This window comes from Bartonella sp. SL317 (assembly GCF_059687655.1).
On record NZ_CM185144.1, the window covers coordinates 432,672 to 490,342 of the forward strand.

48 protein-coding genes, 1 tRNA gene, 1 other RNA gene and 9 pseudogenes are annotated in these 57,671 nt (G+C 41.7%); 28 read left to right on the top strand and 31 right to left on the bottom strand.

Annotated features, from left to right (window positions below):
* Nucleotides 1-893 precede the first annotated feature (893 nt).
* The 4 genes from yacG to AC6ER9_RS02045 all read right to left on the bottom strand — a co-directional run bounded on the left by yacG (nt 894) and on the right by AC6ER9_RS02045 (nt 2,832).
* Nucleotides 894-1,148 carry a DNA gyrase inhibitor YacG gene (yacG, locus tag AC6ER9_RS02030; RefSeq protein ID WP_497074779.1) on the bottom strand — a complete coding sequence of 85 codons (255 nt, stop codon included), beginning with the start codon at nt 1,146-1,148 and terminating at the stop codon, nt 894-896.
* 113 nt (nt 1,149-1,261) lie between these two features.
* Nucleotides 1,262-2,029: a Maf family nucleotide pyrophosphatase gene (locus tag AC6ER9_RS02035; RefSeq protein ID WP_497074780.1), complete on the bottom strand. Its 768-nt coding sequence runs from the start codon at nt 2,027-2,029 to the stop codon at nt 1,262-1,264.
* A gap of 209 nt (nt 2,030-2,238) precedes the next feature.
* Nucleotides 2,239-2,457 (bottom strand): translation initiation factor IF-1, encoded by a 219-nt coding sequence (gene infA / locus AC6ER9_RS02040; RefSeq protein ID WP_004857577.1) that lies wholly within the window; start codon nt 2,455-2,457, stop codon nt 2,239-2,241.
* Nucleotides 2,458-2,685: 228 nt separating this feature from the next.
* Nucleotides 2,686-2,832: a hypothetical protein gene (locus AC6ER9_RS02045; RefSeq protein WP_497074781.1), complete on the bottom strand. Its 147-nt coding sequence runs from the start codon at nt 2,830-2,832 to the stop codon at nt 2,686-2,688.
* A 296-nt stretch (nt 2,833-3,128) separates the two neighbouring features.
* On the opposite strand from AC6ER9_RS02045, the pseudogene AC6ER9_RS02050 reads away from it, so the two are divergent.
* The 4 genes and pseudogenes from AC6ER9_RS02050 to AC6ER9_RS02065 form a co-directional block, all read left to right on the top strand.
* Nucleotides 3,129-3,271: pseudogene (locus tag AC6ER9_RS02050) on the top strand (helix-turn-helix domain-containing protein); the annotation flags it as partial.
* A gap of 326 nt (nt 3,272-3,597) precedes the next feature.
* Nucleotides 3,598-4,008 (top strand): helix-turn-helix domain-containing protein, encoded by a 411-nt coding sequence (locus tag AC6ER9_RS02055; protein WP_497074782.1) that lies wholly within the window; start codon nt 3,598-3,600, stop codon nt 4,006-4,008.
* A 272-nt stretch (nt 4,009-4,280) separates the two neighbouring features.
* Nucleotides 4,281-4,423: pseudogene (locus AC6ER9_RS02060) on the top strand (helix-turn-helix domain-containing protein); the annotation flags it as partial.
* A gap of 325 nt (nt 4,424-4,748) precedes the next feature.
* Nucleotides 4,749-5,156 (top strand): helix-turn-helix domain-containing protein, encoded by a 408-nt coding sequence (locus AC6ER9_RS02065; protein ID WP_497074783.1) that lies wholly within the window; start codon nt 4,749-4,751, stop codon nt 5,154-5,156.
* Between the two features lie 1,200 nt (nt 5,157-6,356).
* Here the strand turns inward: AC6ER9_RS02065 and AC6ER9_RS02070 are convergent.
* The 3 genes from AC6ER9_RS02070 to AC6ER9_RS02080 all read right to left on the bottom strand — a co-directional run bounded on the left by AC6ER9_RS02070 (nt 6,357) and on the right by AC6ER9_RS02080 (nt 7,738).
* Nucleotides 6,357-6,542: a hypothetical protein gene (locus AC6ER9_RS02070; protein WP_497074784.1), complete on the bottom strand. Its 186-nt coding sequence runs from the start codon at nt 6,540-6,542 to the stop codon at nt 6,357-6,359.
* Between the two features lie 451 nt (nt 6,543-6,993).
* A complete protein-coding gene (locus AC6ER9_RS02075) occupies nt 6,994-7,575 on the bottom strand; it encodes a disulfide bond formation protein B (RefSeq protein ID WP_497074785.1) in 582 nt (193 codons plus the stop codon).
* 10 nt (nt 7,576-7,585) lie between these two features.
* Nucleotides 7,586-7,738, bottom strand: coding sequence for a DUF5993 family protein (locus tag AC6ER9_RS02080; protein WP_497074786.1), 153 nt, complete (start codon nt 7,736-7,738; stop codon nt 7,586-7,588).
* Nucleotides 7,739-8,287: 549 nt separating this feature from the next.
* Here AC6ER9_RS02080 and AC6ER9_RS02085 point away from each other — a divergent pair.
* The 9 genes and pseudogenes from AC6ER9_RS02085 to AC6ER9_RS02125 form a co-directional block, all read left to right on the top strand.
* Entirely contained in the window at nt 8,288-8,416 is a 129-nt protein-coding gene (locus AC6ER9_RS02085; RefSeq protein ID WP_497074787.1) for a hypothetical protein, read from the top strand.
* A gap of 136 nt (nt 8,417-8,552) precedes the next feature.
* A complete protein-coding gene (gene purE, locus AC6ER9_RS02090) occupies nt 8,553-9,062 on the top strand; it encodes a 5-(carboxyamino)imidazole ribonucleotide mutase (protein ID WP_497074788.1) in 510 nt (169 codons plus the stop codon).
* Nucleotide 9,063: 1 nt separating this feature from the next.
* Nucleotides 9,064-10,287, top strand: a complete 1,224-nt coding sequence (locus AC6ER9_RS02095; protein WP_497074789.1) for a 5-(carboxyamino)imidazole ribonucleotide synthase — start codon at nt 9,064-9,066, stop codon at nt 10,285-10,287.
* A 1,278-nt stretch (nt 10,288-11,565) separates the two neighbouring features.
* Nucleotides 11,566-11,829 (top strand): hypothetical protein, encoded by a 264-nt coding sequence (locus tag AC6ER9_RS02100; protein ID WP_497074790.1) that lies wholly within the window; start codon nt 11,566-11,568, stop codon nt 11,827-11,829.
* A 1,338-nt stretch (nt 11,830-13,167) separates the two neighbouring features.
* Nucleotides 13,168-13,293, top strand: coding sequence for a type B 50S ribosomal protein L36 (ykgO, locus tag AC6ER9_RS02105; RefSeq protein ID WP_013545486.1), 126 nt, complete (start codon nt 13,168-13,170; stop codon nt 13,291-13,293).
* A gap of 169 nt (nt 13,294-13,462) precedes the next feature.
* Nucleotides 13,463-14,245 carry a tetratricopeptide repeat protein gene (locus AC6ER9_RS02110; RefSeq protein WP_497074791.1) on the top strand — a complete coding sequence of 261 codons (783 nt, stop codon included), beginning with the start codon at nt 13,463-13,465 and terminating at the stop codon, nt 14,243-14,245.
* A 54-nt stretch (nt 14,246-14,299) separates the two neighbouring features.
* Nucleotides 14,300-14,585 (top strand): annotated as a pseudogene (locus AC6ER9_RS02115) (hypothetical protein); the annotation flags it as partial.
* Nucleotides 14,586-14,596: 11 nt separating this feature from the next.
* Nucleotides 14,597-14,838: pseudogene (locus AC6ER9_RS02120) on the top strand (hypothetical protein); the annotation flags it as partial.
* A 54-nt stretch (nt 14,839-14,892) separates the two neighbouring features.
* Nucleotides 14,893-15,085, top strand: a pseudogene (locus tag AC6ER9_RS02125) (hypothetical protein); the annotation flags it as partial.
* Nucleotides 15,086-15,932: 847 nt separating this feature from the next.
* Here AC6ER9_RS02125 and AC6ER9_RS02130 read toward each other — a convergent pair.
* A complete protein-coding gene (locus AC6ER9_RS02130; RefSeq protein WP_497074792.1) occupies nt 15,933-17,630 on the bottom strand; it encodes a DNA polymerase in 1,698 nt (565 codons plus the stop codon).
* A 603-nt stretch (nt 17,631-18,233) separates the two neighbouring features.
* Between AC6ER9_RS02130 and ssrS the strand changes: the two genes are divergently transcribed.
* From ssrS to AC6ER9_RS02150, 4 genes and pseudogenes are all read left to right on the top strand, one after another.
* Nucleotides 18,234-18,393: non-coding RNA, 6S RNA (ssrS, locus tag AC6ER9_RS02135), on the top strand.
* A 681-nt stretch (nt 18,394-19,074) separates the two neighbouring features.
* Nucleotides 19,075-19,604, top strand: a pseudogene (locus AC6ER9_RS02140) (5-formyltetrahydrofolate cyclo-ligase); the annotation flags it as partial.
* A gap of 188 nt (nt 19,605-19,792) precedes the next feature.
* On the top strand, nt 19,793-20,392 hold the full coding sequence (locus AC6ER9_RS02145; protein WP_497074793.1) for a 5-formyltetrahydrofolate cyclo-ligase: 600 nt from the start codon (nt 19,793-19,795) through the stop codon (nt 20,390-20,392).
* A gap of 19 nt (nt 20,393-20,411) precedes the next feature.
* Nucleotides 20,412-21,233 (top strand): TIGR00282 family metallophosphoesterase, encoded by an 822-nt coding sequence (locus AC6ER9_RS02150; protein ID WP_497074794.1) that lies wholly within the window; start codon nt 20,412-20,414, stop codon nt 21,231-21,233.
* A gap of 1,913 nt (nt 21,234-23,146) precedes the next feature.
* Here the strand turns inward: AC6ER9_RS02150 and AC6ER9_RS02155 are convergent.
* A pseudogene (locus AC6ER9_RS02155) lies at nt 23,147-23,503 on the bottom strand (hypothetical protein); the annotation flags it as partial.
* Nucleotides 23,504-24,463: 960 nt separating this feature from the next.
* Here AC6ER9_RS02155 and AC6ER9_RS02160 point away from each other — a divergent pair.
* Nucleotides 24,464-24,835 (top strand): helix-turn-helix domain-containing protein, encoded by a 372-nt coding sequence (locus AC6ER9_RS02160; protein WP_497075255.1) that lies wholly within the window; start codon nt 24,464-24,466, stop codon nt 24,833-24,835.
* Between the two features lie 198 nt (nt 24,836-25,033).
* On the opposite strand, the pseudogene AC6ER9_RS02165 reads toward AC6ER9_RS02160, so the two are convergent.
* The 3 genes and pseudogenes from AC6ER9_RS02165 to AC6ER9_RS02175 all read right to left on the bottom strand — a co-directional run.
* Nucleotides 25,034-25,407: pseudogene (locus AC6ER9_RS02165) on the bottom strand (DUF3987 domain-containing protein); the annotation flags it as partial.
* 150 nt (nt 25,408-25,557) lie between these two features.
* A complete protein-coding gene (locus tag AC6ER9_RS02170; RefSeq protein ID WP_497074795.1) occupies nt 25,558-25,830 on the bottom strand; it encodes a type II toxin-antitoxin system RelE/ParE family toxin in 273 nt (90 codons plus the stop codon).
* Nucleotides 25,827-26,117 (bottom strand): CopG family ribbon-helix-helix protein, encoded by a 291-nt coding sequence (locus tag AC6ER9_RS02175; protein WP_497074796.1) that lies wholly within the window; start codon nt 26,115-26,117, stop codon nt 25,827-25,829. The genes AC6ER9_RS02170 and AC6ER9_RS02175 overlap by 4 nt, the downstream gene beginning before the upstream one ends.
* 591 nt (nt 26,118-26,708) lie before the next feature.
* Between AC6ER9_RS02175 and AC6ER9_RS02180 the strand changes: the two genes are divergently transcribed.
* Nucleotides 26,709-27,080, top strand: a complete 372-nt coding sequence (locus tag AC6ER9_RS02180) for a helix-turn-helix domain-containing protein (protein WP_497074797.1) — start codon at nt 26,709-26,711, stop codon at nt 27,078-27,080.
* Nucleotides 27,081-27,763: 683 nt separating this feature from the next.
* Nucleotides 27,764-28,135 (top strand): helix-turn-helix domain-containing protein, encoded by a 372-nt coding sequence (locus AC6ER9_RS02185; RefSeq protein ID WP_497074798.1) that lies wholly within the window; start codon nt 27,764-27,766, stop codon nt 28,133-28,135.
* A gap of 693 nt (nt 28,136-28,828) precedes the next feature.
* On the opposite strand, the pseudogene AC6ER9_RS02190 reads toward AC6ER9_RS02185, so the two are convergent.
* From AC6ER9_RS02190 to AC6ER9_RS02200, 3 genes and pseudogenes are all read right to left on the bottom strand, one after another.
* Nucleotides 28,829-29,274 (bottom strand): annotated as a pseudogene (locus AC6ER9_RS02190) (carboxyvinyltransferase); the annotation flags it as partial.
* A 401-nt stretch (nt 29,275-29,675) separates the two neighbouring features.
* A complete protein-coding gene (murA, locus tag AC6ER9_RS02195; protein WP_497074799.1) occupies nt 29,676-30,971 on the bottom strand; it encodes a UDP-N-acetylglucosamine 1-carboxyvinyltransferase in 1,296 nt (431 codons plus the stop codon).
* Nucleotides 30,972-31,126: 155 nt separating this feature from the next.
* Nucleotides 31,127-31,273 carry a hypothetical protein gene (locus tag AC6ER9_RS02200; RefSeq protein ID WP_497074800.1) on the bottom strand — a complete coding sequence of 49 codons (147 nt, stop codon included), beginning with the start codon at nt 31,271-31,273 and terminating at the stop codon, nt 31,127-31,129.
* Between the two features lie 177 nt (nt 31,274-31,450).
* Here AC6ER9_RS02200 and AC6ER9_RS02205 point away from each other — a divergent pair.
* Nucleotides 31,451-31,525: transfer RNA gene (locus tag AC6ER9_RS02205), tRNA-Thr, on the top strand.
* Between the two features lie 1,698 nt (nt 31,526-33,223).
* Here the strand turns inward: AC6ER9_RS02205 and AC6ER9_RS02210 are convergent.
* The 4 genes from AC6ER9_RS02210 to AC6ER9_RS02225 all read right to left on the bottom strand — a co-directional run bounded on the left by AC6ER9_RS02210 (nt 33,224) and on the right by AC6ER9_RS02225 (nt 38,319).
* Nucleotides 33,224-33,988 (bottom strand): lambda exonuclease family protein, encoded by a 765-nt coding sequence (locus AC6ER9_RS02210; protein WP_497074801.1) that lies wholly within the window; start codon nt 33,986-33,988, stop codon nt 33,224-33,226.
* A gap of 3,119 nt (nt 33,989-37,107) precedes the next feature.
* The gene (locus tag AC6ER9_RS02215) at nt 37,108-37,299 is read right to left on the bottom strand and encodes a hypothetical protein (RefSeq protein ID WP_497074802.1); all 192 of its coding nucleotides are present in this window, start codon (nt 37,297-37,299) and stop codon (nt 37,108-37,110) included.
* A complete protein-coding gene (locus AC6ER9_RS02220; RefSeq protein WP_497074803.1) occupies nt 37,299-37,688 on the bottom strand; it encodes a hypothetical protein in 390 nt (129 codons plus the stop codon). Before AC6ER9_RS02220 ends, AC6ER9_RS02215 begins: the two co-directional genes overlap by 1 nt.
* A 313-nt stretch (nt 37,689-38,001) precedes the next feature.
* Nucleotides 38,002-38,319: an XRE family transcriptional regulator gene (locus tag AC6ER9_RS02225; RefSeq protein ID WP_497074804.1), complete on the bottom strand. Its 318-nt coding sequence runs from the start codon at nt 38,317-38,319 to the stop codon at nt 38,002-38,004.
* A gap of 434 nt (nt 38,320-38,753) precedes the next feature.
* Here AC6ER9_RS02225 and AC6ER9_RS02230 point away from each other — a divergent pair, with 434 nt between their 5' ends.
* Entirely contained in the window at nt 38,754-39,833 is a 1,080-nt protein-coding gene (locus AC6ER9_RS02230; RefSeq protein WP_497074805.1) for a YdaU family protein, read from the top strand.
* A 223-nt stretch (nt 39,834-40,056) separates the two neighbouring features.
* Here AC6ER9_RS02230 and AC6ER9_RS02235 read toward each other — a convergent pair whose 3' ends face one another.
* Nucleotides 40,057-40,467 carry a hypothetical protein gene (locus AC6ER9_RS02235; protein ID WP_497074806.1) on the bottom strand — a complete coding sequence of 137 codons (411 nt, stop codon included), beginning with the start codon at nt 40,465-40,467 and terminating at the stop codon, nt 40,057-40,059.
* Nucleotides 40,468-40,880: 413 nt separating this feature from the next.
* Between AC6ER9_RS02235 and AC6ER9_RS02240 the strand changes: the two genes are divergently transcribed.
* The gene (locus AC6ER9_RS02240; protein ID WP_497074807.1) at nt 40,881-44,210 is read left to right on the top strand and encodes a bifunctional DNA primase/helicase; all 3,330 of its coding nucleotides are present in this window, start codon (nt 40,881-40,883) and stop codon (nt 44,208-44,210) included.
* A 17-nt stretch (nt 44,211-44,227) separates the two neighbouring features.
* Here the strand turns inward: AC6ER9_RS02240 and AC6ER9_RS02245 are convergent, their stop codons facing one another.
* On the bottom strand, nt 44,228-44,953 hold the full coding sequence (locus AC6ER9_RS02245) for a hypothetical protein (RefSeq protein WP_497074808.1): 726 nt from the start codon (nt 44,951-44,953) through the stop codon (nt 44,228-44,230).
* Between the two features lie 78 nt (nt 44,954-45,031).
* Here AC6ER9_RS02245 and AC6ER9_RS02250 point away from each other — a divergent pair, with 78 nt between their 5' ends.
* A complete protein-coding gene (locus AC6ER9_RS02250; RefSeq protein ID WP_497074809.1) occupies nt 45,032-45,289 on the top strand; it encodes a hypothetical protein in 258 nt (85 codons plus the stop codon).
* On the opposite strand, the gene AC6ER9_RS02255 is transcribed toward AC6ER9_RS02250, so the two are convergent.
* The 3 genes from AC6ER9_RS02255 to AC6ER9_RS02265 form a co-directional block, all read right to left on the bottom strand.
* Entirely contained in the window at nt 45,274-45,738 is a 465-nt protein-coding gene (locus AC6ER9_RS02255) for a hypothetical protein (protein ID WP_497074810.1), read from the bottom strand. The two genes, AC6ER9_RS02250 and AC6ER9_RS02255, sit on opposite strands and share 16 nt — an antisense overlap.
* 121 nt (nt 45,739-45,859) lie before the next feature.
* A complete protein-coding gene (locus AC6ER9_RS02260; protein WP_497074811.1) occupies nt 45,860-46,090 on the bottom strand; it encodes a hypothetical protein in 231 nt (76 codons plus the stop codon).
* A 227-nt stretch (nt 46,091-46,317) separates the two neighbouring features.
* Entirely contained in the window at nt 46,318-46,482 is a 165-nt protein-coding gene (locus tag AC6ER9_RS02265) for a hypothetical protein (protein WP_497074812.1), read from the bottom strand.
* Between the two features lie 121 nt (nt 46,483-46,603).
* On the opposite strand from AC6ER9_RS02265, the gene AC6ER9_RS02270 reads away from it, so the two are divergent.
* Nucleotides 46,604-47,167, top strand: coding sequence for a hypothetical protein (locus tag AC6ER9_RS02270; RefSeq protein WP_497074813.1), 564 nt, complete (start codon nt 46,604-46,606; stop codon nt 47,165-47,167).
* A 387-nt stretch (nt 47,168-47,554) separates the two neighbouring features.
* On the opposite strand, the gene AC6ER9_RS02275 is transcribed toward AC6ER9_RS02270, so the two are convergent.
* The 4 genes from AC6ER9_RS02275 to AC6ER9_RS02290 form a co-directional block, all read right to left on the bottom strand.
* The gene (locus AC6ER9_RS02275) at nt 47,555-47,701 is read right to left on the bottom strand and encodes a hypothetical protein (RefSeq protein ID WP_497074814.1); all 147 of its coding nucleotides are present in this window, start codon (nt 47,699-47,701) and stop codon (nt 47,555-47,557) included.
* 198 nt (nt 47,702-47,899) lie between these two features.
* Nucleotides 47,900-48,187, bottom strand: a complete 288-nt coding sequence (locus AC6ER9_RS02280) for a hypothetical protein (protein WP_497074815.1) — start codon at nt 48,185-48,187, stop codon at nt 47,900-47,902.
* A 66-nt stretch (nt 48,188-48,253) separates the two neighbouring features.
* The gene (locus AC6ER9_RS02285; RefSeq protein ID WP_497074816.1) at nt 48,254-48,433 is read right to left on the bottom strand and encodes a hypothetical protein; all 180 of its coding nucleotides are present in this window, start codon (nt 48,431-48,433) and stop codon (nt 48,254-48,256) included.
* Nucleotides 48,434-48,534: 101 nt separating this feature from the next.
* Nucleotides 48,535-48,678 (bottom strand): hypothetical protein, encoded by a 144-nt coding sequence (locus AC6ER9_RS02290; protein WP_497074817.1) that lies wholly within the window; start codon nt 48,676-48,678, stop codon nt 48,535-48,537.
* A gap of 122 nt (nt 48,679-48,800) precedes the next feature.
* Between AC6ER9_RS02290 and AC6ER9_RS02295 the strand changes: the two genes are divergently transcribed.
* The gene (locus AC6ER9_RS02295) at nt 48,801-49,064 is read left to right on the top strand and encodes a hypothetical protein (RefSeq protein ID WP_497074818.1); all 264 of its coding nucleotides are present in this window, start codon (nt 48,801-48,803) and stop codon (nt 49,062-49,064) included.
* A gap of 882 nt (nt 49,065-49,946) precedes the next feature.
* Here the strand turns inward: AC6ER9_RS02295 and AC6ER9_RS02300 are convergent.
* Complete coding sequence (locus AC6ER9_RS02300; RefSeq protein ID WP_497074819.1) at nt 49,947-50,096, bottom strand: hypothetical protein; 150 nt, start codon at nt 50,094-50,096, stop codon at nt 49,947-49,949.
* A gap of 3,034 nt (nt 50,097-53,130) precedes the next feature.
* On the opposite strand from AC6ER9_RS02300, the gene AC6ER9_RS02305 reads away from it, so the two are divergent.
* Nucleotides 53,131-53,295 carry a hypothetical protein gene (locus AC6ER9_RS02305; RefSeq protein ID WP_497074820.1) on the top strand — a complete coding sequence of 55 codons (165 nt, stop codon included), beginning with the start codon at nt 53,131-53,133 and terminating at the stop codon, nt 53,293-53,295.
* 285 nt (nt 53,296-53,580) lie between these two features.
* Here the strand turns inward: AC6ER9_RS02305 and AC6ER9_RS02310 are convergent, their stop codons facing one another.
* Together AC6ER9_RS02310 and AC6ER9_RS02315 are read right to left on the bottom strand one after the other, a co-directional pair.
* Nucleotides 53,581-53,955 carry a hypothetical protein gene (locus AC6ER9_RS02310; protein WP_497074821.1) on the bottom strand — a complete coding sequence of 125 codons (375 nt, stop codon included), beginning with the start codon at nt 53,953-53,955 and terminating at the stop codon, nt 53,581-53,583.
* 1,477 nt (nt 53,956-55,432) lie between these two features.
* Nucleotides 55,433-55,615: a hypothetical protein gene (locus tag AC6ER9_RS02315; RefSeq protein ID WP_497074822.1), complete on the bottom strand. Its 183-nt coding sequence runs from the start codon at nt 55,613-55,615 to the stop codon at nt 55,433-55,435.
* 998 nt (nt 55,616-56,613) lie between these two features.
* Between AC6ER9_RS02315 and AC6ER9_RS02320 the strand changes: the two genes are divergently transcribed.
* The gene (locus AC6ER9_RS02320; protein ID WP_497074823.1) at nt 56,614-56,952 is read left to right on the top strand and encodes a hypothetical protein; all 339 of its coding nucleotides are present in this window, start codon (nt 56,614-56,616) and stop codon (nt 56,950-56,952) included.
* Nucleotides 56,953-57,671: the final 719 nt, after the last annotated feature.

Below are 57,671 nucleotides of genomic sequence, written 5' to 3' on the forward strand. Positions count from 1 at the left end.
TCGAGCCTCCTACCCAACACCCTTATCTCCCAATTCATCCAACAAACGACAACGCTTTCAAGAGCTCGACAAACAAACCCACCCCTACAATTATTCACCACATATTCTTATAAAAAAACACCATCTGTAAAAAACTCTAATTCACCATACAAAACGATAATATGTTAGAGCACAATAGGAATTTTATCAGGAAACACTCTCGCTTTTATTTAAGTTTTATCCCCCAACCATTTCCTAACATTCAGTTTTTTACATGCCCAGCCTTACGCTTCCAAAATTCTCTTTCAACCTCCCCCCTCAACGCAAATGCCTAGCGCCTTCCTGACACATTCCAACGTCTCTTAGAAAAGCAAGAGCTCCCTTACTTCACCGCTATTCCCTAAAAAACTTACCTCAAGACGCAAAGCGCACACAGAATTCCCCCAACCGTTTCCTAACATTCAGTTTTTCACATGCCCAGCCTTACGCTTCCAAAATTCTCTTTCAGCCTCATGCTTTCAACCTTCCCCCTCAACGCAAATACCTAGCACCTTCCTAACATTCCAACGTCTCTTAGAAAAGCAAGAGCTCCCTTACTTCACCGCTATTCCCTAAAAAACTTACCTCAAGACGCAAAGTGCACACAGAATTCCCCCAACCGTTTCCTAACATTCAGTTTTTTACATCCCCAGCCTTACGCTTCCAAAATTCTCTTTCAGCCTCATGCTTTCAACCTCCCCCCTCAACGCAAATACCTAGCGCCTTCCTGACACATTCCAACGTCTCTTAGAAAAGCAAGAGCTCCCTTACTTCACCGCTATTCCCTAAAAAACTTACCTCAAGACGCAAAGTGCACGCAGAATTCCGCTTCAATATGCAAAATTCACGCAACCTCCACCATAGGGCATCTTCCTTTATTCTTCTTCATCACTAACTTGTGGTGGGGGTGGTAAAATATAAGAACCCGAAAGCCAACGGTTCAGATCAATGGCGCGACATCGGGGAGAACAAAAAGGATAAGAAGACTTTTGTGACATTTGACCACAAATAGGACAAGGATGGGGAGGACGAGATTCTTTTGGCAAATTGGGCTCTTTTTGCTCAGAGCGTTCTTTTTGGCTATGGAGTTTTTTTTGACATTGAGACGTCTGAGTTTTTTCCTCTTTCATGAATTTTTCTTCTATTTCTTTTTTTTCATTTTGCTTTATTTGAGTTTTTCTTTGCACTTTTTGGTGCTTTTTTTCTGCCTTTCACCCTACATGGCTCTTGCCTTAAAATTTTTCTACAGCGTTTCTTCAGTCCACTGAGTGTAAAGTGGGTAATGATAAGCGGTCAAGAGATCGGCTGTTTCAGCCAAAGGCAATCCCACGACATTAGAATAAGAGCCAGCGATATAAACCACAAAAGCCCCTGCTTTTCCTTGGATAGCGTAGCCACCTGCTTTTCCTTGCCATTCTCCTGAAGAAAGGTAAGCCTTCATCATGGGAGAGGTTAAACGTCTAAAACGTACACGACTTTCAACCAGTTTTACGGTTATTTTTCCCTGTTCATTCAAGGCACAAATGGCGCCATAGACCTTGTGCGCCCGCCCAGAAAGGTATCGTAAACATTCATAGGCCTCATCCTCACCTTCTGGTTTAGGCAGAATAGTGCGCCCCACAGCCACCACCGTATCAGCTGCCAAGATAATTGTTTTCTTCTCAGGCACTTTTTTTTGAAGGTTTTGCAGTTTTTCTTTCTGCAGTTTTTCTTGGGTGAACTTCTGATTTTCTTGGATCTTTTGCGTGTACCAGTGCAAATTCTCTTGCGCTTTGAGTGCTTTTTCTTTTGCCAAACGTTTGGCAAGATTTGCGGGATGTTCTTTTAATTTTGGTGTTTCATCAATATCACTTGCATAAACCTGCTGCGGCTCAATACCCATTTGCGCTAAAAGCATTAAACGCCGTGGCGAAGCGGAGGCGAGCACCAAATGAATATTTTCCCCCAAATGAACTTTTCCCCCAAGAGTTTCTATCAAATGTTTTTTCCTCCACTCTCTTATAATTTTCATTTCCACCCCTTCAACAATCAGTTTGTCTCTTACCTCATTTTAAGCGACCCTAATCTCCTTATCCTTTTCCCACATTGATTTTACAGTATTTTCAAGGCCATTTTAAAGATTCACCTTTTTCACGCATCAAAAGCCTCCTTAAAGTTTACTAAAAATAATAGAAAGAAGTAACTTTTTTATATATATAAAGCACACACCATCCATGACGGTTATTTATAGCGGTACGTAATGCGTCCTTTTGTTAAATCATAAGGGGTCATTTCCACCATGATTTTATCACCAGCTAATACCCGAATACGATTTTTTCGCATTCTTCCAGCGGTATGTGCTATAATTTCATGATCATTTTCCAGTTTCACACGAAACATCGCATTCGGTAAGAGTTCAGTAACGATACCAGAAAATTCTAAAACTTCTTCTTTTGACATAAACAATCATTTCCTTTACAGTGCACGTATTTTATTAAGCTGTTTTTATTAAGCTGTGCGTTATTTTTCAGCGTTCATACCTTATTTTCTCAAATTTGTGAATAAAAATTCCACAAATAAGGGAAGGTTTTTCAAGTTTTCTCTCTTATGTTCTGAAAAAACCACCCCCACACTCTGAGAGTTAGAATTTTCTCCCCAGCCATTTTATCCACTAATTTCTGCTAATTTTTATTTTGATTTCAAAATAATAAGAATACTCTTCCCAATTTTTACCTTTCCATACTCCCACACGCCCTCCTCCATTCGCGCTTCCCTCTCCTCTTCCATCAACGCCCTCACACACTTCCCCCTCTCCATCCCAGCTTGTCCCTTCATTCCCTCGCACCATACACTCACATTATGCACAAACTGCGCTTTTTTCTTGTTAATCTTTTGAAGTTTCTTTATCACTTAAAAGATATTTTGATCGTCTACGCACCGATCAAGAGGGGAAACAAGCCCTAAATCCGAGCGTCCCAATGAACCCATTTTGAGGGTATCCCAGAATTCTGGGAGCTTTTGCACTGTCTAGGTGCTCGACCGCACTAAAAGAAAAAACCTGACTAGGGTTTAGTACTTGTTATTCCCAGAATACCAATGCAAGGATGCTCGCATGAGGCGGGGCGCTTAAAGTGCAAACAAAAAATCCACATTTTAAAATTAAAAATTCACACTTTAATGACATTGCTAATCAAGCAAAAGAATTCGCCACAGACGCATTGCCATGGGGCTTTCTCAAAAAGCCTTAGGAAGCCACTTAGGTGTCAGTTTCCAATGAACCCCAAAACACGCATCTTTTCACAGCAACTCTCATCAATGAAGCAGCGCAGTTAACAGCGCTTTTTTCTTGCCAACCTTTTGAAATTCCTTTATTGATGGACACGTGTTTTTGATCGTCCACGCAACGGTCAAATAGGGAGCTAAAGGCCCGAACGCTCAGTACATGAATTTATCCCGCTTTGCGGGTATCCCGGAATTCCGGGAGATTTTGCTATGTCCAGGTGCTTAACAGCACTAAAAGCAAAAAGCTGACTGAGCTCAGTACCTTTAGACTCCCGGAATACCAACGCGAGGGCGCTCGCAACCGGAGGGGGGCTTAAAGTGCAAACCAAAAATCCACAGTTTCAAACTAAAAACTCACATTTTATTGATATTGCGATTGGCCAAAGAATTCGTCATAGACGCATTGCCATGGGGCTTTCTCAAAAAACCTTAGGAAGCTTTTTAGGAGTGAGTTTTCAACAAATACAAAAGTATGAAAAAGGTTTGAACCGCGTAAGCGTAGGGCGTTTACTGGAAATTGCTCAAAAGCTACAAGTGCCTATGAACTTTTTCTATGCGGACCTTTTAACAAAAGATATTGCCAAAAAAGAAGATCTTTTAGCACAAGAAAATCTCGCACACCATGATCAATACATGTGTAGCGAAAAAGAATTTTCCCTTTTGAAAAATTTCAGAGAACTTACCGCTAAAAAACAAAAGGCAATTTTGTGTTTGATTTCTGAGCGATAAAAACGCACCTTTCATTTTTATTGCGGGTCCTTTGAAATTATTTTATAAACAAGCAAGCGGTTTTCATTGTACGGGGCAGTTTAAGGGAAAAACCTAGAGCCTGAAAATCCATGCCGAAACATTCGTTTTCTTTATAAAGATTGCGGAATTCGGGAGATTTTGCACTGTCTAGGTGCTCGACCGCACTAAAAGAAAAAACCTGACTCGGATTCAGTACCTTTAACTCCCGGAATACCAATGCGAGGGCGCTCGCAACCGGAGGGGGCCTTAAAGTGCAAACCAAAAATCCACAGTTTCAAACCAAACACCCACACTTTAATGACATTGCTAATCAAGCAAAAGAATTCGCCACAGACGCATTGCCATGGGGCTTTCTCAAAAAGCCTTAGGAAGCCACTTAGGTGTCAGTTTCCAATGAACCCCAAAACACGCATCTTTTCACAGCAACTCTCATCAATGCAGCAGCGCAGTTAACAGCGCTTTTTTCTTGCCAACCTTTTGAAATTCCTTTATTGATGGACACGTGTTTTTGATCGTCCACGCAACGGTCAAATAGGGAGCTAAAGGCCCGAACGCTCAGTACATGAATTTATCCCGCTTTGCGGGTATCCCGGAATTCCGGAGATTTTGCTATGTCTAGGTGCTCGACCGCACTAAAAGCAAAAAGCTGATTAAGCTCAGTACTTTTAGACTCCCGGAATACCAACGCGAGGGCGCTCGCACGAGGCGGGGGCCTTAAAGTGCAAACCAAAAATCCACAGTTTCAAACTAAAAACTCACATTTTATTGATATTGCGATTGGCCAAAGAATTCGTCATAGACGCATTGCCATGGGGTTTTCTCAAAAAGCCTTAGGAAGCTTTTTAGGTGTCAGTTTTCAACAAATCCAAAAATATGAAAAAGGTTTGAACCGTGTAAGCGTAGGGCGTTTACTGGAAATTGCTCAAAAGCTACAAGCCCCGATGAGCTTTTTTTATGCGGACCTTTTAACAAAAGATATTGCCAAAAAAGAAGGTCTTTTAACACAAGAAAATCTCTCACACCATAATCAATACATGTTCAGCGAAAAAGAATTTTCCCTTGTAAAAAACTTTAGAGAACTTACCGCTAAAAAACAAAAGGCAATTTTGTGTTTGATTTCAGATTAAGCAAAAGCACCCTCAAACATCATTTTTCCATATCTCTGCTCAAAATTTCCCATGGCCGCCATCACTGCCCCATCAAGCGTCGTATTTTATGGTATAAGAGAATAACAAAAGCCCAAACCACGCCCTAAAAGACACACCAAACACAATACGATACTTAAATAAAGCATAAATCCCCCCATTTTTTATTTAAATTCCTCTCATTTTTTACTTCCATTCTAGAGACAAAACCGGCTCATTATTGGATTGACAAACACAAAGTTTTGCAGCCCAATTTCAGCAGCGGCTAAATTCTAGCCTTTGAAAGAAAAGAAGCCATAAGAAACATTTTTACAATTTTTTTTAAGAATTTTTATCCATAAGCCATGCTTTTTTTTATAACAGACAAAGATCACTTAAATGGATTTACGCTAAGAAACTGGCGTATGAAAGAACTTTTGTGCTTTTCTCCTTGGTACATCCATAATGATAAAGTTATCCTTATTAAGTCAATATTGTTTTATAGAAAGAAACATTATCAAAACGCTCTTCTTTTTTCTAGGATAAAGACTTCACACTGAAAGACAACATCTAGGAAATAAAAAAAAAGGTCCGCTTTTTACAGACAAACCTCTAAAGAAAATTATTTAAATAATTTTCAAATTTTAAATTAAGCCTTCTTGGAGCACTAAAGGCACCTCGCAAGCACCAAAATGAATACTAATATTCTATTTAACACAACGCTAAAAAAAATCAAGAGTAAAAAAAATTATTGTTAATAAATCTTTAAAAAAACAAGGCTTTTACCCCACACTGCTTGACAATCCTTCAATTTAATAACGCTACCCCCTCACCACTGCGTTCATGACAGTATAAAAACTTTACAAAGCGACTCTTCCTTTAAAAACGCAATCACAAATGCTCTTAGGAAGCCGGCACATCTTATCCACTCCATTGCCGATAAATTTTTAACTTTATGACGTTGTTTACCTTAAGAGAGCTTTTTTTATTTCCTGTAAGGCAACATTCAACCCCAGAGCAGCCGCATGTTTAAGACAAAGATTAAGACGTTCCAGTGTAGCACAAGCGGCTCTAATTTTGTATGCCCAATAGGGGCGTGTGTTGTGTATCTTTTCGTTTGTGTAATCTCTAAAACTGGCAGATAGCCTAATTTGGATAGAATATGCCGTTTTGAAGGGAGAAAACCAGTTCTCATCCTTATCATCATTCTTTGAATTTGGCTTTACAACTTGCAAAAATATCCCAAGAAGTGTCTTTTAAATAATGGAGAAGACACAATGCCTCACGCTTTTGTTTCTCATGCGTCTTGGGATCACGCCTTTCACGTAAAATAGAATAAAATAAACTATCGGTATGTTGCCAATTCACGCGCTTGTTAAAAAAAAGCACACGTCATACCCATTTCGCAGCGGCGATTTGTGAAGGATATAACCGTAAACCCACGAAGCACTGCCATCTTTAAAGCTTACAAAGAAGCACGCCGATAGCATCATACGAGAAACGCTCTGGCAGCATCATACACCTTGTGCCAACCTTAAAATGTTGCAGACTATTCCTTAAGCCCGTAAAACAGTCTATGAAAAGCCATGCCTTTCTTGAACAGTTTCACGCCACACGGGGCCCGCTTTTAACGTGTAAGCGACATGGTATTGATTTATTCAATAGGGAATAAATTGGAAATGAGAAAATCTGACGCTGTTCAAGGATCTCATACAAGTTGGATAACGCTAAATTATCATTATAAATCAAAGCATTACACCAATAAAAAAAGAAGCGGAGATTTTTGAAAAATCCGCTTCTTTAGCGGTAAAACTATATTGTAGGGTAATTAAAAAAAACCTTAAGACTGTGAAGGGAACCAACTTGATAGCAGTTCATACCTTACAGGATCATCAGCACATTGTCCTCCACCACATTCCAAGATAGTCGAAATCAAATTTGCCGCAATTAAAAATACAAATAAGAAACTTGCCACTTTTCCTAGGATTGGGAAAGGAGAAAATTCTTTAAACTTGTGTGCCAATTCGCCTAAAATCATGAGGCAAGTAACAGCAAAGATACAAAGGACAGAAATAATGAAAGCCCAAGTATAAAAATGCAATCCCAAAAATGTTGAACCATATCCCAGATCATCAGGTGTAATATGTAAAAACACCTGCCGTGCCGCAATAATACTGGTTACCATACACCCGATAATAACCATACCATAATGGGTATTTTTCACCTTATCGTGAATATTGAGCAAGAACCCACATCCTGCCAATATCAATCCAACACGCTGCAGCAAACAAAGGGGACAAGGCAACTCAAACTTTACCAGTTGATAATAAAAAGCCACCACCAAGACAATGGATAATCCAATCAATCCTAGCGTATTCATAAAGACAACAAAATTGGGATTTTTTTGTTCAACATTTTCCATGATTATTCTCTCAAAAAGATAAATTTAAAGTAGAAGTTGCGTGATGATTAAATGTCAGCAGAATGACAACAAACAAAATTGCCCACAGCACATAAGTTATATTTTTTTTGCCACACACCGTCGTTATTGCAGTGCCTAAAGCGATTAAAAATGGAAAAAACATAGCTTTAAATCTCCTTGATCTCATAATACCGATATTTTTCTTAAATTTCGGTCTTTTACTCTTAAATTTCTTAATTCATGCGTATCCAACATATGACAAAATTGGGCAAAAAAGAGACAAAGAGTTTATTATTATCATTAATATTTTGAGTTAAAGAAACGAAGAACTCTATACATGCCGCCTCCCAATGCCTTTCAACAAAAGAACGAAAACATTGATGATTCGCGTTTTTTGATTATTCTTTATTTTAGTGATTATAAAAGCGTTTATTTCCCCCCATCTATAACTAAGTAGCAAAAACAAGGAACCTTCAAAATTGCGAGAGATTTCTCTCTTTATTCCAAAAGAACATCTTTATTTATAGCGCATTTTATTTTTAACACATTTTTGCCACAAAAATATCTTTTTTTCTGCCATTAATGTTTCAAATTGCATCATATTTTTACAGCATATGGTGCAAGTTTTTCAGTATATGGTGCAAGGGTTTATTTTAGCAAACAAAAAATGCGATATTTTCTAAAAAACCTTAATATCTTGGGGATGTATTTTTTGTTTTTTCTTAAAGTAAACGACAATCCAGCAGTATCGCCCCTTTTAACAGCACCGCTCAAAGGAGAGTGCTTTCATGCGCTTGAAAACGATAGTTTTTCAGCTATTGTCGCACCTCTTCAACTTTGATCTTTTCATTTTGTTAAAAAAACTGTTTCTCTCTCATCAATTAGCTTTGCAAAGAGTGTATAAAACTCTTAAAAAAAATAATGATAAAGAATCGCTTTGAACCTTTGAAAAGAATGGCGTTTGAAAAGGATAGGAAATGACAAAGAAATCGTGTGATGTCGGGATTTTAATGGGGAGCCAATCAGATTGGCAAACGATGTGCCATAGCGCAGATATTTTGACAAATCTTGGCATTTCTCATAGTTCGCATATTATCTCAGCCCACCGAACCCCTGAACGCCTTTACCACTTTGCCAAGGGAGCAAAAGCAGCAGGTTTTAAAGTTTTAATTGCCGGCGCTGGTGGGGCTGCCCATCTTCCTGGTATGCTCGCAGCACTCACCCCCCTTCCTGTTTTTGGCGTTCCTGTGCACTCTCATTCTCTCTCTGGTCAAGATTCTTTGCTTTCGATCGTGCAAATGCCCGCAGGAATACCGGTTGGTACACTGGCGATTGGCAAAGCAGGCGCCATTAATGCCGCCCTTTTAGCCGCCGCCGTTATGGCCGTATACGATCATGATCTCGCCCAACGATTAGAAGATTGGCGTCAACAACAAACAGCCAATGTCGCCCAAACGCCTGTATCAACACCTGTATCGGAGGTTTAAAATGGCACCGTCTTCCAGCATCACCCCCTCCAGCATCACCCTGCCCTCCAACACAACACCCAGCGCCACACCTTCCCACGCCGCACCCTCTAACACCGCGCCATCCAGCGCCGGACCCTCCACCACCACATCATCATCCACCATGCTTTCTCCCGGCAGCGTCATTGGTTTAATCGGTGGTGGACAATTAGCACGCATGCTCGCCATAGCGGCCGCAGAATTAGGTTTTCGAACCGTTATTTTTTGCCCTGAAGCTGATTGCCCAGCAGCCCAAACAGCCAACAAGCATATTGTTGCCTCCTATGATGATTTATCCGCTTTAGATGATTTTATTGCTCAGTGTGATGTTGTCAGCTATGAATTTGAAAATCTTTCACTTCAAACAGTTCAATATGTAGAAAAGAGCAAGCCTGTTTATCCTTCTTCCAAGGCCTTAGAGATCACACAAGATCGACTTTTTGAGAAGCAATTTTTACGAGATCAAGGGATCAGAACCGCTTCATGGCATGCTATTGACGGCTCTTCTTCTCTTATTTCTGCTCTTGATGCCTTAGGTGGGCGTGGTCTTTTAAAGACGCGTCGTTTTGGTTATGATGGGAAAAACCAAATAAAGCTTGATCACCCCAATGAACAAACCCTTGAAAAAGCCTTAAACACTTTTCAAGATCAGCCTTGTATTTTGGAAGAAATTGTTCCTTTTTTATCAGAGATTTCAGTTCTCTCGGCCCGTACAAAACAAGGGGAGCATATTTTTTATGATTGTCCTGAAAACCAACATAAAAACGGGATTCTTCATAAGTCTTTTGTTCCCTCCCGTGTTCCCCTTGAAGTGCAAAAAACCGCCCAAGAGATCAGCGTTACAATAATGAATGCTCTCAATTATGTTGGTGTTCTTTGCATTGAATTTTTTGTCTTAACGGACAATGGTCTTTTAGTAAATGAATTAGCACCGCGTGTGCATAATTCTGGTCATTGGACACAAAAGGCCTGCATCACTTCACAGTTTGAACAGCATATCCGTGCTATTTGTGGCCTTCCCTTAGGCAGTTCCTATCGCCATAGCGATTGCCAAATGACCAATCTCCTTGGGAATAATTTAGACACTTTAAAATATTATCTTACGCAAGAGCACACTTCGATCCATTTATATGGCAAAAGCCAGATTCTCCCCCATCGCAAAATGGGACACGTCATCCAATTAACCGGCCCCGCCAGAAAACCTTAACCTCTCCACAAAGACAACCTCTCCACAAAAACAGCCCCATTTCTCCTCAATGAACTGAAAAAACATCCCCCTCCACGCACACCGATATCCAATAGTTTCAACAGCGCCCTGTTACCTTCTTTAACGCTTCCTTAACAGAGCTTCACGCCCTTCCCCACTGTTTTTTAAAAATTCCACCTCCCTCCCCCTCAAAAGACCAACCCCACACCGCTCAACAATCCACCAGCTCTGCCGCCTCCCTCATCCTTTGCCACCCCTCATCCTTACCAGCGCCACCTCTTTTCACCCCCCACCTCTCCAACGACGCTCTCCTCCTTTCACAACAGCATTCTTCTCTCATGCGATACCCCTTCATTTCCCATTAAATCCCCATCGTTAGAGAAACAACTTGTCTCTTGCGTCCATAGGAGACAGCACGCTCATGATGCATTCTTGATACACTCTAAGCTTTCTTTTTATATTTATTTTTCATAGACAGCATCCGTTTGTTTACCCATAAAGTTGCCGCAAACAAACAAATAAAACTTATCTCTCCCCCAACAACGCCTGACAACACAAGCCACATACAAGCCAAAAGCCCCCCCCTGCATCACAATTTTACTCTTTTTCCCTTCTCTTCTTTCCCCTTTAAATAGATAGAAGATTTTTTTTATTAATCCGCTCAACAACTTCCTCGAAAAGTTTTCTTCCCTTCTTCCAACAGCTCAAATTTCTTCTTTTCAAATAAAGTTTTCTTCCCTTCTCACAACCGACATCTTCTTTTTATCGCATCAATTTTTCCATCTATTCTTTAAGCTTGTTCAGACAATGAATAATCATAAACTATCTTCTCGATCTTGGGATCAATAATATCATTCATTAAGATCATCAAAACAGTGCTTCCAAAGCAGCAAATTTTTCTCGATCCAAGCGTCTTTCAAAAGCCCCGAACAGCGCCCTTAACTTATAAACGAGAAGTATAAATGTTTATTTTATTATAATGATCGTACTAAATTACTTTTTTAGCACTATCTTAGCACTATCATTGTCTTAAAAACGCCCATTCAGCAAAGAGTACTTCATTTTTAACAATAATGAAGTACTTTCACTTGCATTTTATCTTAATATGTAATTTCAGTATTGAAACGAAATTAAATTTTTTATAGCAAAATACCATGCAAAAGGGGGAGTGATGGATAGTATATCTTCAAACAAACTCAAAAATGAAAACAAAGAAGCAAATTTAAATGAGGAACAGCCTATCCCTCCCAAAAGCGCAGAGGGGGTCCATTTAGACACATGCTGTTTCTCTTTCTTTTGACCTTTCGTAAACCTATTATTTTCTTAACGAAAATCATGACGGTAGGTTTTTTATTAGAAGCAGGACTTTTTTCAATAGGATACCTTATAGGAGGAAGAGAGGTAATGCCCTTATCGATCGGGATACCACTGATCATTGTTTCGGCTCTCTTTGGCATTGGCAGCATGTATGCGAATTGGTATTATGACGTACTTTTATTACGTCTATCTCCAAAAAATGTTGACCTTACACTCTTTCAATAAACATCCTCATAGAATATGCTTTGGATGGGTGAATTTTTTTATACAGTGTAAATATTAAAAGGAATTCAAACAATCTATATTCAAGAGCTAAAGCGTATACTCAATATCTTGGCTCTCTCATCGGATAATTTGAATTCCTCATTGGCTCGACAATATCCAGCGATCCACCCCACACAGTAATAATTGAGTTGCAAAAAATCATAGGCTATTGCCTTAAAATAAAAATTTGTGCATAATTTTTTACTCTATAATAGCACAGAAGATAAATTCAACTCTTCATCAACAGTGCCAAGTATCCGGCTGCGTGCCTCAAGCTTCATGTCAAAGCTGTAATAACAAGATATGATTGCAGCACTGAGCTTATCCATCACAAAAAAGATCCTCTTCCCCCTCACGAATTCAATATAACCTATATCGTATTTGCTCAAGCTTTTTAAGCGTCTTCTTCCTACCTCATTTCGGGATAAAACTGAGAATAGCAAAGGTAAATATACGCCACACTATAAATAAAATTGTAAATTTAACAGAAACGCTAAAACAACAGCTATTCGAAATATCACTCACTTTAATATCTGTCATCTTCGTTATGTTTATCGCCTTCTTTCTCTTGTCTATAAAATCCCGTTATCCAAATTTTAGCGCCTAACAGTGCTCAAAGACGAAAAATTCTATGCTAATCTGTCAACAATTAAACTTCTCTTAAGTAAATTCAGCCAACTTGAATACTTCATATTAAACGCCTCATATTAAACGCCTCATATTAAACGCCTCATATTAAATGCCTCTTCGCCCGTAAATAGTATAACGACCAAATCCATTAAGCCCTACTCTTTTAAGAATTGCACCTCTCTCAAAAAAACAAAAGCTCTACACCACTTAAAACCATCCAACGACTAAAGCACGCTGCTCCTACTCCTTGCAACATTCCCCTTAACAACACTTATTTGTTTCATGCAGAAAAACTTTTAGCTTGTTTTCATCCATGATCTTTCTTTTGCTTTTTTTACGTTCAAGACAAGCATCAAGATACCCTAGGAAATTTGTAAGACACCCTTGACAAAAATAAGACTTCTTGTTAGGTTAACACTGTTTTTTTTGCAATTTTCACTTACGCGTTGTGTTAATGAAATAGGTTAATACGTGCCTTAAAGGTGCGTTTTTTCTTTTTATAGTCACAGTGAATAAAGTGTATTGTATAATGTTATGATGCAATGATAATCATCTAATGCACTGTTCGTGTATACGGTATTATCGTATTGGGATTGCAACATAATGTTATAGTTTGCGATTATTGTGTTATAATGTTGTGTTGTGTAAACTGTTTAAACGGTGAATAGGATGAAAATTAAAAATTCGCTTAAAGCACTCAAGGAACGCCACCGTAACAATCGTTTGGTGCGTCGTAAGGGTCGTATTTATATTCTTAATAAAACCAATCCACGTTTTAGAGCACGTCAGGGTTAATGTTTTCAGATATTTTTATGCCTACTTTTTGTAGGCTTAAAAATTGAAGAGCTTAAAGTTTTTTCTAGCTCTTTTAGGGGTGTAGATCTGTTGGTTACGAGTCCACTATTTGATTACGAGTCTATTGTTTGATAATATTTGGTGATTTATCTTTTAAGGGCTTGTTTTTATGGATCTTTCTGTTTTAAAGGCTTTTCGATTTTTTAAAGTGTGTTTTTTTGGTATTTTCCAGCGCGCTTTTTTTCTTTCTTTGATGGGTATTTTTTGTTTCATTTCTTCTAGTTATGGACAAAATCCTCCTTCACTTCCTCAAGATCGATCTTCTCCACAATCGCTTTTACCGTTAGATGATCTTATTCCCAATTCTCCTCCCTCATCCTCCACACCTTATGATTCTGACTCGTCTGCTATTATTCTTGAAGATTTTGACTCAGAGCAGCTTTCCTCTGTTGACAGAATTAAACAACGCAAAGAAGCAGAAATTTCACGTTTACTCAAAGAATTAAAATATTGTGCTGATGTTGCGAAAGCAAAAAAGATCAATCAACAGCTTCAACATTTATGGTCCCAATCGGGGAGCGAAACGATTGATCTTTTAATGTCATGGGCTGAAAATGCGATCAGCAGTGATGATTACGGACTTGCGCTTGATTATATTGATAATGCTCTTGCCCTTTTACCAACATACGCTGAAGCTTGGGTAAGACGTGCTTGGATTCACATTCAACTTAGTGATTTCAAGCTTGCCATGCTTGATCTCAAACATGCTCTTGAACTTGAGCCACGCAATTACAGTGCTTTTTTTGAACTTGGTATTACCATGGAAGCAACAGAGCGCCCAAAACTTGCTCTTAAAGCCTATGAAAAAGCCTTAGATTACTATCCACAAATGCAAAAATTTCAAAAGCACATTGAGGATCTGTTAGACGAACAAACACCCCAAGCGCTTTGAATCCAGAAACAAAACGTTTTACGCCTATTTTAAGCTTGCATAAGCCGCATTTGACTTCACATTCAACTTAGTGATTTCAAGCTTGCCATGCTTGATCTCAAACATGCTCTTGAACTTGAGCCACGCAATTACAGTGCTTTTTTTTCAACTTGATATTACCATAGAAGCAACAGAGCGCCCAAAACGTGGGCTCTTAAGACTGATGAAAAAGCCTTAGATTACACTCCACAAATGCAAAAAGCTCTAAAAGCACATTGAGGATCTGTTAGACGAACAAACACCAAAAGCGCTTGTGTTACGCATAAACAAAACGCTTTACGCCTATTTTAAGCTTGGATAAGCCGCGTTTGACTTCACATTCAACTTAGAAATTTCAAGCTTGCCATGCTTGATCTCAAACATGCTCTGGAGCTTGAGCCACGCAATTACAGTGCTTTTTTTTCAACTTGGTATTACCATGGAAGCAACAGAGCGCCCAAAACGTGGGCTCTTAAAGACTGATGAAAAAGCCTTAGATTACACTCCACAAATGCAAAAAGCTCTAAAAGCACATTGAGGATCTGTTAGACGAACAAACACCAAAAGCGCTTTGAATCCAGAAACAAAACGTTTTATGCCTATTTTAAGCTTGCATAAGCCGCATTTGACTTCACATTCAACTCAGAAATTTCAAGCTTGCCATGCTTGATCTCAAACATGCTCTTGAACTTGAGCCACGCAATTACAGTGCTTTTTTTTCAACTTGGTATTACCATGGAAGCAACAGAGCGCCCAAAACGTGGGCTCTTAAAGACTGATGAAAAAGCCTTAGATTACACTCCACAAATGCAAAAGCTCTAAAAGCACATTGAGGATCTGTTAGACGAACAAACACCAAAAGCGCTTTGAATCCAGAAACAAAAATTTTATGCCTATTTGCAAGCTTGAGTAAAAGATACGTCCACAGTTCAATAAAAGTAAATAAACCGGCCCTATAACCATACGACGAAAACGCCCTCCACATAACCATTGACCCCGCATCATTAACCACTACACTATTGACCACGACACTCTTGACAATGGTGGTAAATACTTAACTCTTTTGGCACAGTTGTTTTTGTATTATTTTTTATATTAAAAAACTTTTCAACACTTTCCCCAATCGACCTCTTTATCGCCTCGCGCCATTGGCTTACAAAGAACATTCATTGTTTTGCATCTTGGCTAAGAGCCCCTTATTGGGTTGATTCTATCATTTCCAATTTATCCCCTATTGAATCAATCAAAATCTCTTGCTTGCACGTCAAAAGCGGGAGGAGCCCCGTGGATAAAAATTGTATAAGAAAGACAATGGTTTTTCATGAATCATCTTACAAGCCTAAGGGATGGTCCTCAACACTCAAAGGCTGTCTAAAAGTTGTGTGGATAGCGCCGGCGCACTTTTTCACAGGCGTAAAAGTGGGGGGCTCAATGGGTAATCACCATGTTTTTTTTAACTTAAAGTGCAACACCCCACCCTTAAGACCATTACCAAGCGCTAAAACAACACTTAAGATATGCATCAAGGGGATTATCTCATAAACACCAGCATCAACAACGTATCACGGGCATCAACAGAATCTTACGGTATGAACAGGATAAAATTTGATATGCCTCACCCATTTCTATGCATGTTTTCATCACACAAGATATTCACTTTTCTTCTTCTTTAAATTGTTATTAATTTCTCAACAAAATGATAACCGCCAATCCCCATTCTCGTACTTGGTATTTTGATACTTTTACCAAAATGGAAATCATCTAATGAATTGATATGAGGCATTAACATTTCAGAAGGTATTGTTGAACAAACTGGTTTAAAAGTACCATCACTAAATTCTAGACAATATCGTCGAGGAGATAAATATTTAGCTGCGATAATTTTTTTATCGCTATTTTCTAATTTCCAAGCGCCTATTTTAGAGGGATGAATATTTAATTTTTGAGCATTTTCAGTTTTAAGACAATGGATACTATCGGTGTCACAATAGATGAAATTTTCAACACCAATTTTGTAAATAGACTCAATTAAAAACACACGCGCATAGCTGTTCATAAAAATGGCAATAGGAAGATATCCGCATTTTCTATAGAAAGGTTCATCTTTTCTAGAGAATCTTTGAATATCATTTTCAAATTCTATGAAACGTTCATACCTTCTTGGATTTTCACCAAACTTTCCAGACAGTGTATTAAGAAACATTTTTCCTATCAGTTTTATCGTTTTGTCATCTGAATTTTTTATTTTTAAAAATTCATCAATATATTCATTAAAGAGTGTGTCTTTAGATTTAAATACATAACTATCAAGGCATTCTAATTTTTCGTAATGATAAGATTCTTTAAATAATTCAAACTCTGGAAGCGTTAGCATGAATGTTTTTTTCTCATCCATTTCATATTCTGACACATGTGTGAGATATTCAACACCTCCGCGTAGTAATGGTGTGTTATTGTTTAACATTGGTATTTTATTAGGTTTTAATTCTGCTGATTTAACGTAAAATCTTTGAATAGCTAAATTAAATGTGCTGTTAGTTTCTATCTCCCCTCTGAAATAATATGGTCTTCCAATTGGGAGTGGCTTTAACATCATGGCAGGGCCCATGCTGTTTACATCATAAACTTCAATTTCCTCTTTAATGAGAGGGTCCTGATTTTTATTAAAAAAACAAAAACCACCTTGGTAAGCAGGCCTTAATAATTCGTCGTCAGGAATCTCTAAAGAAGGTATTAAATTTGTTTCTGTTGCTATTTTTTTATATTTTTTATCTATTTTTTCTTTCCATACTGCTTTAGCATCAGCTGCGAGAGTCATTTTATTTCTCCCCCATTGGAGCCTTTTTTTAAGAGCAATGGCTAATCCCTTGGCTCTATTGATAGAGCAGTCGATATCGTTTTGATGAATAACAACATCATCAATATAATCAAATAAAGAGGCTTTACTTTGTTTTAGGTCAGTAAAAGCTGTTATGATGTCTTCCAAAGGAGCAAGAAATAACTCCAATGAATCAAATAAATAAACTTTTTTTGATTTAAACAAAAGTGCTGATTTAAGAACTCTGTCATGTTGTGAGATAAAATCACAAAAAGTAGGTGTTATGGGATCATTTTGATTAAAATGACACCAAGATCTTATGATCGCATAATCATAGTTTAGGTTATAAGCATAAAATCTTGTACTTTTTTCTGTTCTTTTCATAAAGTCTAAAAAAAGTTTAACAGGATCACCATCGTTTATTGTAAAAACTGTGACATCTCTTGGCGATTCAACGTTAACAATCGAAACCATATAAGGTACAATCGGTTCTTTCATTGTTGCTGTGAAAGCAAAACTAAATAATTTACTAAAGTTAATCGGTCTCATATTTCCTCTCTCTATTTTCTATCTCTTTATTGTGTTCACTTTATTTTAACTATAAGCGATATGGATTATTTACTTTATATTTCTCTTCGCAGGATATACTTGATCGCTTGTGCCCCCTGATTACTCCTATGATTGCCATCCCCCATCATTGACAATGTTTTTTATAAACTTGAAAAATCATCGAAGCAAAAGGTATCCACAACGTGCCTTCACAATTGATAAAATAGCCTTAACATACACGTCACAAAGCAAAAAACTTGGCAACAGCCCCGTTAAACCTAATCAAGATCCCTCCCCCTTCACGTTTTCCTGCAAACATTGTCCCGAAAGAGCCAATCTAGCATTGCCTTAAACGAGATAAACAAACATTGTCCCGAAAGAATAAAATCAAGTATTCCCTATGCAAAAATCTTGCTTCACTCCCCCCTCACCTCTCCAGCGTTTGGTTACTTTTTACGTTGAATACGCCGTCCATCCATTTTGCTGCTATTTCCAGTCACTCCAGCAAGAATGTAAAAACCTCTTGTAAGACTTTCTGAGAAATAAGCCATTGCGGTTATTTTCTCTCTAGCAGAAGTTCTGAAATTGTTTTATATTAAGGGGGGTGTTCTGCGCTTCTCGACAGGAAATAACGTATTCCTGAGACCTTAGTGATCTCCAAGGGAGCTGTCCCTGATTAGGCCCGTGGGCTTTTTCATATGGCGCCCACCTATTTGTATAGGTTCCCGGGTCAAATTTTTCCATCGGCTGTTGTGGATCACCCTTTTTTGCATTATTTTTTATCCCCTAAGACTTCCCCCTAAATTTCCGCTCCTAAAACTTTCCCTCCCCTAACTTTCTCCTCTAAAGCTTTATCCTCCTAAAATTTTACCAGAAACAAAGTTGATCATGCCCTTTTGCATGAACGCCTCCTTTTGCAAGACCCCCCCTCTTCTACAAGCCAAACTATTGATTTATAAGGAATATTAATTTTTTCATGTTAAATGAAAATATCCATTCTCTCATCACAACCCCTCTCCTATTAAATCACGCACACCCCATGTTTTTTACATTCCAGTTGGTATGGGCATAAAAACGGGACAAGAAAACGATGTCTTTTCATAAATCGTCGAAAAATACCAAGAGATCATCCACAATATTAGAGGCTCAAGTGTATGATAGTAGCGGCTTGCTCTTTTATAACGTGTCAAGATAGGAGCTTAATAAACATGTCATAGAACTGATATACCTTTCATGAACACTGTCCGCGAAATGAATATGACGAACGTTAAGCGCTATTTTTTAAACAGGCATAGTAAATAAGCAATCGAAATCTATTCCGTTTGTGGCATTTTTGTTTTAGGCAAGGGCTGAGCCTCTAAAAAGACACGCGAAAAAACAACGCATAAGGCCAATGGCAAAAATCTCTGAGATAAGCCTTCGTATAAGTATTATCTTATAACATTTGCAGCAACTTATAAAAAATAATAGATCAGCTTCATCCCTCCGTACCGAACTGCGCAAGAGTGGTTTAGCGCGTCGTGATGCTCTTTAATGAGAAGAGCAAGCTCTCTTTTCACAACATGTTTGTCGCCATTTTATTGAAGTTCTTGAAAAACAAGTAACTGATTTTTCACGTTTCATTTTGGCAGGCTATTGGCCCATCAAATCGGAAATTGACCCACGCCCTCTTCACAGAAGCAATAGCATCACGCGGTGGACGCTTAGCCTTACCCGCCGTGCTTGATGCCAGCACCATGATTTTTCGTTCCTTTTCATTTCACACGACTCTTAAAGCCCCATGTGTTTTGGCACTTTTGAATACAAGTTAAGCCCCTAAGGCAAACCTCAAGGCAATCTCCAGAATTCTAGGGCAGTCCTCAGGACCCCAGTATATCTCTCCAGCCCCCCAGAGCAAACAATGCCATTGTTGTTCCCAATAATATTCTTGTTCCGCTTTCTGCATTTGATCGTCACTGTCACCGTTTTGGTTATAGATGATGACGATACGACGCTTATTGGATAAGCGCAGCTTTTATCCAGAAAGCAGTTGATAAAATACCAACCATGAGTACAATCAATAAAATACCAGCAGCTTATAAAAGAGCTTAATAAAATGCTGACACTTATAAAACGCCGGTACCTATAAAACGCTAGATTTAGAAAGCGATATTGACAAGACCATGCCGCAATCTGATAAAACAGCTTCATCCCTCCGTACCGAACTGCGCAAGAGTGGTTTGTCACGTCGTGATGCTCTTTCAAAAGAAGAGCGAGCGCTCTTTTCACAACATGTTTGTCGCCATTTTATTGAAGTTCTTGAAAAACAAGAAACTGATTTTTCACGTTTCATTTTGGCAGGCTATTGGCCCATCAAATCGGAAATTGACCCACGCCCTCTCATGGAAGCAATAGCATCACGCGGTGGACGCTTAGCCTTACCCGCCGTGCTTGATGCCACCACCATGATTTTTCGTTCCTTTTCATCTCACACGACTCTTGAACCCATGCGTTTTGGCACTTTTGGGCCTAGTGCAGACAATGCCACAGTTGTCCCCAATAATATTCTTGTTCCGCTTTCTGCGTTTGATCGTCACTGTCACCGCCTTGGTTATGGAGGGGGATATTATGACCGTGCCATTGAAGTGCTTGAAAAACAAGGACATCAAATGATGCTATGGGGCATAGGCTTTTCATGTCAGGAAGTTTCGTCTATTCCTGCAGCAGAACATGATCTACAGGTTCAAGGAATTTTTACAGAAAAAGGTTTCTTAAAATGCTAAAATGTGATTAAAGCGCCTTATGCGGTTTTTATTTTTGGGTGACATTGTCGGTAACACAGGCTGTAAAGTCGTTTTTGAGCATTTGCCTCAACTGATTGAGAAATGGCAACTTGATTTTGTTGTGGTAAATGGTGAAAACGCCTCTGATGGTTTTGGTCTCAAGCAAGAGACCTATCAAGATCTTTTAATGGCTGGGATTGATGTTATCACCACTGGCAACCATGCTTTTTCTCAAAAAGAAGCCTTACAGTATGCGCATGAGAGTGATCGTTTTTTACGTCCTGCCAATTGTTTGAAAGAAACTCCAGGCAGAGGAGCGGGTGTTTTTACAGCAAAAAATGGTGCGCGTGTTCTTGTCGCTAATCTTTTGGGCAGTGTTTTTATGCCGTATAAAGTTGCCGATCCCTTTGAAATAGCGGAAAATATTCTTCTCGCTTGCTCGTTGATGGAGCAAGCCGATGCCATTATTTTTGACTTTCACGCAGAGGCGACGAGCGAAAAGCAATGTTTTGGTCATTTTCTTGATGGTCGTGTCAGCGTTGTCGTTGGTACGCATACACATATTCCCACGGCTGATGCGCAAATTTTAGAAGGTGGGAGTGCTTATTTAACAGATGCCGGCATGTGTGGCGATTACAACTCGTCTCTTGGTATGGATAAAGAAGAGCCGTTACACCGTTTTCTTTACAAAAAGAAACAAGATCGTTTTGAACCGGCACATGGTCCTGCCACCCTTTGTGGTTTTGCCGTTGAAATTTCAGATCGCACAGGCTTAGCAGAAAAGGTCTCGGCAGTGCGCATTGGTCCGCATTTAAAGCCTGAAATTCCAGATTTCTGGTAAGCTTCAGTCTCTATTTAAAACCGCTCTCCTCTTTTAAAGCCCGCACTTTTTTATTAAGCCTCCTTTTATTCCCACAGATCCCTTGTCCTTTTGAAACCGCAGCAAGACGATTTTTCACGCCCTCCTCCTAAAAAAAAATTTAAGCACCAAAGAAAGCAAACTATTGAATCAGCTATAGGCATCATCCTCCTCTTGCCTTCCAAAACACCCGCCTCCAAAGGACACGCCTCCACCCCCCACCTTCTACAACACTCACCCCCAAAGCCAATCTTACCCTCCCCCTTCTATTGAACAATGAAAAGAAAACGGCTTACTTCTACCCCTTTATCAAGCAGAGTATTTAAGCCCCCATTAGGACTCGCCCCCCCACCTTCACAACACTCACCCCCAAAGTCAATCTTACCCTCCCCCCTTCTATTGAACAATGAAAAGAAAACGGCTTACTTCTACCCCTTTATCAAGCAGAGATTTAAGCCCCCATTAGAACTCGCTCCCCACCTTCACAACACTCACCCCCAAAGCCAATCTTACCCTCCCCCTTCTATTGAACAATGAAAAGAAAACGGCTCACTTCTACCCCTTTATCAAGCAGAGATTTAAGTCCCCATTAGGACTCGCCACCACCCCCCCACCTTCACAACACTCACCCCCAAAGCCAATCTTACCCTCCCCCCTTCTATTGAACAATGAAAAGAAAACGGCTCACTTCTACCCCTTTATCAAGCAGAGATTTAAGTCCCCATTAGGACTCGCCACCAAACATATCTGGAAAATACCTGATGCCTGATGCCTGATGCCTGATGCCTGATGCCTGACCCTTGATGCCTGACCCTTGATGCCTGACCCTTGATGCCTGACCCTTGATGCCTGACCCTTGATGCCTGACCCTTGATGCCTGACCCTTGATGCCTGACCCTTGATGCCTGACCCTTGATGCCTGACCCTTGATGCCTGACCCTTGATGCCTGACCCTTGATGCCTGACCCTTGATGCCTGACCCTTGATGCCTGACCCTTGATGCCTGACCCTTGATGCCTGACCCTTGATGCCTGACCCTTGATGCCTGACCCTTGATGCCTGACCCTTGATGCCTGACCCTTGATGCCTGACCCTTGATGCCTGACCCTTGATGCCTGACCCTTGATGCCTGACCCTTGATGCCTGACCCTTGATGCCTGACCCTTGATGCCTGACCCTTGATGCCTGACCCTTGATGCCTGACCCTTGATGCCTGACCCTTGATGCCTGACCCTTGATGCCTGACCCTTGATGCCTGACCCTTGATGCCTGACCCTTGATGCCTGACCCTTGATGCCTGACCCTTGATGCCTGACCCTTGATGCCTGACCCTTGATGCCTGACCCTTGATGCCTGACCCTTGATGCCTGACCCTTGATGCCTGACCCTTGATGCCTGACCCTTGATGCCTGACCCTTGATGCCTGACCCTTGATGCCTGACCCTTGATGCCTGACCCTTGATGCCTGACCCTTGATGCCTGACCCTTGATGCCTGACCCTTGATGCCTGACCCTTGATGCCTGACCCTTGATGCCTGACCCTTGATGCCTGACCCTTGATGCCTGACCCTTGATGCCTGACCCTTGATGCCTGACCCTTGATGCCTGACCCTTGAAAGGAAGCTCTTTAGAAAAGAATTCCTTTCCCCCCAAAAAAATCAAGTACAAAAAAGCAAATCATTTAAAAAAAACACACATCACCCTCCTCCTGCCTTCCAAAACACCCGCCTCCAAAACACCCACTTCTAAAGTGCTCGCCTCCAAAGGACATGCCTCCCCAGCACACCAGCCCCCTCAAAATATGATCTTAACGCAAACGCCCCAAACAAAACCCTACGGCATTTTCAAAACCCATAAAGCCATGCTCTGATAAGTTTCACACTCTTGATGAGTTTTCATACAGATATCCGTTGAATTTTAGCACCACAACGGGATAATTTTTCCAACCTCTCAAAACCTCGATCAAGATGATAAACACGATTAACGATTGTTTCACCCTTAGCTTCCCCCCTTTTCTGCCTCACTTGGCTACCCCCCATATAAAAAGATATGATGTAAGTAACAAGATAAAGGGTCCGCAATCACCAGCAAAATAAAAAGCCACACCAATCCGTTGCCATCACGGGAGCGCTTTGTAACTTCTCATGAAACATAAACGGTTACCGTTTGTCCATCGCGCTTTATCTCAAGCCCCGAAACGATTAAGCTCTTAAAACGTGCATAAAACGATTGTCAAAAATCGTCTCCACAATCATGCGTGGGTACCTTCTCCCCCGTGTCATAGGGCGGCGCCCCCGACCGTGACTCTAGGAAAACAGTAGCAAGCCCCCATCATCACCCCCCCCATCATTAAGCCCCATTATCAAAGTGCCATCATAAAGTGCCATAAATGACGCACATGATCTTAAAAAAACGCAAGAGCGAGATAATCAAAGCTCTAAAGACAAACCATGCTCTGATAAGTTTCATACTCTTGATGAGTTTTCATACAGATATCCGTTGAATGTCCTTTAAGGTTATTTTTTTAAGTTTTCTCTTTTGGGGGGATTTTAAGGGGTATGCGTCCTCTCAATAAATGCAGTTTTTCTCTTATGGTTTTGGAACGCGCGCAACCGAAGAGTTTGAGAGACCTCTTCTAAAAATAAACCCTGCTTTCATTTTTATTGCTAATCTCTTGAAATTGCTTTATCAACAGACCTTGTGACTTTGGTCGTATACGCAGCGATCAAGAGGGATTCAAAACCCCTAAGGTTCGATCATAAAAATTAGTCCACTTTTGTGGGTATCCCAGAATTCCGGGAGTTTTTGCCATGTCCAGGTGCGTTTTACGCACTAAAAGCAAAAAAGCTGACTCGAACTCAGTACTTTATGACTCCCGGAATACTTTATGCAAGGGCGCTCGCAACCGGAGAGTTTGAGAGACCTCTTCTAAAAATAAACCCTGCTTTAAATTTTATTGCCAATCTCCTGAAATTACTTTATGAATGAACACTGTAACTTTGGTCGTATACGCGACGATCAATGGGGATTCAAAAACCCCTAAAGTTCAGTACATAAAATTAGTCCACTTTTGTGGATATCCCAGAATTCCGGGAGTTTTTGCCATGTCCAGGTGCTTACCAGCACTAAAAGCAAAAAAGCTGACTGAACTCAGTGTTTTTGACTCCCGGAATACTTCTGCGAGGGCGCTCGCAACCGGTAGGGGGAGCAAAGTGCAAACCAAAAATCCACATTCTAATGATATTTCAATTGGTAAAAGAATTCGTTTTAGACGCATTGCCATGGGGCTTTCTCAAAAAGAATTAGGAAGCTTTTTAGGTGTCAGTTTTCAGCAAATCCAAAAATATGAAAAGGGCCTCAATCGTGTTGGTGCTGGGCGTTTATTGGAAATTGCTCAAAAACTGCAAGCCCCGATGAGCTTTTTTTATGCGGATCTTTTAACGGAAGATATGGCCACAAAAGAAAATCATGCACACCATGATCAATACAGCTATAGCGAAAAAGAACATTTGCTTTTAAAAAATTTCAGAGAGCTGAAACCTCAACAACAAAAGGCAATTTTGTGCTTGATTGCTGAGATATAAAAACACTGCTTTCATTTTTATTGTGGGGCATTTCCATTGTGGGCACGATTTATTGCGGGGTCATGTTTATTGCGGGGGCATTTCCATTGTGGGCACGATTTATTGCGGGTCTTTTGCAATAAATTTATGAACAAGCGGTTTTCATTGTATAGTTTTATGGGGAAAATCCAGAGCTTTAAAATCTAAGCCGAGACATTCATCTGCCCAGCCATACTCTTTTCGTTCATCGGGAAAGATCAGCATTTGTAACCGTTGTCGTAAACCATCATTGTTTATTCCATGGTGCATGGCTTGAATCATGGGAATAATTCGTGAAGGTTGAATGCCCCCAATGACCAAAAGGGGGGAAATAAAAACGGTTCCAAGCGTCTATACGGTCATAGGTCAATTGCTCCTCTCCATTGAAGGCTGTGAGAGAAAAAGAACGCTCTGTTTAATATTCTTTTCTCTCCCAATTGGCTAAAAAGCTAGATAGTTCATCACGAACCAATAACAGATTATGGGGCTTTTAATAGTTCCTCAAGCTTTTCAACCGTCACATCATTGATAATCATAAGGGTATCCTCATCATTTTTATGCGTAAGAAATGAAGGGGTGTGCAAAGTGATTATGCCCATTATATTTGCAACATTGAAAAAATGATAATTTATTATGATGTGCGAATACGCAATATTGTAAAAAATAATTTGCTTCAATGACCCAATAAATAAAATACAGTTGATTTAAGGAAATTTTTGCTTTGTATGAAGCACACGTAAAATACGCACAACGCCATTTGAAATATCATAAATCATGATATAATTGGGATGTACAATAAGTTCACGTGTATTAACAACGCGTCCTAAACGACCAAGAGTAGGAAGTTGAGCCAGTTTTTCTACCTTTTCAGATAAAAGTTGATCAAACTTTAAGGCAGCAGAAGGATTGTCTTGTGCTATGTATTCACGGATCTTTTTGCGGTCAATGTGTGCTATTTGTGTCCAAATGAGCTTCATAAAGTTGATCTATCTAATTTACTTTGTGTTTTTAAGCGCCATTCCTTTGCTTCTGCTTCGATTTCTTCAGAAGATATTATATCGCCTGCATGAGCAGAATTTATCCCTAATTGAACTTGTTCCCGAAACCATAAATCATGTGCACTTCTTTCTTTTTGTTCTTTGACGATAGTGCGCATATAATCTCGCAATAATTGTGCAGCAGATCTATCGCAGGCCTTTGCTGCTTTGGAAAATTCATTTTTTAATCCATCATCAACGCGAAAGGTAAATGTTGTCTCAGCCATTTTACAACCACTTAATGTGTTACAATATACTTCTAATGTAATACATTGTTACGATTTCTTCAATAGCGCCTGTTGGAATAGATATTTTATATTTATTTTGCATGTTTATAGGGTTGAAAGAGACGCACATCATTTCCATGAGAATTTACAAGATTTTCGTGAGAACTTACAAAATTTCCATAAAAACTTACAGGGCGCCCCCGTGATAGCAACGGATTGGTGTGGCTTTTTGTTTCGCTGGTGATTGCGGTTCTCTTAGCCTTGTTACTTACATCATATTTTTTTATATGGGGGGAAGCTAAGGGTGAAACAATCGTTAATCGTGTTTATCATTTTGATCGGGGCTTTTTTTAGAGGTTGGAAAAATTATCCCATTGTGGTGCAAAAATTCAACGAATATCTGTATGAAAACTCATCAAGAGTGTGAAACTTATCAGAGCATGGCTATATAAGGATTGCGAGATTCTGGGAGTTTTTGCCATGTCCAAGTGCGTTTTACGCACTAAAAGCAAAAAAAGCTGACTGAACTCAGTACTTTCAGACTCCCGGAATACTTCTGCGAGGGCGCTCGCAACCGGTAGGGGGAGCAAAGTGCAAACCAAAAATCCACATTCTAATGATATTTCAATTGGTAAAAGAATTCGCTTTAGACGCATTGCCATGGGGCTTTCTCAAAAAGAATTAGGAAGCTTTTTAGGTGTGAGTTTTCAACAAATCCAAAAATATGAAAAGGGCCTCAATCGTGTTGGTGCTGGGCGTTTATTGGAAATTGCTCAAAAACTGCAAGCCCCGATGAGCTTTTTTTATGCGGATCTTTTAACGGAAGATATGGCCACAAAAGAAAATCATGCACACCATGATCAATACAGCTATAGCGAAAAAGAACATTTGCTTTTAAAAAATTTCAGAGAGCTGAAACCTCAACAACAAAAGGCAATTTTGTGCTTGATTTCTGAGATATAAAAACACTGCTTTCATTTTTATTGTGGGGCATTTCCATTGCAGACACTATTTAGTGTGGGGTCATGTTTAGTGCGGGGGCATTTCCATTGTGGGCACGATTTATTGCGGGGTCATGTTTATTGCGGGTCTTTTGAAATGAATTTATGGATAAGTACAAATTATCTTATGAATAAGCGGTTCTCATTGTACAGTGCGATTTTATGGGAAACCTAGAGCCTGTAAATCCAAGCCAAGACATTTATCTGCCTTAGAAAAGCTTGCGAGATTCCGGGAGTTTTTTGCCATGTCCAAGTGCGCTCTCGCACTAAAAGCAAAAAAACTGATCCAAACTCAGTACTTTCAGACTCCCGGAATACTTCTGCGAGGGCGCTTACAACCGAAAAGTTTGAGAGATCTCTCCTAAAAATAAACCCTGCTTTAAATTTTATTGCCAATCTCTTGAAATTGCTTTATCAATAGACCTTGTAACTTTGGTCGTATACGCAACGATCAATGGGGTCTGAAAGCCCTAAAACCCTAGCGTGAAAATGACCCACTTTTGTGGGTATCCCGGAATTCCGGGAGTTTTTGCTATGTCCAGGTGCGCTCTCGCACTAAAAGCAAAAAAAGCTGACTAGGGTTCAGTACTTTCAGACTCCCGGAATACTTCTGCGAGGGCGCTCGCAACCGGTAGGGGGAGCAAAGTGCAAACCAAAAATCCACATTTCAACGATATTTCAATTGGTAAAAGAATTCGCTTTAGACGCATTGCCATGGGGCTTTCTCAAAAAGAATTAGGAAGTTTTTTAGGTGTGAGTTTTCAACAAATCCAAAAATATGAAAAGGGCCTCAATCGTGTTGGTGCTGGGCGTTTATTGGAAATTGCTCAAAAACTGCAAGCCCCGATGAGCTTTTTTTATGCGGATCTTTTAACGGAAGATATGGCCACAAAAGAAAATCATGCACACCATGATCAATACAGCTATAGCGAAAAAGAACATTTGCTTTTAAAAAATTTCAGAGAGCTGAAACCTCAACAACAAAAGGCAATTTTGTGCTTGATTGCTGAGATATAAAAACACTGCTTTCATTGCCATAAGATGCGTTACCGTTTGTCCATCGAGTTTTATCTCAAGCCCCGAAACGATTAAGTTCTTAAAACGTGCATAAAACGATTGTCAAAAATCGTCTCCACAATCATGCGTGGGTGCCTTCTCCCCCGTGTCATAGGGCGGCGCCCCCGACCATGACTTTAGGAAAACGGTAGCAAGCCCCCATCATTAAGCCCCATCATAAAGTGCCATAAATGACGCACATGATCTTAAAAAAACGCAAGAGCGAGATAATCAAAGCTCTAAAGACAAACCATGCTCTGATAAGTTTCATACTCTTGATGAGTTTTCACACAGATATTCGTTGAATTTTAGCACCACAACGGATTTCTTCCAACCTCTAAAAAAAACCACGATCAAGATGATAAACACGATTAACGATTGTTTCACCCTTGGCTTCCCCCCCATATAACAAGATATAATGTAAGTAACAAGATAAAGGGCCGCAATTACTAAAGAAACAGAAGCACGCAAATCCGTTGCCATCACGGGAGCACCTTGTAACTTCTCATGGAACATAAACGGTTGCTGATCTCACCATCGCGCTTTATCTCAGCTTCTCAAACGATTAAGTTCTTAAAACGTGCATAAAACGATTGTCAAAAACCGTCTCCACAATCATGCGTGGGTGCCTTCTCCCCCGTTTCATAGGGCGGCGCCCCCGACCATGACTTTAGGAAAACGGTAATGGGCCCCTTTTAGTCCCTTTGGGGCTTTGGCATGAACATACCCACTTTCAATGGCTATATGAGCCCCTAAAGCTTTCAATCCTTCCAAAATAAAATCAACGGGTCTTGTTCCAATAGCGCATCCTCCAGGAAGCGAAACATAAGCCTCTAAACATCGTGCCAACAAGGGTCCGATAACCCAAAAACTTGCCCGCATTTTTTCACCAATTCATAAGGGGCACGCGTTGTGGTTATTTTTTGCGCAGTAAAATGGATTGTTCTAGCATTCACACCCTCATCATTAAATTCTTGTCCATCAACGGCATATCCAACACCATGATTGTTGAGAATACGAATAAGCAATTCAACATCAGCAAGATGAGGAATATTCTCAAGCGTGAGCGTTTCTTCTGTCAAAAGTGCCGCAATCACCAGCGAAACAAAAAGCCACACAAATCGGTTGCCATCACGGGAGCGCCTTGTAACTTCTCATGAAACATAAACGGTTGCTGATCTCACCATCGCGCTTTATCTCAGCTTCTCAAACGATTAAGCTCTTAAAACGTGCATAAAACGATTGTCAAAAATCGTCTCTACAATCAGGCGCGGGTTTCTTCACTCCCGTTTCATAGGGCGGCGCCCCCGACCATGACTTTAGGAAAACGGTAGCAAGCCCCCATCATCACCCCCCATCACCCATCATCAAGCTCCATTATCAAAGTGCCATCATAAAGTGCTATAAATGACGCACATGATCTTAAAAAAGGCAAGAGCAAGATAATCAAAGCTCTAAAGACAAACCATACTCTGATAAGTTTCACACTCTTGATGAGTTTTCATACAGATATTCGTTGAATTTTGGCTCCACAACGGGATAATTTTTCTTCCAACCTCTCAAAGCCCCGATCAAGATGATAAACACGATTGACGATTGTTTCACCCTTGGCTGCCAAGGCCGCAATTACTAAAGAAACAGAAGCACGCAAATCGGTTGCCATCACGGGAGCGCCTTGTAACTTTTTTGTTCCATAAACGGTTGCTGTTTGTCCATCGAGCTTTATCTCAGCCCCTAGACGATTAAGCTCTTGAACGTGCATAAAACGATTTTCGAAAATCGTCTCTGTAATATGCGAAACGCCTTCAGAGCGTGTCATCAGCGCCATAAACTGTGCTTGCAGATCGGTTGGAAAGGCAGGATAAGGGCCGGTTTTAATATCAACGGGCATAATTTTTGTGTTTTTGGGATTGCGCTTCACGTGAATTCCTTGCGGTTCTATTTGAATCTCAAGTCCTGTTTTTTGCAAAACCTTCAACACAGTTGTCAGATGATTAGGGTTGGCATTTTTAAGAAAAACATCTCCCCCCGCCATCGCCACAGCCATTGCATAGGTTCCCGCTTCAATTCGATCGGCAATGACTCGTATTCTTGTTCCTTTGAGTTTTTTCACCCCTTCAATGGTCAGCGTTGTTGTGCCTTCACCGGTTATTTGAGCCCCCATCGCATTCAAGGTGCGAATAAGATTTGTTACTTCCGGTTCACACGCCGCATTCTCAAGAACGGTCGTTCCTTTAGCCATTGTTGCGGCCATCAACAAGACATGGGTCCCCCCGACCGTGACTTTAGGAAAACGGTAATGTGCCCCTTTTAGTCCCTTTGGGGCTTTGGCATGAACATACCCACTCTCAATGGCTATATGAGCCCCTAAAGCTTTCAATCCTTCCAAAATAAAATCAACGGGTCTTGTTCCAATAGCGCATCCTCCAGGAAGCGAAACATAAGCCTCTAAACATCGTGCCAGCAAGGGTCCGATAACCCAAAAACTTGCCCGCATTTTTTTCACCAATTCATAAGGGGCACGCGTTGTGGTTATTTTTTGCGCAGTAAAATGGATTGTTCTAGCATTCACACCCTCATCATTAAATTCTTGTCCATCAACGGCATATCCAACACCATGATTGTTGAGAATACGAATAAGCAATTCAACATCAGCAAGATGAGGAATATTCTCAAGCGTGAGCGTTTCTTCTGTCAAAAGTGCCGCAATCATAAGAGGCAATGCAGCATTTTTTGCCCCAGAGATCGGAATTGTCCCTTTCAGTTTTTCCCCACCAACAATTCGAATAGAATCCATCGTATTTTCCCTCTTTTTCCTTATGCATCTCTTCCAAAGTTTTTTTCCTTTAAAAAACTTCATGCTAGGCATTTTTTAAACGCATTCTTATTTATGAGAACAAATGACTGAGACATTTGGTTGCAAAGAGCCGTTAAAAAACTTTTCTTTGCATTTTAGAGCTCTGTTTGTGCTCTTTTTCGACTTTGCTCTTTTCGACGTTTTAAGTTTTGTCGCAATTGTTGTGCCAATCTTTCCTGGCGTCGTTTTTCTTTTTCCTCTTGATGATTTATTTCATCATTCTTTTGTTTTATTTGTATCATTGCGCAACCTTTTGAGCGGTGTTGAGCTTCTATCCAAGCAACTCACGACTTTAAATATGTAACAGTATAAAAACGTTTATGTCATGACATAAGATACGTTTTCTTGCAAGAATATATAAATGTTCTCTTGCCTATTTTCTAACAATATGGCACAAGACAGCGCAATGGTTGAAAACGGCTGCGGTAGCTCAGTGGTAGAGCACTCCCTTGGTAAGGGAGAGGTCGAGAGTTCAATCCTCTCTCGCAGCACCATTTTATGCTTCTTTCGTCTCTTAGCTCTTCTTATCCCGATAAGCTCTTTTCCCTCCAAACCTCTCTCCCCCATTCCATACCATGCCACAAGCGCAAACCACCCCCTAAAAAACACACACAACGCATAAACAAAGCATAAAATCTTCCACACTCAAAAACTTTCCTTTACTTTCACGTTTTTACGCTTTTACATTTTTACAGAAAATAACAAATAAAACGTCCAAACCACAACCGAACACTCCCTCATCTTTTTTTTAAAAAAAAACGAAAAGAGACAACTTCCAAACCACGCCCTAAAAAACACACAACGCATAAACAAAGCATAAAATCTTCCATACTCAAAAACTTTCCCTTACTTTCACGTTTTTACGCTTTTACATTTTTACAGAAAATAACAAATAAAACGTCCAAACCACAACCGAACACTCCCTCATCTTTTTTTTTAAAAAAAACGAAAGGAAACAACCTCCAAACCACCCCCTTCTTAAAAAATCTTTAAAGGACCAAACTTTTCACCCCACGAAATAAATAAAGGCCTACACTTCAACCTCTTTCCCCAATCCTCTCTTCCACTCCACACCATGATAAAAGCGCAAAGCACACCCCTAAAAAACACACCAAGTCTCAATCTTTTTCTCTTAAAACTCTATTCGCTCTTATCAAAATCCTCCATCCTTTAAACCCCTCCATCCTTTAAACCTATGCGCTTTCAACAGCTTTAAACTCAATGATCGGCTTCAAAATCAATACGCGTCAATGACACACTTAATCCCCAAATGCTCTGCAAACAGCTTTTGAAACTGCTGCACCACAAAAAAACAAGTCCCCTTCTCATTACCCATCCTCCCTCTCTTATCTCTCTCCCCCTCTCTCTCATCTCCCTCTTTTTTATATGGGCCCTCTCTTCCACTTGGTATCAAGCCGCACTGTCGCTATAATCATATCCCCCCTTGTCTTTGTTCCCCTTATTTTACAGCCCCTATCTCTCTTTTCCTTGCAAGCCCTCCTAACTTGAACGTCTTCCTCACCATCCTCGCCCCCTGCTAACCGCACCCCTATTCTTCAAAACATGCCCCCTAACGTGCCGCTCTCACCCCTTTGGCTCCCTTTCTCCCTATTGGCTCCCTTTCTATCGGTACCCCCCCCACAAGAGGGCCCACACACATAAAAAAAACAGCGCCGCAACGACCCCCCCCAATGAACCAAAGCATCCCCCCTTCTGATCCTTCGTGAAAAAACACTTAAAGCCCTCCACCACCTTGTTTGCCAACGTCTCCCTCAACCTATCCCGTCAACGCGTCCCTCACTTATCTATCAATTTGTCCATCATGGCGTGGCATAGGGGAGTGATGGGGGGGCATTGCCCCACAAACAAAGCCTCCACAAAAACAGCCAAAACCGCATGCCTCCCTCTTCTCGCAACTGAATTTCCCTCCATTACTGCCTTATTCCAAACTACCTTATTCCAAGCTATCTTGTTCCAAGCTAGCGTGTTCCAAGCTCGCTTGTTTCAAACTAGTTTGTTCCAATATCTTGCCTCCAAAATGCTTCTTCATCTCCCCACGTGCTTTACCTCTTCAAACATCACCCACCATTTTCTTAAAGCAAGAGTTGTCATTCCAAGCGTCTTGTCCTCTGCAAAATTCACCTATTTTTCTGCTTTTGCTTAATTATATGCCCTTATTTTATATGCCCTTATTATAAAATTTTTCTCCACTGGACCGATCCCCTTCTTCCTCGCCGCAGTCTTGTTTTGCCTTCCAGAGGCTTTTTCTGCAACGCTCTGCCTTCCCCCTCCTTTAACGCCCTGTCTGTTCTTATCCTACTGTCTGTTCTTATGCCAAAGCCTGTCTCAAAACACTGAATGTGCTGGACCATTTTCTCCAAAGCCTCATTAAAACGGTTAATTTCATTTTCAAGCTTGCTGATATAGGCTTCATCACGATAAGCCCGTTTAATCAAAGGGGGCATATCCGGCCAATAGAGCATTAAATCCACCCATTCGCGTTGAGAAATCCATAACCCTCCTTGACATTGTGCTTTATGTTCTGCTGGAAAACGCTTTTCCATAAAATGCGGAATTAAAATTTCTGGTTTTTTTGTTTTAATTTCCAACAATCCATTTTTTCCCACAAAAGCATCGGGAGAAAATCCTTTTCTACGATCATCGGCTAAAACAAAGCCTATACATTCCGGTTCTGTTTCTGTCAGCTTGCCATAAAGCTGTCGCGCGCTTGGTTCTAATTCTGTCCCCCGTCGCATCGACACTGTTGTCCCTTCCTCAACGGTTTTTCCAGTAATTCTTTCTCCTGCCAATTTCATCATCACGCTATGATATCGTGCTGTTTTTTGCCCCTGTTTTTTTTGTGCCATGACCATTTCAAACAAAGAAGCCGTAATTAACCCATTGCGCGCTTTTTGCCATTCCTCTGTTCCTTGAATACAATCGATAATAATTGGCATGGTATTTTCCCCCTTTTGATCTGGTGCTGTATATCCTCTTTAAAACATCACACTTTGCATATTCACACTTTATGTACTTCCCTAAACGAGCCACACCCCAGCTGAAAACACAACAAAGGCATCCTCCCCCCCAAAGCCCCCCAAACCTCTGTGAAACGCCTCCCACACTGTTTTCTCTTCCCTTCTCTTTTCTCATGTCCGCGATATCTTTCCCCAAAGTACTTCCTTGCCTCTCGCCTTTTGCTTGCCCTCAAAAATGCCCCTACAAAAACAGCCCCCCCAATGAACAAAAGCACAAACAAGCATCATTGCTGCCCTAATGCAAAAAAAAACACTTAAAGCTCTCAACGTCTCTCTCACCTTGTTTGCGAACGTCTCCCTCAACCTATCCCGTCAACGCGTTCATCAACTTATCCTTCAACATATCCAACATAAGAAGGAACTTTCATTACTCCCAAACAAAGCCAACACAAAAACGTCCAGAACCGCGCGCGCCTTCCTTACTTCCCCGATATCTTCCCTCCCAAAATATGTCCCTATCCCCCACGGGCTTTATCCCTCCAAAACCACCTGCCATTTTCTTAAAGCAACGCTTGTCACGCTAAGCTCCCCTCCACCATCCACTTTCCTCCTCTGAACTGACCTTTTGATAAACCCGCCCCATTCAACACTGTCCGGCTTTTCATCTCTTCACGCTTCATGAACCTTTACTGCCCGCAGAAACTTGTCACTGCAAGATTTTCTCGCCATCTTTCCTCCTTGCCTATCTCTCAAAAATCAACCAACATCTAACCTTTCCCTCAAATGTGCCGCTCTCACCCTTTCAAGCACCCCATTTCTTCTGTACAAGCTCCCCCCTTTTCCTATCAGATCCTCCGGCTTCAAAAACGCCCCCACGAAACAGCGTCCCCCTATCAACCAAAGTACAAACAGTTCCTCTTCTTATCCTTAGTGAAAAAATACTTTGACCCTCAACTTATCGGTCAACGCGTCCATTATAGAGAGGAACTTTCATTGCCCCCGAACAAAGCCAAGATAAAAATGGACAGTCTACTCTCACACTTCCCCAACATCTTGCCTCCAAAGTGCTTTCCTATCCTTCTCTTCGTCTTTCACGTGTCCTCCAAAACCGCCCGCCATTTTCTTAAAGCAATAGAGTTATCACGCTAGGCTTCTGCCCCCTCCACCATCCACTTTCCTCCTCTGAACTGACCTTTTGATAAACCCGCCCCATTCAACACTGTCCGGCTTTTCCTCTCTTCACGCTTCATGAACCTTTACTGCCCGCAGAAACTTGTCACTGCAAGATTTTCTCGCCATCTTTCCTCCTTGCCCATCTCTCAAAAATCAACCAACATCTAACCTTTCCCCCCTAATGTGCCGCTCTCACCCTTTCAAGCACCCCATCTCTTCTGTACAAGCTCCCCCCTTTTCCTATCGGCTTCCCCCATCTCTCTTTTTCCTTGCACGCCCTCCTCACTTAAAACGTCTTCCTCACCGCTCCTGTCTCCCACCACCCCTTTTCACCCTATCTCTTTTAGCATCGTCACCATCATACACCTTAAGCCTTCAATATTATGGATGACCTCTTATTATGGATGATCCCTTGAGCTTTCTCGACAACTGATGAAAAGACATCGTTTTCTTGTTGCCTGTTTATTCCCATGCCAACCCTATTGGTAGTGTGCAAGAAACAGAAGTTTGATGACTTTAATAGGAGAGCGTTTGTGGTGAGAGAACTATAGTCGGGATTCTTATTTAACACGCAAAATAACATGCAAAAAAATGAATATCTTTGATAAATCAATATATTATCTTATAAAAACATGCCCTCCTTTCCCTAAAATGTGCCGCTCTTACCCTTTCAAGCACCCCATTTCTTCTGTACAAGCTCCCCCTCTTTTTCCTATCAGATCCTCCGGCTTCAAAAACGCCCCCACGAAACAGCGTCCCCCTATCAACCAAAGTACAAACAGTTCCTCTTCTTATCCTTAGTGAAAAAATACTTTGACCCTCAACTTATCGGTCAACGCGTCCATTATAGAGAGGAACTTTCATTGCCCCCGAACAAAGCCAAGATAAAAATGGACAGTCTACTCTCACACTTCCCCAACATCTTGCCTCCAAAGTGCTTTCCTATCCTTCTCTTCGTCTTTCACGTGTCCTCCAAAACCGCCCGCCATTTTCTTAAAGCAACGCTTGTCACGCTAAGCTCCCCTCCACCATCCACTTGTCCCCTTGAACTGACCTTTTGATACCCCCCATTCAACATTGTCTGACTTCCCCTCTCTTCACTCTTCCTGAGCCTTTACTGTCCGCAGATACTTTGCTGATCACACTAAGCGGTCTTTCCCCCCATTGACCCTCGGCGCTTGTGTCCCCTGATCCCCCCTATCTTACTGCCCCATCTCTCTTTTTCCTTGCACGCCCTCCTCACTTAAAACGTCTTCCTCACCGCTCCTGCCTCCCACCACCCCTTTTCACCCCAATTCTTTTAGCATCGTCACCATCATACACCTTAAGCCTTCAATATTATGGATGACCTCTTATTATGGATGATCCCTTGGGCTTTCTCGACAATTCATGAAAAGACATCGTTTTCTTGTTGCCTGTTTATTCCCATGCCAACCCTATTGGTGGTGTGCAAAAAACAGAAGTTTGATGACTTTAATAGGAGAGCGTTTGTGGTGAGAAAACTATAGTCGGGATTCTCATTTAACATGCAAAATAACATGCAAAAAAATGAATATCTTTGATAAATCAATATATTATCTTATAAAAACATGCCCTCCTTTCCCTAAAATGTGCCGCTCTTACCCTTTCAAGCACCCCATTTCTTCTATACAAGCTCCCCCTCTTTTTCCTATCAGATCCTCCGGCTTCAAAAACGCCCCCACGAAACACCCTCTGCAAAACGGCACCCCTACAAAAACAGCGCCCCCCAATGAACGAAAGCACAAACAAGCATCATTGCTGCCCTAATGCAAAAAAAACACTTAAAGCTCTCAACGTTTCTCTCACCTTGCTTGCGCAACGTATTCCATCAACGCGTCCGTTAACCTATCCGTCAATTTATCGATCATGGGGGGCGCTTTTTTCATTCTGTTCTTGTCCGTCTCCTATTGGACGACGGAAAAATCATAGCAGCAATATTCTTCCTCCAAGTTTTTTGCCATATCCTCCGCCGCCTCTTGCGATATAAAAAAGACAGCATTTTGTTTTTGTGGCTCGAGTTTGATTAAATTGCGAATATTTCCAGCATAATACAGTGTAATGCCTCGATAAGAAGTCTGAAGATAACTTAGCATCATTACCACCAATAATCGGCCAAGACATCACAGGGACGTAAACGATGCTGTTTTTCATAAGAGCCATAAAGATTATCTTCATAATCGCGCGCAGCTCTTTCATATAAACACACATGATAGGCTTCACTATTCAAAATGAACGGCTGCAATTGTGTATTTTCTTCACTGATTTCGTAATTTTCGGTATAAAAATCCGCGATTTGTTCGCTCACGTCTTCAGAATGATTTGTTGTAAGATCAAGTCGCAAAATTTTATAAACAGTTTCAGATTCATCAATCAGTTCGAGTACTTCTTCAATTTCATCGATGGGTCCTTCATAGGTATCAGGCTTTTCATCTTCGCAGAGAATGATAACGATTTCATCCTCTTTAATGAATGGAATATTTTTCATAATTTTCCCCCTTTAGATCGTTAATAAAACGTAGCTTTGTCTTGACAAGGCCAAATATAGCGTTAGTCTTATATCCTCTATAGGAGAGATGTCAATCATTTTATCCTTCATAAAAGACATATTTTAAATTTTTGCGGGGCTCCAATGACATATGTCAACAAAAATTTATTGTTCTCAACGCCCCTCATGTTCTTTTGTTGTTCTCTATTTGTTCTTACTCGATTGCAATTATAAACACACAGGAGAGATAAAATGAATGATATACGCTTAATAGAATACTGGAATCGTCTTGATTCAAAAGCACAGAAAGAACTTATTTTGAAGCTTCGTCAACGGGTCGCCGCAAAAGAGTTAAAATTGCCTGCCTCTCCTGCGGAGAGAGTTTTGAAATAAGCTCTATAAATTCTTTATCTTCAGGACTAGCGTCCTTATCGTAAAGAATATAATTCATACTGATATTAATTTCGTGACAAATTCGCGAAAGAGATTCGATTGTTGGTTCTTTTCCTTCAGAAAGAATAGAATGAAGGTACCCAGCGCCTTTACCGGCAGCAAGGGAGATAGATCTTTTTGACCGTCCACTTTTTTGCACGGCGGTCTTTAGTCTTTGACGCCAACCATCAATATTCATGATTTCACCATATAGCGCGTCTTTAAAAAAAAACACGTCCTTTTTATAAAACGGGCTTGCAATATCCTCTAAAAAGGATAAAATTAAGGAAACAAATTTTATTTTTTAGAGGGGATTTTTTTATTTTTGGATCATAAAGGCACCTTAACCACCCAACAGAGTGCAAAAAACTATCTCGAAAAGCTGACATATTGAGCCCTAAAGCTGACATATTGAAAATATGTTTTTTTCTTTATTTTTTTCATGACCGCACTCTCAATTCCATGACCACACGCTCAAATTGTAAGTTTGCATAGCCTTTCAACACACACACGCATTTATAAACGTCATCAAGAAATCTCCATCATTAAACAGAGCCACACACAAGTTCATTTTCTGTTTGCGCTATTATCATCAATGAAATGCGTATAAGAAAGAAGAAAGTAGATTACCGTATGAAACACGCTCATCAACAAGAAACTCCTCATTATGAATCGTCTAGACTTCCTTATGTTTGTTGGTATCAAAATGATTTTCTAGGGGGTGTTCGTGGCATGCGTGCACACGAGATTGGAATTTATACGATTCTTCTCAATGAAATGTATGCACGGGGTCGTCCTCTAGAGATATCGGAGGAACGTTTAGCGCGTCTTTGCGGTTGTGACAAGCGAACTTTTGTTAATGTTTTAAAAATGCTGATTGAAGAGGGAAAGATTTTAAATTTAACCAATGGCTTATGGAACCAGCGTTGCGAAAATGTTTTTCAAGAGCGCGAAAAATTGCTTGAGCAAAAATCCTTTGCGGGGCGTTCTTCGGCTAAAAAGCGCAAGAAAATCAATGCTGAGATACAACAAGTGCTGAACGAGCGGACAAAAGATGTTTCACAAAGCTCAGAAGCTCAAAAGGCAGAAGAAAAGAAAACACCTATCGGTGTTTTAGAAAAGCAAGTTTTATTTTCTAAATTAGACCCTGGTCTTTCCTGCGAAGAGAGTCTTGAACAAAGCCAAACCTCTTCGGCTTTTTTTTCGCCTCCATCAACGGAACACTCTCCAGAAGAAAGCGAGCAAAACACCGGTTTTCTCAAGGCTCCCCAAGCAAAAGCTCTTCACAGCGCTCCTACGCCATTGGCTGCTCTTACCCCCACTGTTGCTGCGGAAAAAACTAAAAAAAACACCTCTCGCTCTTCTTCCAAGTCAGCTTGTTCCAACACGCCCCCCAGCGTCTCAACAGCCCTTGTGAAAGGACACCGGCTTCCCAAAACTTGGCAAGCAGACATCGAGGCGGCTGTTTTGGAAGGTTTAAGTGAAAGCCAAGCCCATTGGCAAGCCAAAAAGTTTCGCGACTATTGGCAAGCCAAGAGCGGTAAAGAAGCGCTTAAAGTAGATTGGCAAGCCACATGGCGCAACTGGTTTCGCCGTGAGATCGAACGGCTAGAACAGCAAAAACAGGCAAGCGTCTCACAAAATCCTTCTGAAGAAAACGAAAACCTTTACCGCAGTCTGATCAACTATAGCGACGATAGCAACGATGATTGACATCACACGGGTTGACACCACACGAACAATTTCAAACAAAGGCGGGGGCATAAATGTTTCAAAACCACAAAAAAAACCATTTCAAGCCAAACCACATCCAACCAAACCACACTGAACAAAACAACAGAGATACAAACACCCCTGCACGCAGCCACAGCCAAAGGCTTTTTTCAGTCTGCTTTCACCACAACAGCGCGCACCCCACACGCCTCATCTTTACTTCTCAAAGGAACAGAACACCCGAAAACCGCTCCACCCTCTCCTTCACACGCACGCCATGCCCCACCGCCGCCCTCATACAAGGGCACTGCTTTCCCAGCAGGCACACCAAGATCAAAGCAACCGCTTTGGAAACCTCCAATAAAGAACAAACCTCAACACCCGAAAACCGCTCCACCCTCTTCACACACACACCATGCCCCACTGCCGCCCTCATACAAGGGCACTGCTTTCCCAGCCGGCACACCAAGATCAAAGCAACCGTTTTGGAAAGCTCCAACAAAGAACAAACCTCAACACCCGTACGCTGCTCCACCCTCTTCACACACACACCATGCTCTACCGCCGCCCTCATACAAGGGCACTGCTTTCCCAGCCGGCAAGCAGACATCCAAGCAGCTGTTGTAAAAGACATGCATATCCCTTCAGCCAAGAAGTTTTACGACGATTGGCACGTTCTTTTCGCTTCAAAGCACGCATTTTTTTGCTGCATACAACCAACATTTCAAAGCAGCAAAATGCCCATTCTTTTCACACGAGGGGAAAAACCTATAGGCAACACCGCACCCCACAAAATACGGAAAACATCCCAGTATGCCCCGTATGTCTTATCTACATCAAAGGACAACGCCTCAGCACATACCAGCTGCCAACACAAACCTCTTACTTGAAGAACCCCACCTTCCTAGAAACTTGGCAAGCCCAAGAGTGGAGCTTTTCAAAAAGATAAGCCAAACGCCATAGCACAACAAATTTCGCCATCTGATCTCATGGCGAGAACAGCAAGAACAATCCTTTCGAGAAAAACGAATAAGATCACCAATGACCATGAGTACAATTTTTGAAATCAAACAAAAACTTACCACCCAAGCAGAAAGGATCGCAGAAATGCTTCTACCCCAAGGGCATAAACGCGGCAACCATTGGATTGTTGGCAACACACGCGGTGAGCCCGGTCAAAGTTTATCGATTTGCTTAAGCGGCAGTAAAGCAGGGCTTTGGTATGATTTTGCCGAAAGTATTGGAGGCGATCTTTTAGACCTTTGGTGTGAAGTCAAAGGCATGAACCTTTCTCAAGTATTAGAAGAAGCACGCGCAACGCTTAATCTGACACGCCCCAAACCCTTTATGGCGCCCCAACGTTCCTACCGCCGTCCACCGGTTCCTCAAGGACGCTCTCCACAAACCCTCGTCAAAAACTATCTCCACAAAGAACGCCATATCCCTCTAGAGGTGATAAAACGTTACCGCATAGGAGAAGACGGCGAAAAAATTATTTTCCCCTTTTATAAACCCGATGGTACCCTTGCTTTAGTCAAAGAACGGTTGGCTCAAGCAGGCGCCAAAACAAAACCTACAGCAGCGCAATGTGAACCGATTTTATTTGGTTGGCAAGCCCTTTATCCCATCCCACGCACCTCTGAGCCCGCAGCCACAAACCACACCGGCACGCACGCACCCCAGCCCACAGCCGCAGCCCACACCACCACGCACGCCCCCCAACCCGCAGCCGCAAACCACACCGGCACACACGCCCCCCAACCCGCAGCCGCAAACCACACCGGCACACACGCCCCCCAACCCGCAGCCGCAAACCACACCGGCACACACACCCCCCAGCCCGCAGCCACAAACCACACCGGCACACACACCCCCCAGCCCACAGCCACAACCCACACCGGCACGCACGCCCCCCAACCCGCAGCCACAGCCCACACCGGCACACACGCCCCCCAACCCGCAGCCACAGCCCACACCGGCACACACGCCCCCCAACCCGCAGCCGCAGACCACACCACCACGCACGCCCCCCAACCCGCAGCCGCAGCCCACGCCGGCACGCACACCCCCCAACCCGCAGCCACAGCCCACACCGGCACACACACCCCCCAACCCACAGCCGCAGCCCACACCACCACGCACGCCCCCCAACCCACAGCCGCAACCCACACCACCCCGCACAGCTCTCAACCCGCAGCCGCAACCCACACCGGCACACGCACCTCTGAGCCTACAGCCACAACCCACACCACCACGCACACCTCTCAGCCCGCGACTACAACCCACACCGGCACACACGCCCCCCAACCCACAGCCGCAACCCACACCGACACACACCCCCCCCAACCCACAACCGCAACCCACACCGGCACACGCACCCCCCAACTCGCAGCCGCAACCCACACCGGCACACGCACCCCCCAACTCGCAGCCACAACCCACACCGGCACACACGCCTCTCAACCCGCAGCCACAGCCCACACCGGCACACACACCCCCCAACCCACAGCCGCAGCCCACGTCGGCACGCACACCCCCCAACCCGCAGCCACAACCCACACCGGCACACACGCCCCCCAACCCACAGCCACAACCCACACCGGCACACACGCCCCCCAACCCACAGCCACAACCCACACCACCCAGCACAGCTCTCAACCCGCTCCCACAGACCACACCGGCACGCACACCCCCCAACCCGCAGCCACAGCCCACACCGGCACACGCACCTCTCAACCCACAACCGCAACCCACACCACCACGCACACCTCTGAGCCCACAGCCGCAACCCACACCACCACGCACACCTCTGAGCCCACAGCCGCAACCCACGCCACCACGCACACCCCCCAACCCACAGCCGCAACGCACACCTCTCAGCCCGCGACTACAACCCACACCGGCACGCACGCACCCCAACCCGCATCCGCAGACCACACCACCCCACGCACCTCTCAACCCACAGCCCACACCGACACACACACCCCCCAACCCGCAGCCACAACCCACACCGGCACACACGCCCCCCAACCCACAGCCACAACCCACACCACCCAGCACAGCTCTCAACCCGCTCCCACAGACCACACCGGCACGCACGTACCCCAACCCACAGACCACACCACCACGCAGGTACCCAAAAATCACACGACGTTTCCCACGCTTTCTTCCAAAAACCGGACAATTGTCATCACGGAAGGGGAAATTGATGCGCTATCGCTTGCGGCCTATGGCTATCCAGCAGTCTCACTTCCCTTTGGCGGTGGAAAGGGCGGCAAACACAATTGGATTGAAAATGAATTTGATCATTTAGAAGCTTTTGAAACCATTTTTTTAGCCACCGATATGGACCAACCTGGAGAAGAAGCCGCCCGTGAAATTGCCAGCAGACTTGGGCGTCACCGTTGCTACCGTGTGCGTTTGCCTCTCAAAGATGCTAATGAGTGTTTAACCGAAGGGATTGATGCAGCCACCATAAAAGCAGCTTTTGCTTCTGCTCAATGCTTTGCACCAGAAGGCTTACGGCGCGCCTCAGACTATAAAGATCAAGTCATTGGGCTTTTTTGGCCAGAGCCTGAAAAACATGTTGGCTATACGGTTCCCTATCCTAAACTTAAAGGAAAACTCCATTTTCGCCCAGCAGAATTAACGCTATGGAGTGGCGCCAGTGGTGCCGGCAAAAGCCAATTGTTATCCGACTGTATTCCCCATTGGATTGCGCAAAACAGTCGTCTTTGCTTAGCCTCTCTAGAAATGAAAGGAGAACAATCACTCCGGCGTTTAACCAAACAAACGGGCGGCTTAGAAAAACCGACAAAAGAGACCATTGAACGCATTTTGCATTTTTTAGATGAGGGGCTTATCCTTTATGAACATGTTGGCAAATCAAATGTTGAGACCCTGCTGGATGTCTTTGACTATTGTCGTGCGCGCTATGGATGCGATCAATTTATTATCGACAGTCTCATGCGGCTTGGCATTGCCTCTGATGATTATGCCAACCAAGAACAAGCGGTTTATAAAATGGTTGATTGGGCTGTTTTAAACAATGTGCATATTCATCTTGTCGCTCACGCCCGTAAAGGGGGGCTGGATAAAGATATCCCTGGAACAGAAGATATTAAAGGCGCCTCAGAAATTGGTGCCAATGCTTTTAACATTATCACCATTTGGCGCAATCGATCTTTAGAAGATAAAATTTTTGCTGCCTCTCTAGCACAAGAAAAAGCCGATTTAGTCAAACGTCCCGGTGTCATTATGAATATTGCCAAACAACGTTCTGGCGATTTTGAAGGCAAAGTAGGTCTGTGGTTTGACCCCCAAACCTATCGCTATCGCTGTTCTTTTGAACAATCCTTACCCCGCCAATATCTTTAACGCGCCCCCCCACGCTCTTAAAGCCCTACCACTTTTTTAAAAGACGCCGCCGCATGACGAAATGCAGACTTCACTGTCTGATTAATAAAAAGAAAAAGAGGCACAAAAATGCAGGTCAAGACATCCCTATTCGAGAACCAAAGCCAGTCAAATCCCAGATGCTCTGCTCCCAGAGAAACAAAGAACAAGATCAATCCCATAATGCAGCCAAGCAGGAGTAAATCCAAAAGCCACAACACCCCAACCGTATCGCCATGCGCGCGTATAAAGAACCTCAAGAGCAGTTTTAACGCTACAGCACAAACCAACACCGTCAAGAATATCCCCCTGATGCTATCCATATCTCTGACACCCACCGCAAAAAGCCACAGGATACCCCCTATCAAGCAACAAAACACCACCGCCTTCACAAACTCAGCCCAAGCCACAGGCAGACTTTTTACACCCAAATGCATCACACCCAAAACAGCGGCAAACATGCAAGAAAACACCACCCCCTTCAACAATAACGCCCCGCTCACAGCGCCGCTTCTAACATCTGCGGAAATATCCCCACACACAAAAGCAAAACCCTCCGCAAATGCAAAACCAAGATAAAGAGCAATGACGCCATAAAAGACCACCCATCTCCAAAAAGGCAGCCATCCTCTCACCCCGCAACGCGCGGCAGCCTTATAAAGAAAAGCCAAGCCAACAACCAAAATGCAGACCAACAACAGCAAAAACAACCCATTAAGTGACATCAACGCACGCCCCCATCAAGTCATACAAAATCATACAAAATCGCACTCATACAAAACCACACAAGGAACCCCTCCACAATGCAAGCCCCTTCTCTTCAAGATCCAAGGACAATTTCAGCCATATCTCATTACCCCCCATATACCATTCGTCCCCATATTCCCTTTACCCCCATGCTCCATTTACCCCCCTCCAGCCATTTACAAATGCTGAAAACACGACTCTATACAGACAAGCCCCAACATTTGCTCCTTATCATACCAAAATGTTTGGGCTGCGACAAAAGCACAGATGAGGCAAAAGGCGACAATGAAGCCAACAGCTATTCTTTTCCATAACAACACCTGAGGAACAACCGAACGCTTCCCCCCACATAAAGAAAATCAAACCAAGTCACCCCAAGGCGCTTTGCAAGGATAGCAGCAAAACCCCCAGCAAAACCAAAGACAAGCCCCAAAAGGACACTAAACACCCCCTTATTGGAAAACCAAAGCCAAGACAAACCAACACGCTCAGCTTGCTTATAAATAAACTGAGAGACAAGGGCCAAAATGAAGCCAAACAACGCCATTTTGAAGAACTGCCCCTTCGTTACCCCACGCCGCCGCAGTACTTCATAACCCACCATAAGGAGAATGCCGGACGTCCCATAAAATGCCAAAGCCCGTAAAAAGACGCCCCACGTCATCCCAAGATCCTGCATTTGCACATAAACAGCCCCACAGACAGCAAGCACAATGCAGAAAAACACCCATCTTCTAAAGACAAAAACGCCGCGCACCATCATGCCACTCCCCCATCAAGTCATACCGCCATCACACCACTGTCTCATCAAATTATTCCCCCATCAAGTCATGCAAAGGAAAAACCACCATGCAACAAAACACCCTGCTTTTCAAGATTCAAATCTATTCAAGATCCATGGGGAAGGCCCCCCACACGAGCGCCCCCCCAGACACCCCAGACACCCCAAGACACCCCAAGACACCCCAGACGACAAAACCGTACCCTCCACAGTACACATCCCCCCACGCACCACACACACACATGCCACACCACGCGTGCTCTGCGCACACACCACCCCGCACCCCGCTCCGCACACGGTGCCACAAAGCAGCAGAAGCCCCGCATGCCCCCACCAGCCCCCTCATCAACACCGCTCTTACTCCTTCAAAACGCAAAATGCCAACCTCTCCACACCTGCCTCATCAGCCCGCAATTCCCTTTACACACAAACCGCACGCACGAAACCCGCACCCACACACGCCCCCCACACGCTCCACGCACCGTACACCACCCCGCTCCACACACACGCCACAAAGCAGCAGAAGCCCAACATGCTCACATCATCCCCCCTTAGACCCTTTCAAAACGCAAAATACCAACCTCTCCACACCTGCCCCATCAGCCCGCAATTCCCTTTACACACAAACCGCACGCACGAAACCCGCACCCACACACGCCCCCCACGCACCGCACCCACACCGCGCTCCACACACGGTGCAACAAACAGCGCTAAAAAACCGTGCACGCTCCCCCCTGCGCCATGCCACAGCGAAATCTCTCTTCTTTATCCAAATTTATCCAAAGAGCAGGCAACGTTTTTTTAAACGAAAATTTTAAACGAAAACGATCATTTTGAAGGAGATGCTATGAACTCTCAAGAGAAAAAAAACACACACCTTATTGATGCACCAGAGAAAGGAAAGAATATGGGTCATCTAAAAACACAAGAAATCCCCTTTAAGACAAGTAATCCTTATTTTCAATCCAATCATCCAGAAAGCTCCAGCAACCCGCGTACGATCAAAGTCCTTGTCAATGCAAAAAACCACCCCATTGCGCTTTTATATGCAAAAGGACATATTAATCTGGCCCAATATAAAGCGGCAGAACGTTTTTATTTTTACTGGCGTCACAGTCAGGCAGATCTCCACATGAGCCTTGACTATACTCGTGAAAAGGTTTCTTGTAGCCAAGGTGCCACCCACCCTATTGAACGTCAAATAGAATCCTCTAATCATTTAAAAACCCTCAAAGGACAACTGGGTATTCTTGGCTATTCACTGCTTGAGCGGGTTATTGGCTATGGCCAAGCGATTAAAGAATTAAGTTCTTCAAAACGCAAACAAAACTCTCTTGCCGATCATTTACGCGATTGTTTAGACTTACTCGCCTTTCATTGGGGCTATACAAACCGCAAACCTTTTGAATAATCTTGCCATCCAAGGCAACATTCATATGTTGCCCACCCCTTGAAAGAAAAACGCACACAAACACAAAACACCCCCGATACTCCAGCAGGGCGCGCCCTTCCAGCCCCCCCTTCAAAGGAATGCAGAAGACACAAAAGCCCATCGCGCCACTGTCCCTTAAAATCATTCCCCCTTCACACTATTCGAAGAAAATAGCATCCTTCTTTTCAAAAATAAAACAACACAAATACCCCCCCCACAACACACACGCCCCGCACGCGCCGCACACCACACGCAACACCGCGCACTCCACCACCCCCTCCATACACAGTGCCACAAAGCAGCAGAAGCTCCGCATGCTCATATCACCCCCCCTTAGACCCTTTCAAAACGCAAAATACCAAACCTTCAACACCTGCGCGCACCCCACAGCTCCCCGCGCTCTCCACACACGCCAGCCCCACGCACCACATACACCACACCCACACCGCGCTCCACACACGGTGCAACAAACAGCGCTAAACAACCGTGCACACTCCCCCTGCGCCATGCCACAGCGAAATCTCTCTTCTTTACCCAAGGAACAAAAAACATTTTCAGCAGGAAATTTTTTAAAAACCAAACCCATCGTTACCTAGAATGCCATTTTCAAAATATGAAAGCCCCTAATAATCCCACATCACACCAACATGCCTTACGATCCGCCCGCCAAGAAAAAACAGTAACCCAAGAAAACAGTCGCAATGCCTTCCTTCAAGCCCCCAACAGAAACCTGCGCTTCAACCAAATGCCAACATGTCTTGAATACCCCGCACGCCCCGCAAACACGCCAAACCCACGCACCGCACACGGCCCCCGCACACCACACGCAACACCGCGCATCCTTTCCACACCCACACCGCGCTCCACACACGGTGCAACAAAAAGCGCTAAAAAACCATTCACGCTCCCCTCACGCGCCATGCCACAGCGAAATCTCTCTTCTTTATCCAAGGAACAGACAACATTTTCAGTAGGAAATTTTTTAAAAACCAAACCCATCGTTACCTAGAATGCCATTTTCAAAATATGAAAGCCCCTAATAATCCCACATCACACCAACATGCCTTACGATCCGCCCCCCAAGAAAAAACAGTAACCCAAGAAAACAGCCGCAATGCCTTCCTTCAAGCCCCCAACAGAAACCTGCGCTTCAATCAAATGCCAACATGTCTTGAATACCCCGCACGCCCCGCAAACACGCCAAACCGCACGCACTCCACCACCCCCTCCATACACACGCCACAAAGCAGCAGAAGCCCAACATGCTCACATCATCCCCCCTTAGACCCTTTCAAAACACAAAATGCCAACCTCTCCATACCTGCCCCATCAGCCCGCAGTTCCCTTTACACACAAACCGCACGCACGAAACACGCACCCACACACGCCCCCCACGACCACGCACCACATCCACACCCCGCGTTCCGCACACCACACGCAACACCGCGCTCCACACACGGTGCAACAAAAAGCGCTAAAAAACCATTCACGCTCCCCCCTGCGCCATGCCACAGCGAAATCTCTCTTCGTTATCCAAGGAACAGACAACATTTTCAGTAGGAAATTTTTTAAAAACCAAACCCATCGTTACCTAGAATGCCATTTTCAAAATATGAAAGCCCCTAATAATCCCACATCACACCAACACGCCTTACGATCCGCCCTCCAAGAAAAAACAGTAACCCAAGAAAACAGCCGCAATGCCTTCCTTCAAGCCCCCAACAGAAACCTGCGCTTCAATCAAATGCCAACATGTCTTGAATACCCCGCACGCGCCGCAAACATGCCAGCCCCACACCGCGCACTCCACCACCCCGCTCCACACACGCGCCACAAAGCAGCAGAAGCCCAACATGCTCACATCATCCCCCCTTAGACCCTTTCAAAACACAAAATGCCAACTTTTCCACACCTGCCCCATCAGCCTGCAGTTCCCTTTACACACAAACCGCACGCACGAAACCCGCACCCACACACGCCCCCCGCGCACCACACACCACCCCGCTCCACACACACACCACAAAGCAGCAGAAGCCCAACATGCTCATATCACCCCCCTCAGACCCTTTCAAAACACAAAATGCCAACCTCTCCATACCTGCCCCATCAGCCAGCAGTTCCCTTTACATACGAACCACAATACGAAACCCGCACCCACACACGCCCCCCACGCACCACACACCACCCCGCTCCACACACACACCACAAAGCAGCAGAAGCCCAACATGCTCACATCACCCCCCCTAAACCTCTTTCAAAACGCAAAATGCCAACCTTTCCATACCTGCCCCATCAGCCAGCAGTTCCCTTTACACACAAACCGCACGCACAAAACCCGCACCCACACACGCCCCCCACGACCACGCACCACATCCACACCCCGCGTTCCGCACACCACACACCCACACCGCGCACTCCACCACCCCCTCCATACACAGTGCCACAAAGCAGCAGAAGCCCAACATGCTCACATCACCCCCCCTAAACCTCTTTCAAAACGCAAAATGCCAACCTCTCCACACCTGCCCCATCAGCCTGCAATTCCCTTTACACACAAACCGCACGCACGAAACCCGCACCCACACACGCCCCCCCACGCTCCGCACACCACACGCAACACCGCGCACTCCACCACCCCCTCCATACACAGTGCCACAAAGCAGCAGAAGCTCCGCATGCTCATATCACCCCCCTTAGACCCTTTCAAAACGCAAAATGCCAACCTTTCCACACCTGCCCCATCAGCCTGCAATTCCCTTTACACACAAACCGCACGCACGAAACCCGCACCCACACACGCCATAAAGCAGCAGAAGCCCAACATGCCCCCACCAGCCCCCTCAGACCCTTTCAAAACGCAAAATTCCAACCTCTCCACACCTGCCCCAGCCCCCCACGACACCATCATTAATTTAACAGCCTTAGAATGCAACGAAAAACCTTGGCATTTCTCGATGATTCATGAAAAGAAATACCTCATCTTCTATCGTTTTTAGCCACAAACTCATCTCGCTTATGACGTGAGCAAATGATTTTGATTGATACAGCATGAGAGAGATTCGAAATGAAGAAATCTCACGGAACTCAAGGTTCTCATTCACGTTAAATAACACTAAATTATCTTTATAAATCAATATGATAAAAAATATTTACGCAGAATTCATAAAACCTTACGCTTGACTTGCACTTTAAAGACATGCTCTAAAAAAAAACGCAGCCCTTTATCCCAACAATCCCATCGAAACATCCCCACCTCCCCCCACACACAACCACCCCATAGCTTCCTCCATCGTCTTCTCTTTTCATGAAGCAAGCAAATTTTTTAAACAAATCTATCATTATCTGGAGCATTCACGCTCAAAACATCAGATCCTAAAGATCGCTAATCATACGAACACGCTTTACGATACCCACCAAATCACCCAAGGAAAACAGCCCCAATACCCCCCACCTTCCTTCAAGCCCTCAACAGAAACCTGCACTATGCGGCTTCAACCAAGTGCTCACACGCCTTGAACACCGCGTGAAAATCCAAGAGAGCTCTCTTCCATCCCCATCACACCTTTTAAAAAAACGCAGCTTCACAAAACCCTTATACTCAATATGCGCATGCCCTAAAAAACAAAGCCTCTACCCTCATGCTCGTCTATCGCTACGAGAGGGAGCTATTTGTTGGTTTTTTTAAAGTCACTATGCTTACCATGCATCATAATATCTTTAAAGACTAAATTGACATTGAGTTTCAAAATTAACATTCAATAAAAAAGAGCTATTTTAAAAGTTTTAGGGCCCAAATAATAAGTTCTTTTATAAAAGTTATTATTTATAGTGTTCTCTTTTTAATTCTCTGCTCACTCTGAAGCGATCGTTTTTTAAAGATGAGTTTGCGTATTGAATACGATTTTTTAAATTCATACTTTTGGGTATTGTTTTTACACCCCAATGTTGGAAATTCTCATAAGTTAGTGCCTGTTACAGAAGCCTGTTATTTGTAACAGAAAACTTTTTTAAAAGACGATATTATCTTTCCCCTTCTGTGTTCTATTCTTCCACAAGTCCTGCCTGCAAAATAAAGCCCTGCCTGCAAAATAAACGACTCTTTTGTCAAATTGACGTATCTCCCATCTTTCAAGGAGAAAGATTTTTAACCTAATCTGGTTTGCAAACAGTCTGAATTATTATCCCTCTTGGGCTTTCCACCCTCTCTTTACGTTTCACATATGGAATTTATCTAAAACTTAAAGCGCAATAAGCAATCTTTAAAAATATTCATCATGCTTTTTTTTAAAAAAACACTTCAACCTACCATATCAAGAAGGCTTCCTTTATTCTCCTCGCAAATAAGAGAGCTTTACTTGTTTTACGACACAATAAAATAACAAACATTTTTTTCTTTATCGTATAAGATCAACAAAACATTATCTCATGACAATGAATGGATTGAGGCGTTTTTGGGAGATGAATTGGTGCGTTTTTTTCATCTTAAAATGAAAGCCACAACGTTCTTAAGGCTTTCCTCATTTTACATCTGTTTTATGTTGAATTCATCGGTATTATATCTTTTGCCCATCAACACGCAAAAGCGGTGCGTAAAATAAAACACTTCCAAGATAAAAAATTAAAATGCCTCTTTCAACACAGTTCAAATGCTAAAGACCGTCATCATATTGAACACTGGACAGCAAGTATATAATAATGACAGCCTTATTCCTTGAAGCACTTATAGCGTGATACTCTCCACAAACCGCCCCCACAAATATAGTGTGCATCAAGTATACATTTAAAACATTCTGTTTGACCTAAAAAATATATTCAACAACGCCCCTTCATAAAAAGCCTCAATAAAAAACGAAAGCGTAAAGCCCCAAACCTAAAGAAAATGTATACTTTCCATTCTTTAAAAATATGTCAACCAACAAAGCGAATAAAGAAAGAAAAACTAGAGTAAGACTCGTAGCTCTTTATATTCGCTCTTTATATTCAAGTATTTTCTTCCCGCTTAAATAAACCCAAAATATAAGCACCCCATCCCTATCCCTTGCTCGCTTCCTGCTCTAAGAAAATAAAAATGGATACAGTTTATGATATTATCTTATGACGTTGTGAAGCAGCATTCTTTGAGTTTATGCATCCCCTTGAGAAAAGCTGCAATATTAAAGCCTCCAATATTAAAACTATTGAAATCAATAAAATATTAACCCAATACCTTTAGCTAAGACAAAAAGCCAAACGGGATTAAAATACTTCATAAATCTCGTATAATCGAAAAAATCAAAAAAAGGGCACATAAATATCCAAATTTTCATGGAATCGTCAGTCTTCTTACGAAGAGATCGATTAATGAGTCTTTTTCTATAAATATCTCAATCATTGAGAAAACAAAGTGAGTATCTGTAACAAATGCACCAACCGATCAGAATAAAATAAAAAAATACATCTCTTAGGCTCTTTCTATTTTTATAGGATATGCCTTTATTGAGGATGCACGCAAAGCCTCAAATGCGTGCACCCTCTCCCTCGGGATAGCTCTAACCTCATATCAGATGTACCCAACCTTATAGAGGATGCACGCAAACCCTCAAATGCATGCACCCCTCCCATCAAGGGATTTATGCAACTTTCATCACATCTATAGTATAATTTTAACGAACCCTCATTTTTATAAATCTCTAATCAATGGTCAAAAAAATTGCTGACAATTTTTTTGTCATCCATCTTACGAAATTTCACTTCTCGACAGAGCTTTCAAATTTTTTTCAAACACTCACAAACGAGAATTTGAAAGAACTTATTAAGGCAACTAGGGGTAAATTTTGTCAATTTATAGGCAAAGTTTATTCTTTTTTATGATTTTTGTATTTTTACTATAGTCATTTAAAGTGGATTTATATATGATATGTATTGATATTTATTCATAGAAATAAATATAGGAGAAAGAAACTATGAATATCAGTTATTTTTTTATAGCTGGGGCCATTACAAGTGGTTTATCCCTTGCGATTCAAAAGTCTGATGGTATAGTCAATCGAAAGCCCTCTCCTATTGTTGCTCCTTATAATATTGAAAAAACGAATTTACAATTTTTAACAATTAATGAGCCGATCTAATAGATTGAATATACTGACAATAACAAATATAACTTCATCAAAACGAGCAAAGATAGCTTATGTATATGAAAAAATAAAAAATTTATTAAATAGCATCGCTATTTTTAAATTAGCGGATGCTATATTTTTTGCAAACGGTTTATGAAGGAATACAAAGTGTTTTTAATATAAAAATTACATACATTTTGTATATAATAAAAAGTTAAATAAAAAACAAAGGCCATATTTAAAAATGGCTTTTTTATTTAATTTTATTAACAATAATTCTTTCCAGCAATGATGATGTTAACCTGCTCTTCTTTTTGTTTGCCTGATTCTTTTTTGCTTGCGTTCTTTTGACCAAATGGCAAAGTCTTTTCTTAAATTTATCATGCGTTTTTTCATGGTTTGATCGACCAACCATTTCCATAGCTTAACTTCACCGATATAATTAAAAAGGCACCAAGAAGCTGATAGGGATTTATTGGAAATAGAATAAAGGGACTTGCGCTTTGACGAAGAAAATTTTGTTTTAAGTACTTTGTTCAGCGTTCTTCTTTTAGACGAAAAGCAATTTGAAAGGAGTGCTTCAATATCAGCGGCATTTATATTTCTAATAGGCATGAATATATTTAATATCTGCGCTTTTAATAAAAAATATTTAATTTTACAGCGCAACATAGAGTGATCTGTTTTTTGATTTAAGAAGCAACGGATATTCAAGGATTAAAAAAGAAATTTCCAAAATCACCGTATGATGTTTATCGTGTAAATTTAAATAAGTATGGAGCATACAGTCTTAACAAAGAAGGTTATATTACACGTGCCACTGCAATAGACGAGTAGTACCAAAATAATAGTGGAGACTTTAAATTTACAAGGGTATAAAACTGTTACTGCCGCATTCACTAAGATAAATAATTTTAATTTAAATGATCATCTAGGTACTGTTCTATAAACAGCTGTTTACTTTTATTTAGAAGATGATCGTGTGTTGTTTGTTATTGCCTTTACTGTTTTAAGAAACTTTTTTTGATATCGTATCTAAATTTGCCTCCCCCCTAGTCGTAATGGTGGGTTGTCGTAATGGTGGGTTAAAACTGTCAATAAAAACCGCTAAAATGAATAACAAAACATACTCTATCGTGAAAATTCACAGAGGCGGGAACGATAATGATTAAATAAGACACCAAACTCTTTGATAAAACAAAGGGTTGTAAATAGGAGATAATTAAATAGGGGATTATTAACATTGGGTTCAAGACAATGTCAAAAAACGACTTAACAAAATTAAAACAACATATTAAGTACGCAAATTCTCATCTTAACACTACCCATGGTATAAAAAACGGAGGCTTTTTAACCAAGCACGTCCGTTACGATTAAGAATGTAGAGAAAATGAGCAAAGAATTTTAAAAAAATGCACGCGAAAAAGAGATTTAAGCAAAAAAAGAAAACTTTTTAGTCTCTGAAAATTATTGAAATGATAAAATCTCTTATAGAGCTGATAAAATCGCTTATAGAGCTATGCATTAAAATGCATATCCTGAAAATAAGAGCCAATTTCAAAACTTTAAATCATATATAACAAAATTAAAAAATTTTCTCTCTATTGAGACAAATTCAAATAAAGCAATTCTAGATAACAAATTTTATAACACAAAGGGTATGATTATGAAATAACATGATTAAAAGAGACAATTTAAAAATTTGCCCCATTAAAAAGATCTGTTCACATATCATTAGCGAATATCACAGACAAAATATTCTTTAAATTATTTGCAAGAGACGGATAGAGTTAATCTTCCAAAACTAGGGAAGTGGATAAAATAAAGAGAATACTATGATGTCATCGTATTTATAGGCTAATGACTAGGTATTTATAGGCTAATGACTAGAGACTTTTATCTCATATTTTCTCTAGGTATGAGTAACAAGAGTATATAGAAGTAGTTTTCAGCAACACTTTAAAGACGAAAGAACAGCCAATTGAAACATAAAAGCCCATGCAACATGAAACAACACGAAACATTATTGATGAATAGAGTGTCGTCCTCATAAAACAAATGAGTAAAACAGTAAAAATACGCAATGCCCCCTTTGTTGGAAAGTAAATTCGTTAGGCATGCACTTGGTTATATTTTTATAGCAATAACTTCACTCAAAATCATTTTTACTCAAAACATCTCCACCAACAATCACTTTTCCAGCCAAAACTCCAAGCCAAACTCCAAGCCAAACTCCAAGCCAAACTCCAAGCCAAAACTCCAAGCCAAAGTCCAAGCCAAAACTCCAAGCCAAAGTCCAAGCCAAAACCCCAAGCCAAAACCCCAGCAACACTCCTAACAACAACCCCCAGAACAGTAAACCTAAGGCTCTAAAGCTTTGAAGAGGGAATTAAAAAAAGAGAAAAAGTTTTCATCTTTTTTGCTGTTATAGAGGCTTGCTCAGCTTATCGTATAGCGATCTTAAATATTAAAGAGACAAAAATCGATGATAGCCAATACGAAAAGCAATCGATATAGGATGACAACACAAGTTATCCTCGTTCCCTCTATTTTCTCATAAAATATTTCCCCTTCAAAGGACATACCCCATTCTTAAAGGTTGATTTATTAAAAGGTATATTTCTTTTTAATTTGTTTAAATATTTATTAAAGTTTTCTCGTTTTTTTTCATTTTGCGGATATGCATTAAATCGACAAGCTTTATGAAATCCCATTTCCATTAAAGTTGTAAACACGAAGTGCAAAGTTTTCTTTTTTGGTTTAAAGTTTTTTTAATTGGCTCTCTTTTTCGCATGCATTTTTTAAAAAATTCCCTGCTCATTTTCGAAATATTCTTAATAGTAACGGACATGCTTGGTTAAAAAGCCTCCGTTTTTTATACCATGGGTAGTGTTAAAATGAGAATTTGCGTACTTGATATGTTGTTTTAATATTGTTAAGTCGTTTTTTGATATTCTTGTATACCCAATGTAATGTAAAAGACCCCTATTAACCCCTCTATTTATAACAGAGGGATTGTTTTATTTTCGTTATCATGCATTCCCACGAATTCTTTTTAAACTTTCAGAGATATTTCGCTCTTAAATCCCCTTTACCAACGGCACAAACCAAGAAATTTACTGAGTATTGTTTTTATCGTCCCTTTCTGTATGATAGGATATATAGGAACTTTAAATCTTTTCTCATACATCCGATAAAACAAAATTTTAAATACCAGAATACTTTATACACAAAGTGTATTTTTTATGAAAAGTATTTTTACTATAGCAATTTAAATAAATTTAATACATAATCCTCACTGGTCTTTAACTAATAACACAGGAGAAAGAAATGAATATAAAATATCTTTCAATAATAAGTATTATTGCTCTGTGCTTAAATATTTTTATGTGTGAATTTGGTTATACATTTGAGGGTAAGGATTCTATAATCCATAATTATACAGCCAATAATGAGAAACAGCTCTCTGAAACAATAAAGTCTGGTGATAAATTGTTAAATTTAACAAGTGCTGATACTCAAGATAAAGTAGCATTTTTCAAGTTATTTCCTAACGATGAAGACTACACAATACACTTCTGTAAGAATGATATTAGAATAATTACTGATTCCCTCCCTAAAGATAAGCTCAGTGAAGTTCTTAAAGATTGTCAAACAGACCTAACTTAAGGAAAATATATTAATAACAAAGAGTGAACGGAATGATCTTAACTTCATTCTGATATATTGTAAAAATGTTTTTTCATAAATCATTGAGAAATATTAAAGGGGGGGGGGACACAACACTTCAAGGCTAACGAATATAATGATGATGCTTGCTCCTGATCAAGCACAAAGATGACGCTGTTCAATATTCTCTACTCAAAAGAACAAAATTTCTTAACCTGTGGTCACTTCTGTAAAAAAATCTCGTTTTTCCTAAAGCATTTTTGCCTATTGCGCGCTTTAATCATCACGCTGAGATAATATTTTCATGCGCTTTATGGCCAAAACAACTCTATAGACAAATCGTGCCCGCAAATATTCATCACACACTTTTACAAAAAACATTAGAATGTATAAAATATCATCCCATCTAAAATATATGGTATTTTACCAAGTTCATCATGATGTATTAAGTATGTATTTTTTTATTCAGTAGAATAACGTCTCATCTCTAGAGGACTTTTTTCACATCAACAGAGCGTTTCTTCTAAAAAAAGAATAGACTGAACAAAAAGGGACAGATTGACCATCCCTTAACCTTGTCTCCTTATCTCCTTACCTCTTTATCTTGAGATAACACATTATTTTCAGCTTATTTTTAATAACATGCTGTTTTTATTTATTTTTTCAAGACATTTATTATGTAAGCCCTTTATTATACTTGTATTGTGCATTATGCTTTT

What these genes read in the sequence shown, in the direction of transcription:
- yacG (WP_497074779.1), bottom strand. Translation starts at nt 1,148, where the DNA reads ATGAAAGAGGAAAAAACTCAGACGTCTCAATGTCAAAAAAAACTCCAT.
- AC6ER9_RS02035 (WP_497074780.1), bottom strand. Translation starts at nt 2,029, where the DNA reads ATGAAAATTATAAGAGAGTGGAGGAAAAAACATTTGATAGAAACTCTT.
- infA (WP_004857577.1), bottom strand. Translation starts at nt 2,457, where the DNA reads ATGTCAAAAGAAGAAGTTTTAGAATTTTCTGGTATCGTTACTGAACTC.
- AC6ER9_RS02045 (WP_497074781.1), bottom strand. Translation starts at nt 2,832, where the DNA reads ATGAAGGGACAAGCTGGGATGGAGAGGGGGAAGTGTGTGAGGGCGTTG.
- AC6ER9_RS02075 (WP_497074785.1), bottom strand. Translation starts at nt 7,575, where the DNA reads ATGGAAAATGTTGAACAAAAAAATCCCAATTTTGTTGTCTTTATGAAT.
- AC6ER9_RS02080 (WP_497074786.1), bottom strand. Translation starts at nt 7,738, where the DNA reads ATGTTTTTTCCATTTTTAATCGCTTTAGGCACTGCAATAACGACGGTG.
- purE (WP_497074788.1), top strand. Translation starts at nt 8,553, where the DNA reads ATGACAAAGAAATCGTGTGATGTCGGGATTTTAATGGGGAGCCAATCA.
- AC6ER9_RS02095 (WP_497074789.1), top strand. Translation starts at nt 9,064, where the DNA reads ATGGCACCGTCTTCCAGCATCACCCCCTCCAGCATCACCCTGCCCTCC.
- AC6ER9_RS02100 (WP_497074790.1), top strand. Translation starts at nt 11,566, where the DNA reads ATGCTGTTTCTCTTTCTTTTGACCTTTCGTAAACCTATTATTTTCTTA.
- ykgO (WP_013545486.1), top strand. Translation starts at nt 13,168, where the DNA reads ATGAAAATTAAAAATTCGCTTAAAGCACTCAAGGAACGCCACCGTAAC.
- AC6ER9_RS02110 (WP_497074791.1), top strand. Translation starts at nt 13,463, where the DNA reads ATGGATCTTTCTGTTTTAAAGGCTTTTCGATTTTTTAAAGTGTGTTTT.
- AC6ER9_RS02130 (WP_497074792.1), bottom strand. Translation starts at nt 17,630, where the DNA reads ATGAGACCGATTAACTTTAGTAAATTATTTAGTTTTGCTTTCACAGCA.
- AC6ER9_RS02145 (WP_497074793.1), top strand. Translation starts at nt 19,793, where the DNA reads ATGCCGCAATCTGATAAAACAGCTTCATCCCTCCGTACCGAACTGCGC.
- AC6ER9_RS02150 (WP_497074794.1), top strand. Translation starts at nt 20,412, where the DNA reads ATGCGGTTTTTATTTTTGGGTGACATTGTCGGTAACACAGGCTGTAAA.
- AC6ER9_RS02170 (WP_497074795.1), bottom strand. Translation starts at nt 25,830, where the DNA reads ATGAAGCTCATTTGGACACAAATAGCACACATTGACCGCAAAAAGATC.
- AC6ER9_RS02175 (WP_497074796.1), bottom strand. Translation starts at nt 26,117, where the DNA reads ATGGCTGAGACAACATTTACCTTTCGCGTTGATGATGGATTAAAAAAT.
- murA (WP_497074799.1), bottom strand. Translation starts at nt 30,971, where the DNA reads ATGGATTCTATTCGAATTGTTGGTGGGGAAAAACTGAAAGGGACAATT.
- AC6ER9_RS02200 (WP_497074800.1), bottom strand. Translation starts at nt 31,273, where the DNA reads ATGATACAAATAAAACAAAAGAATGATGAAATAAATCATCAAGAGGAA.
- AC6ER9_RS02210 (WP_497074801.1), bottom strand. Translation starts at nt 33,988, where the DNA reads ATGCCAATTATTATCGATTGTATTCAAGGAACAGAGGAATGGCAAAAA.
- AC6ER9_RS02215 (WP_497074802.1), bottom strand. Translation starts at nt 37,299, where the DNA reads ATGATGCTAAGTTATCTTCAGACTTCTTATCGAGGCATTACACTGTAT.
- AC6ER9_RS02220 (WP_497074803.1), bottom strand. Translation starts at nt 37,688, where the DNA reads ATGAAAAATATTCCATTCATTAAAGAGGATGAAATCGTTATCATTCTC.
- AC6ER9_RS02225 (WP_497074804.1), bottom strand. Translation starts at nt 38,319, where the DNA reads ATGAATATTGATGGTTGGCGTCAAAGACTAAAGACCGCCGTGCAAAAA.
- AC6ER9_RS02230 (WP_497074805.1), top strand. Translation starts at nt 38,754, where the DNA reads ATGAAACACGCTCATCAACAAGAAACTCCTCATTATGAATCGTCTAGA.
- AC6ER9_RS02235 (WP_497074806.1), bottom strand. Translation starts at nt 40,467, where the DNA reads ATGTCTTTTACAACAGCTGCTTGGATGTCTGCTTGCCGGCTGGGAAAG.
- AC6ER9_RS02240 (WP_497074807.1), top strand. Translation starts at nt 40,881, where the DNA reads ATGAGTACAATTTTTGAAATCAAACAAAAACTTACCACCCAAGCAGAA.
- AC6ER9_RS02245 (WP_497074808.1), bottom strand. Translation starts at nt 44,953, where the DNA reads ATGTCACTTAATGGGTTGTTTTTGCTGTTGTTGGTCTGCATTTTGGTT.
- AC6ER9_RS02250 (WP_497074809.1), top strand. Translation starts at nt 45,032, where the DNA reads ATGCAAGCCCCTTCTCTTCAAGATCCAAGGACAATTTCAGCCATATCT.
- AC6ER9_RS02255 (WP_497074810.1), bottom strand. Translation starts at nt 45,738, where the DNA reads ATGATGGTGCGCGGCGTTTTTGTCTTTAGAAGATGGGTGTTTTTCTGC.
- AC6ER9_RS02270 (WP_497074813.1), top strand. Translation starts at nt 46,604, where the DNA reads ATGAACTCTCAAGAGAAAAAAAACACACACCTTATTGATGCACCAGAG.
- AC6ER9_RS02280 (WP_497074815.1), bottom strand. Translation starts at nt 48,187, where the DNA reads ATGGGTTTGGTTTTTAAAAAATTTCCTACTGAAAATGTTGTCTGTTCC.
- AC6ER9_RS02295 (WP_497074818.1), top strand. Translation starts at nt 48,801, where the DNA reads ATGAAAGCCCCTAATAATCCCACATCACACCAACACGCCTTACGATCC.
- AC6ER9_RS02300 (WP_497074819.1), bottom strand. Translation starts at nt 50,096, where the DNA reads ATGATGGTGTCGTGGGGGGCTGGGGCAGGTGTGGAGAGGTTGGAATTT.
- AC6ER9_RS02305 (WP_497074820.1), top strand. Translation starts at nt 53,131, where the DNA reads ATGAATATCAGTTATTTTTTTATAGCTGGGGCCATTACAAGTGGTTTA.
- AC6ER9_RS02310 (WP_497074821.1), bottom strand. Translation starts at nt 53,955, where the DNA reads ATGTTGCGCTGTAAAATTAAATATTTTTTATTAAAAGCGCAGATATTA.
- AC6ER9_RS02320 (WP_497074823.1), top strand. Translation starts at nt 56,614, where the DNA reads ATGAATATAAAATATCTTTCAATAATAAGTATTATTGCTCTGTGCTTA.